This window comes from Streptomyces sp. SM11, from assembly GCF_002910905.1.
In the GTDB taxonomy this organism is placed as follows: Bacteria; Actinomycetota; Actinomycetes; order Streptomycetales; family Streptomycetaceae; genus Streptomyces.
Window position 1 is genome coordinate 17,067 of sequence record NZ_NEUE01000135.1, and the last position, 56,145, is coordinate 73,211.

Consider the following 56,145-nt stretch of genomic DNA (forward strand, 5'->3'; position numbering starts at 1 on the left):
GCGGCCCGTTCGGCGGCCCGCACCGCAAGCTGATCACGATCCTCACCGCCGTCCTGCTGACGCTCGGCATCGGGACGGGCGTCTGGTACATCAACTCCGGGCAGTTCACCCAGGTCCCCTCACTGCTGGGCCAGACCCAGAAGACCGCCGAGCAGCGGCTCTCGGACAACGGGCTCGGGCTGAAGGGCGTGGACCGGGTCTTCAGCGACACCGTCGAGCGGGGCTCGGTCGTCAGCAGCGAACCCGCGTCGGGCGAGCGGATCCGGGGCAACGGCTCGGTGAGGCTCGTCGTCTCGCGGGGCCCGGAGATCGTGCGGGTGCCCGATGTCGTGGGCCGCTCCCTCGCGGACGCCCGGCGTTCCCTGAAGAAGGTGGGCCTGGTCCCCGGGATGGTGACCAGGGAGTTCAGCGAGGACGTGGCCCGCGGCGAGGTGATCCGCACGGATCCCCGCGCGGGCACGGACCGCAATCCGGACACGGCCGTGGCGTTCGTCGTCAGCAAGGGCGCTCCCGTCGACGTCCCGGACGTCACCGGGCTCCCGGCCGGGGACGCCACCGCCGAGCTGGAGGCCGAGGGGCTGAAGGCGGAGGTGCTGCCCGGCCGGATCCACTCCCCCGAGGCCGAGGGAAACGTCGCCGAGCAGTCCCCCGGCGAGGGCACCGAGGCCGCCGAGGGCGACACGATCCAGCTGACGGTCTCCAAGGGCCCCCGGATGCTGGACGTCCCGGACGTCACCGGCCGGGACGTCGACGAGGCGCGGAGCACCCTGGAGGAGGCGGGCTTCGAGGTGAAGGTCGACCGGCCGTTCCTCTCCTTCAGCGACACGATCGCGAGCCAGTCCGTGGACGGCGGCGAGCAGGCCCCCGAGGGGTCCACGATCACCATCAAGACCAAGGGGTTCTAGAACCAGATGCACGCTCTGCGCAACCCGGTGGGCGGACACGTCCCGGTGGCCGGCGGTCTCGCCAAGGTCGGCCTGGAGTACGCCCGTGAGCTGGCGGCGGAGACCGTGCAGGTCTTCGTGGCCAACCCGCGCGGCTGGGCGACGCCCGCCGGGAACCCGGCGCAGGACGAACTGTTCCGCGCCGAGTGCGCGGCGGCCTCGATCCCGGCGTACGTCCACGCCCCCTATCTGATCAACTTCGGCTCGCACACGGAGGCGACGGTCGAGAAGTCCGTGGAGTCCCTGCGCCACTCGCTGCGGCGGGCGCGGGAGATCGGCGCGCTGGGCGTGGTGGTGCACACCGGTTCGGCGACCGGCGGGCGGCCGCGCGCCGAGGCGCTGGCCCAGGTGCGGACACATGTGCGCCCGCTGCTGGACGAGCTGACGCACGACGACGATCCGGATCTGCTGCTGGAGTCGACGGCCGGCCAGGGCTTCTCGCTCTGCTCGCGGACCTGGGACTTCGGGCCGTACTTCGAGGCGCTGTACTCCCACCCGAAGCTGGGCGTCTGTCTGGACACGTGCCACATCTACGCCGCCGGGCACGATCTGGCCGGCCCCTCGGGGATGCGGCAGACGCTGGACCTGCTGGTGGACACGGTGGGCGAGGGGCGGCTGAAGCTGATCCACGCCAACGACTCCAAGGACGTCGTGGGCGCGCACAAGGACCGGCACGAGAACATCGGAGCCGGTCACATCGGAGCCGAGCCCTTCCGGGAGCTGTTCACGCATCCGGCGACCGAGGGCGTACCGCTGGTCATCGAGACGCCCGGCGGCAGGGAGGGGCACGCGGCGGACGTGGCCCGGCTGAAGGAGCTGCGGGAGATTCCCCGGAACTAGAGCTCGGGGCCGTCCCCGGGCTCCTCCTGGTAGGAGTAGCGCTGCTCGCTCCAGGGGTCGCCGATGTTGTGGTAGCCCCGCTCCTCCCAGAACCCGCGCCGGTCCGCCGTCATGTACTCGATGCCCCGGACCCACTTCGGGCCCTTCCAGGCGTACAGGTGCGGGACGACGAGACGAAGCGGGAAGCCGTGCTCGGCGGTGAGGAGTTCGCCGTCCTTGTGGGTGGCGAAGAGGGTGCCCTCGGAGGCGAAGTCGTCGAGGCGGAGGTTCGAGGAGAAGCCATACTCGGCCCAGACCATCACATGGGTGACATCAGGGGCGGGCGGTGCCAGTTCGAGGACCGTACGGGCGGGGATCCCGCCCCATTCGGCGCCGATCATGCTGAACTTCGTCACGCAGTGCAGATCGGCGACCACCGAGGAGAACGGCAGCGCCGAGAACTCCTGGTGGTTCCAGCAGTGCTTGTCGCCGTCGGCGGTGGCCCCGAAGACCCGGAACTCCCAGCGGTCGGGCTTGAACTTGGGAACGGGCCCGTAGTGGGTGACCGGCCATCCGCGCTGCAGTCGCTGTCCCGGCGGAAGCTCGGACTGCCCTGTTTCGCGATTCTCCCGGCTTTCCGGCTGACCCATGTCTCCATGGTGACAGACAGGCAGGGGTGGTCATGACCAGGGAGGACCTCAACCGGGCAACTCGTACTAAGCGTGCACTTACTGGACGACCGCTGAGCACGGTGCGAGGATCTGGCCAACTTGCCAGATCGATCACCGGTTGGAAGGAGCCTTTGCCATGCAGGGCGACCCCGAGGTCCTTGAGTTTCTCAATGAGCAGCTGACCGCCGAACTGACTGCCATCAACCAGTACTTCCTGCACGCCAAGATGCAGGACAACTTCGGGTGGACCAAGCTCGCCAAATACACCCGGGCCGAGTCCTTCGACGAGATGAAGCACGCCGAGATCCTCACCGACCGGATCCTGTTCCTCGACGGGCTGCCGAACTACCAGCGGCTTTTCCATGTCCGGGTGGGCCAGACGGTCACCGAGATGTTCCAGGCGGACCGCCAGGTCGAGGTGGAGGCGATCGACCGCCTCAAGCGCGGCATCGAGGTCATGCGCGGCAAGGGCGACATCACGTCCGCGAACATCTTCGAGTCGATCCTGGAGGACGAGGAGCACCACATCGACTATCTCGACACCCAGCTGGAGCTGGTCGAGAAGCTCGGTGAGCCGCTCTACATCGCCCAGCTGATCGAGCAGCCGGAGAGCTGACCGCTCAGGCGGCGTCGGAGAGCCGTACGTCCCCGGTGCCGACCGCGGACACCGCCGCCGGGTGTGCGAGCGAGGCGGTCACCGGTTCCTGTCGCTGGTCGAGCAGATCGCGACGGGGGCAGTCACCCCGTCCCAGCAGGGCCTGGATCCGGCGCACACATCCGCCGCAGTCCGTCCCGGCCTTGCAGGCCGACGCGATCTGCCGGGGTGTGCAGGCTCCGGCGTCCGCATGCTTCTTGACCTGTGCTTCCGTAACTCCGAAGCAGGAACAGACGTACATGCGGTTCACCTCCCTGCGGGTCGGTCACGGGTGCCGTTCCGATTTTCACGGTGAGGCTAACCTAACCTTACCCGTCGCTCAACCGGCGTAAAAGTCCGGATGCGACTGTGGGGCACGGATCACATGGATCCGTGCCCCACAGGTGCGACGGCCAGGAGTTCTCCCGGCCCGCCGGCTACTGGTCGCGGTACATCTCGGCGACGAGGAAGGCCAGGTCGAGGGACTGGCTGCGGTTGAGCCGGGGATCGCAGGCCGTCTCGTAGCGCTGGTGCAGGTCGTCCACGAAGATCTCGTGGCCGCCGCCCACGCACTCGGTGACGTCGTCGCCGGTCAGCTCCACGTGGATGCCGCCCGGGTGGGTGCCCAGGCCCTTGTGCACCTCGAAGAAGCCCTTGACCTCATCGAGGACGTCGTCGAAGCGGCGCGTCTTGTGGCCGGAGGCGGCCTCGAAGGTGTTGCCGTGCATCGGGTCGGTCACCCAGGCGACGGTCGCGCCCGAGGCGGTGACCTTCTCGACCAGCTCGGGGAGCTTGTCGCGGACCTTGTCGGCGCCCATGCGGACGACGAAGGTCAGCCGGCCCGGCTCGCGCTCGGGGTCGAGGCGGTCGATGTAGCCGAGCGCCTCGTCGACGGTGGTCGTCGGGCCGAGCTTGATGCCGATCGGGTTGCGGATCCTGGAGGCGAACTCGATGTGCGCGCCGTCCATCTGGCGGGTGCGCTCCCCGATCCAGACCATGTGGGCGGAGGTGTCGTACAGCTCGCCGGTGCGCGAGTCCGTACGGGTCAGCGCCGACTCGTAGTCGAGCAGCAGGGCCTCGTGCGAGGCGTAGAACTCGACCGCCTTGAACTCGGCCGGGTCGGTGCCGCACGCCTTCATGAAGTTCAGCGCGTTGTCGATCTCACGGGCCAGGGCCTCGTAGCGCTGGCCGGAGGGGGACGACTTCACGAAGTCCTGGTTCCAGGCGTGGACCTGGCGCAGGTCGGCGTAACCGCCGGTGGTGAAGGCGCGCACCAGGTTCAGCGTGGAGGAGGAGGCGTGGTACATCTGCTTCAGCCGCGCGGGGTCCGGGATCCGGGCCTCCTCGGTGAAGGCGAAGCCGTTCACCGAGTCGCCGCGGTAGGTCGGCAGGGTCACGCCGTCCCGGGTCTCGGTCGACTTGGAGCGCGGCTTGGAGTACTGACCGGCGATCCGGCCGACCTTCACCACGGGCACGGAGGCCGCGTAGGTCAGGACGGCGCTCATCTGGAGCAGCGTCTTCAGCTTGGCCCGGATGTGCTCGGCCGACACGGCGTCGAAGGCCTCGGCGCAGTCGCCGCCCTGCAGCAGGAACGCCTCGCCCTTGGCGACGGCTCCCATGCGGGCGCGCAGCTGGTCGCACTCGCCGGCGAAGACGAGCGGCGGATACGACGCGAGGTCCGCGAGTACATCGCGCAGGGCCTCGGAGTCGGGGTACTCGGGCTGCTGCGCCGCGGGAAGGTCTCGCCAGGTGTTGCCACCGGCGACGGAGGTATTGGCGTTCACGGTCACACGCACAACATTACGGGGTCGCGGGGGTCGTCCATTCGAACGCTCAATAATTGAGACACCCGCTCCGAAGCCCGGAACGTCCGCTAGGGTCGCAGCATGTCGACGCGACTGATCAGGATCTCGATCCAGAACTGGTGGTGGACCGCTCATCCGGCGGCCCGCTGACTCATCGCGCTGACACTTCGCGAAGGCCGCCCGAGGGGCGGCCTTTTCCGCGTCGCGGAGCCGTTCCTCCCCCTGAAACCCGTACGGAATCCCGTACGGGCCCGTCCGGAAGGAACCTGCTCCCATGTCCCAGACCGCACCGCGCTCCGCCTCCGGTCTCGTCCGCCGGCTGCTGGCCGACGACGCCCCGCCGTTCGCCCTGCTGCGCCGGCGCACGCCCGGCCGTGACCACGATCACGTCGAACTGCTGATCGGCGGGGTCCGGGAGGTGGACCGGCTGGCCGATCTTCCGGTGGGCGCGTCGCCGGCACTCGCCCTGGTGCCGTTCCGGCAGATCGCCGAGCGCGGCTTCGACGTGCGCGACGACGGCACCCCGCTGAGCGTGCTGGTCGCCGACGAGACGCACGAGCTGGAGCTCGCGGAGCTGCTGGCGGCGCTGCCCGCCCATGACGTGGGCGTGGAAGACCACGGCTTCGACGTACCGGACGGGGAGTACGCGGACATCGTGCGGCGGGTGATCCGGGACGAGATCGGGCAGGGCGAGGGCGCGAACTTCGTGATCCGGCGGACGTTCCGGGGCGAGATCCCCGGGTTCGGGCAGGCGGACGCACTGGCGCTGTTCCGGCGGCTGCTGGCGGGCGAGCGGGGCGCGTACTGGACGTTCGTGGTGCACACCGGCGACAGGACGCTGGTGGGTGCGAGCCCGGAGGTGCACGTGCGGATGTCCGGCGGGACGGTCGTGATGAACCCGATCAGCGGGACGTACCGCTACCCGGCCGATGGGCCCACCGCCGAGAGCCTGCTGGCGTTCCTCGGCGACCGCAAGGAGAGCGAGGAGCTGTCCATGGTGGTCGACGAGGAGCTGAAGATGATGTGCACGGTGGGCGACATGGGCGGGGTGGTGGTCGGGCCCCGGCTCAAGGAGATGGCGCACCTCGCGCACACCGAGTACGAGCTGCGCGGGAAGTCCTCGCTGGACGTACGGGACGTGCTGCGCGAGACGATGTTCGCGGCGACCGTCACCGGTTCGCCGGTGCAGAACGCCTGCCGGGTCATCGAGCGGTACGAGTCCGGGGGGCGCGGCTACTACGCCGGTGCGCTGGCCCTGCTGGGCCGGGACGCGAACGGGGCGCAGACGCTGGACTCGCCGATCCTGATCCGTACCGCCGACATCGCCCCCGACGGCTCGCTGAAGGTGCCGGTCGGGGCCACCCTCGTACGCCACTCGGACCCGGACAGCGAGGTCGCCGAGACACACGCCAAGGCCGCCGGGGTGCTGGCCGCGCTGGGGGTGCGGCCGGGGCGACCCGGGGCGGAGGCGGACCGTCCGCGGCTGGCCTCCGACCCCCGGGTGCAGGTGGCGCTGGACGACCGGCGCGGCGGCCTCGCCCCGTTCTGGCTGCGGATGCAGGAGCGCACCCGGGATCTCGCGGGCCACGCGCTGGTGGTGGACGGCGAGGACACGTTCACCGCGATGCTGGCCCATCTGCTGCGGGCGTCGGGGCTGGACGTCTCGGTGCGCCGCTACGACGAGCCGGGGCTGCGCGAGGTGGTCCGGGCGCACGAGGGGCCCGTGGTGCTGGGCCCCGGTCCCGGCAACCCGGGCGATCTCACCGACCCGAAGATGCGGCTGCTGCGTGAGATCACCGCCGCGCTGGTGCGGGACCACCGGCACGGGCTGCTGGGGGTCTGTCTCGGGCACGAGCTGATCGCGGCGGAGCTGGGTCTGGAGATCGTGCGCAAGGCCGTGCCGTACCAGGGGGCGCAGACCCGGATCGAGCTGTTCGGGCGGCCGGAGACGGTGGGCTTCTACAACAGCTTCACCGGGCGGTGCGACGGTCCGGCCGCGGCGGAGCTGGGCGCGCACGGCATCGAGGTGAGCCGCGACGAGGACAGCGGCGAGCTGCACGCGCTGCGGGGGCCCGGCTTCGCCTCGGTGCAGTTCCACCCGGAGTCGGTGCTGACCGTGCGGGGCTCGGCGATCGTGGCGGAGCTGCTGGCGGGGCTGCCGGTGGTGCCGAGCTGAGGGACGGCTTCACGTCCTCGGCACGAGGACGTTCTCGCTGTGGCGGCGGGCCAGGTAGTCGGTGACGTTCGTGACGGTCGCGTCGATGATCTGGCCCACCGCGTCCTCGGTGTAGTACGCCTGGTGGGAGGTGACGACGACGTTGGGGAAGGTCACAAGACGGGCGAGGGTGTCGTCGTCGATGCCCTCCAGGGACTTGTCGAGGAAGAACAGCCCGGCCTCCGCCTCATACACGTCGAGTCCGACGCCGAGGAAGCGGCCCGCGCGCAGTTCGGTGACCAGGGCGGCGGTGTCGATGAGACCGCCGCGGCTGGAGTTGACGAGGATCGCGTCGTGCTTCATCGCCTTGAGGGCGGCCTCGTCGATGATGTGCCGGGTGCTGGGCAGCAACGGCACGTGCAGGCTGATCAGGTCGGCCTCGGCGAACAGCCGGTCCTTGTCGACGTACTCCATGCCCAGCTCGACGCAGGCCGGGTCCTCCACCACGTCCCAGCCGAGCAGTTTCATGCCGAAGCCGTGGGCGATCCGGGTGAACGCCTCGCCGATCTTCCCGGTGCCGAGCACCCCGACGGTCCGGCCGCGCATGTCCCGGCCGAGCAGCCCGTCGAGGCGGAAGTCGAAGTCCCTGGTGCGGCTCGCGGCGCGGATGATGCGCCGGTTCACGGCCATGGCGAGCGTCCAGGCGAATTCGGCGACCGAGTACGGGGAGTAGTACGAGACCCGGGCGACGCGCAGGCCGAGCCGCTCGGCGACCTCCAGGTCGATGTTGTTGAAGCCGGTGGAGCGCTGGGCGATCATCTGCGTGCCGCCCGCGGCGAGCGTCTGGAGCACCTGGGCGCCGAGGTCGGCGTTGACGCTGGTGGAGACGGTCTCGTAGCCGGCCGCGATGGGCGCGGTGTCCCGGTTCAGGAAGACGTCCAGGCAGCGGACCTCGTGCAGCCCCTCGAAGGCCTTCTCGATCAGGGGTTTCTCATCGGACTGCACACCGAAGGCCAGGATTTCCACGAGTACTCCCGAGCTGTGTCCGAGGGCGGGACCGGGCAGGGCCGGTCAGCGCGAATATACGGCCCCGGCCCCGTCCCCGCCGGGTCAGACGTCGTCGAGGCCGCGCTCGATGGCGTACCGCACGAGCTCCACCCGGTTGTGCAGCTGGAGCTTGCCGAGGGTGTTCTGCACATGGTTCTGGACCGTGCGGTGCGAGATGACCAGGCGTTCGGCGATCTGCTTGTACGAGAGGCCCTTGGCGACCAGCCGCAGCACCTCGGTCTCCCGGTCGGTGAGCTGCGGGGCCTTGGGCTCGTTCGACGCCACGGGGACGGGGTCGGAGGCGAGCCTGCGGTACTCGCCGAGGACCAGACCGGCGAGGCCCGGGGTGAAGACCGGGTCGCCGGCCGCGGTGGAGCGGACGGCGTCGGTCAGCTCCTGGGTGGAGGCGGACTTCAGCAGATAGCCGGTGGCCCCGGACTTCACCGCCTCCAGGACGTCGGCGTGCTCGCCGCTCGCGGAGAGGACCAGGACCCGCAGGCCCGGGTGGGTCCCGACGAGCTCCTTGCAGACCTGGACGCCGGGCATTCCGGGGAGGTTCAGGTCGAGGACCAGGACGTCCGGGCCCACGGCCTTGGCCCGGCGGACCGCCTGCGGGCCGTCCCCGGCGGTCGCGACGACGTCGAAGCCGGACTCGGCCAGGTCGCGGGCGACCGCGTCGCGCCACATGGGGTGGTCGTCGACGACCATGACCCTGATGGGCCGGCCTGTGGCCCCCTGCTCGTCCTGTGCCGCGTTTGCTGCGGTTGCTGCGTTCCGCGTACTCATCGGGCCGATCCTGCCTTCCCCCGGGAAACCTTCGGTGCTTTCGGAACCTTCAACTCGACCTCGCAGCCCTGTCCGGGCACCGAGATCAGCTCTGCCGTGCCGCCCAGGTCGCGCAGCCGGCCGCGGATGGACAGCGCGACCCCGAGCCGCCCCTCCCCCTCCGCCTGGGCGAGCCGCCCCTCCGGGATGCCGGGGCCGTCGTCCCGGACGGTGACGATCACCTCGTCCGGCTCGTCCTCGACCAGGATCCACGCCTGGGCGTCCGGGCCCGCGTGCACCCGTACGTTGTCCAGGGCCGCGCTGACGGCGGCGGCCAGCTCCCGGGCCGACTCGGCGGGCAGCGGCACGGGAGCGCCCGGCTCGGCCAGGCTCGTACGGGATCCGGCGTGCGGGGCGAGCAGGGCCCGCAGGTCGCAGGTGGCCCCGTCCCCCGGGCTCTCCTCGTCGACCTCGACCGGGCGGACCACGGCCCCCTCGGCGGCGTCCTCGGAGACCCGGGTCGGGGGGACCATGCCGCTGGAGACCAGGGTGCGCAGGGCGACCTCCTGCTCCCCGGCCATCCGGCCCAGCTCGGCCGCCTCGCCGCCGATCGCGGTGCCCCGGCGCTGCACCATGGCGAGGACCTGGAGCACGCTGTCGTGGATGTCACGGGCGAGCCGTTCGCGTTCGCGGGTGGCGGCCTCGATCTCCAGGGCGCGGGCGAGGGTGTTCTCACTGGCGCGGGCGACCTCGACGACGTACCCGATGGCGATGGAGGCGACCCAGACCAGCAGGACGTTGTGGTAGGTGTCCCGGCTCGGCTCGCCGCGCTGGATGATGTTGGCGGCGGCGACGAAGGTGGAGGCGAAGGCCGCCCACCGCCAGCCGCCCTTGATCGCGAAGGCGAGGACCGCGCCGGCCGTCCAGATCGACGGGAGCGTCGGGCCGTCGAACGACTGCGAGTCGAAGTCGGCGAGCGGGGTCAGCAGGATGCCGGTCAGCGCGACGACCAGGTCCGCGACGAGGAAGCGTTTGGTGCAGCTCGCCGCCGAGCGGACCTTGGGCAGGGTGGCGAGCGTCCAGACGAAGAGGAACGCCAGATAGGCGACGGCCACCCAGGGCCGCTCGAACCTCTGCTGGCCGAAGTTGTCCTTCCCGAAGATCGCGAGCAGCACCGCGTAGATCATCGTCAGGACGCGGTAGCCCGTCAGCGCACGCCACAGCGGCAGCTCGACCGACATCCGTACGACCCGCTCACGCTTGGCCATGGCCCACCCCCCGGACGGTGAACGACGCGGTTACGCGCCGGACCGTTCCGTTCCGTTCTCGTTGCTCGCGGCGGCCTTCTTCTGGGCCCGCTTCGCCTCTTCGGCCTTGGCCTTCGCCTCGTCGGCGATCCGGCGCTTGGCCGCGGTGGCGTAGATGTCGACGTACTCCTGGCCGGAGAGCTTCATGATCTCGTACATGACCTCGTCGGTCACCGAGCGCAGGATGAAGCGGTCGCCGTCCATGCCCTGGTAGCGGCTGAAGTCCAGCGGCTTGCCGATCCGGATGCCGGGGCGCATCAGCTTGGGCACCACCTGGCCGGGCGGCTGGATCTTCTCGGTGTCGATCATGGCGACCGGGATCACCGGGGCGCCGGTGGCCAGCGCGACCCGGGCGAGACCGCCGGGCTTGCCCCGGTAGAGGCGACCGTCGGGCGACCGGGTGCCCTCGGGGTAGATGCCGAAGAGGCCGCCGCTCTCGACGACCTGGATGCCCGCCTTGATCGCCGCCTCGCCCGCGCCCCGGGCTCCGGAGCGGTCGACGGGGAGCTGGCCGACGCCCTTGAAGAAGGCGGCGGTGAGCTTGCCCTTGACCCCGGGTGCGGTGAAGTACTCGGCCTTGGCGATGAACGTGACCTTGCGGTCCAGCACGGCCGGGAGGAAGAACGAGTCGGAGAACGACAGGTGGTTGCTCGCGAGGATCGCCGGACCGCGCTCGGGGATGTTCTCCAGGCCCTCCACCCACGGCCGGAAGGCGAGCTTCAGGGACCCGCCGATGGAGAACTTCATTGCGCCGTAGATCAACTCTGGTGCCTCCTGTGTGCTGTCGGTCAGACCTTAACCTGTGAGGTCGTCGCGGCCTTTGCCCGGCATGGGGCGCCCCCTCCCCGGACGGGCCGTGCAGGGAGGCGCCCGGGAGGCGTGACGGCCCTGGTCGGTGTCGGTCCGGTCGCGTACGGTGAAGTCATCCGTCAAGCACTCCCCCAGGTGCCCGCCCGCCCCGCCCCGTCCCACGAACAGGAGACCCTGGTGCCGGTCCTCCCTGGAGCCGAGCCGTTCCGCCACGAGGGCGGAGAGGCCGGCGTCCTCCTCTGTCATGGCTTCACCGGATCGCCGCAGTCGCTGCGCCCCTGGGCGGACCACCTCGCCGAGCGCGGGCTGACGGTCTCGCTGCCGCTGCTGCCGGGCCACGGCACCCGCTGGGAGGACATGGCGGTCACCGGCTGGCAGGACTGGTACGCGGAGGTGGACCGGGAGCTGCGGGTCCTGCGGGAGAAGTGCGAGCAGGTCTTCGTCTTCGGTCTGTCCATGGGCGGCGCGCTGAGCCTGCGGCTGGCGGCCAAGCACGGGGACGCGATCAGCGGTCTGGTGCTGGTCAACCCGGCGAACAGGGTGCACGGCCTCTCCGCGTACGCGCTGCCGGTGGCCCGTCATCTGGTGCGGACGACCAACGGCCTGGCCGACGACATCGCGCTCCCGGGTTCGCACGAGGTCGGCTACGACAAGGTGCCGCTGCACGCCGCGCACTCGGTACGGAAGTTCTTCCGGCTGGTCGACGGGGAGCTGCCCCAGGTGACCCAGCCGGTGGTCCTGCTGCACAGCCCGCAGGACCATGTCGTGCCGCCCGCGGACAGCGCGCGGATCCTGAGCCGGATCTCCTCCACGGACGTCTCGGAGATCTTGTTGGAACAGAGCTACCACGTGGCGACGTTGGACCACGATGCGGAGCGGATCTTCGATGAGAGCTACCGGTTCATCGGCCGTCTCGCACCGAGCGTCGGGAAGAAGGGGAGCACGTCCGGTGGCTGAGCACGACGCGGAGCGCACAGGCAGCGACGAGGAGCGTGAACCGCGCCCCACGGAGCCCGCGGCCGTCCCGGAGGGGACGAAACCGGCGGGGGACGGGGCAGCGGAGCAGGAGCGGGCGATCGACGAGGACGCGGCGTGGGCCGCGATCGTCGAGGGCTACGGGGAGGAGCCGCCGGACCCGCCGGGCGCCAAGCCGTTCAAGTCCGTCGACGACCTGGCCCTGCTGGAGGACGACCAGCGCAATGTGGTGGGGCCGAAGGACGACACCGCCGGGGACCAGGCGGACAAGGGGTCCGGAAAGACGGCCCCGAAGCCGCCGGAGAAGAAGCCGCTGGGCGGCTCGGTGGTCTTCGCGCCCGGTGTCGCCGGTCCGCGGGACTACGAGCTGCCCGAGTCCAAGGACGACGGCGTCGGCGTGCCGGACGACGGGGACGAGGGCCATTTCGTGCCCCCGGAGCCGCCGCCGCTGCCGGAGGCCGACGTCACGGCGAAGTTCGCCTGGCTGGCGGTGATCGGCGGGCCGGTCCTGATGCTCGTCGCGGTGCTGCTCCAATGGGACATGACGTGGTGGCTCACCACCCTCTGCGTCGGCGGCTTCATCGGCGGCTTCGCCACCCTGGTGGCCCGGATGCCGCACGACGACGATGACGACACCTACGGCGACCCGGGACGCGGCGCGGTCGTGTAGGGGGTGTCCGGTCATCCGGCAGGGACTTCGAGGGCGGCCAGGACCGGCAGATGGTCCGTGGCCGCCCTCAGGTCCTCCCCGCTCACCCCGGGCAGCCCGGTCGGGACGCCGCAGCCGAGCACCTCGATGCCCGGGGTCGCGAACACCGCGTCGATGCGCTTGCGCGGTTCGTCCGGCGGAAAGGTGAGCTCGCCGCCCCACGGGGCGACGGCCCGGCAGTCCTGAAGCTTCCCGGACAGGTGCCGGAACGCCTTCCCGTCCGGTACGTCGTTGAGGTCGCCGCCCGCCACCGCGTGCTCCACGCCCATCGCCGCCAGCCGCTCCAGCAGCAGGTCCGCCTGGGCGAGGCGTTCGTCGCGCTGGAGGCTCAGATGGCAGCTCAGCACTCCGAGCCGGGTCCCGGCGATCCGCACCACGGCCGTGGCGAAGCCCCTGCGGTGCAGGCCGGGGGTGAGCGGCAGCAGGACGTCCTCGGTGCGCTCGACGGCCACCCGCAGCGAGCACAGCAGCAGCGGCCCGGCGGCGGTGGCCCCGCCGCTCAGCACCACCAGACCGCTGCTCCTCGCGAGCCCGGCCGCCGCCTTGCGCCAGCGGAAGAAGCGCGGGGCCTCCTGGACGAGGACCAGGTCGGGTGCGCAGGCGCGGATGACCCGGGCCAGCGCGGCGGGGTCGTCGTGCATCGACCGGACGTTGTAGCTCAGCACTCTGATGACGGCTGATCCGTCCGGCTCGGTACGGGAGTCGGGCAGTGGCGTCAGGACCATGCGGGCCACGATACGACGGACGCCCGCCGGGCCCCGGAGGGCGACGACGGGCGTCGGTGCGTCGTACGGAGGCGGGGCTCAGCCCTGACGGGCCAGGTCTGCCGCGCCCACGAGCCCTGCCTTGCCGCCCAGTTGGGCGGCCAGCACCTGGGCGTGCGGGCGCCACTCGCCGCCGATCAGCCAGCGCCGGAACGACTTGCGGATCGGGTCGAGGACGAGCTCGCCCTCGTCCGAGACGCCACCGCCGACGATGAACGCGGACGGGTCGAACAGCGAGGCGAGGTCGGCCAGTCCGGCACCGGCCCAGCGGGCCAGCTCGCGGAACGAGTCGATGGCCACCGCGTCGCCCTGGCGGGCGGCCTCGCTGATGTGCTTGCCCTCGATGCCGTCCACCGTGCCGTCACCGAGGCCGAGCAGCACGGCGGCGTTCTCGGGAGTGGCGTTGGCGCGCTGCTTCGCGTACCGGACGAGGGCGCGGCCGGAGGCGTACTGCTCCCAGCAGCCCTGGCTGCCGCAGCCGCACAGCAGGCCGTCCGGGACGACCCGGATGTGGCCGAACTCGGCGGCCACCCCGAAGCGTCCGCGGCGCAGCTTGTTGCCGATGATGATGCCGCCGCCGAGGCCGGTGCCGAGCGTGATACAGATGACGTCGTCGTGACCCTGGCCGGCCCCGAAGCGATACTCGCCCCAGGCCGCGGCGTTGGCGTCGTTCTCGACGACGACCGGCAGGCCGACACGCTGCTCGACCTTGTCCTTGAGCGGCTCGTGGCGCCAGTTGATGTTCGGTGCGAACAGGACGGTGGCGCGCTTGTCGTCGACGTAACCGGCGGCGCCGATGCCGACGGCCTCCACCTCGTGTCCCTCGCTCGCCCCGGCCACCGCCGCGCAGATCGCGTCGACGATGCCTTCGGCCGTCGGCGGGGTCGCCACCTTGAACGTCGAGAGGATCCGGCCCTCTTCGTCGACCACTCCAGCCGCGATCTTCGTGCCGCCGATATCGACGCCGATGGTGAGTCCCATGAATCCCTCAGTTTCGGTCGAGCCCCGCTAGGGGCAACCGTACCCGAGGCGTGGCCCGGCCCGGCCGGGACCGGTCGGTCCCGGCCGTTGTGTCCTGTCGGTCCCGGCGGGGTGTCCGGTCAGTCCAGGTCGATGCGTTCGGTGCCGGAGGGGCCTTCGTCCCGGGGGTCGGACGGGTCCTCGGCGGCCTTCCTGGAGGGACCCGCGGTGCCGGACGCGCCCTCGGTGGTGCGGGTCCAGCGGCTCTCCTGGCCCTCGACCGCGGAGCGGTAGGCGGCCAGCAGTTCGTTGCCCGCGGCGGCGAGGTGGTCGAAAAGCTCCGGGTTGCGTTCGATGACCGGTTCGACGGCGGACTTCGCCTGCCGGACGGCCTGCTGGACCGCGCCCTGGGCGGCGACGCCCAGCAGCGGGGTCTGGAGCGAGGACACCTTGTCGGCGACCGCGTCGACCAGCTTGCGCAGTTCCTCGGCGGCGGATCCGGGCTGGGGGCCGTACTGGGCCCGGCGGCGGGCCTTCTCGGCCGCGAGGTCCTCGGCGCAGGCGTCGGCCCACGCGTCGCCGTCGACGGGACGATCGGTGGCTTCACTCATGGCGGACTCCTGCGACGCGGGGCGGCCGACGGTCGGCCTGCGGTACACGTACTACCGACGTTACCCGAATGGCCGCACGTCGTTCAGGAGGTGCGCGGCCACAGGGCCGGATCCGGTGTGAACCTCACCCGCAGCACCCCGTCGGCCAGGGCCGCGCCGGAGACGGTGCAGCGGCGGAGCGCGGAGGCGATCCGCACGATCCGGTGGAAGGGGCCGACGGTCAGGAGCAGTTCGTCGCCCCGGCGGACCAGGCGCAGGTCCGCCTTGGCGGCCCCGGGCAGCGGCAGGCACCAGGTGAGGGTCGTGCCCGCACCCTCGGCGTCCTGCTCCTCCTCGGTCCACCAGGGGTCCTCCGCCCGGCCGGGCGTCCGGTCGTCGGGGGCGGGGATCTCCAGCGCGGCCAGGTCGTCCGGGCCCTGCGGGTCCCGGCCCGGGTGGGCGGCCTCGTGCACGGGGACGTCCGGGGCCACGTCCTGGCGCCAGTGGTCCAGGCACTTCTCCTGCTGGGCGGCGAGCGCGGCGAACCAGGGGTCGGGCGAGTGCCGGGGCAGGACACGGGAGGCGACGAGCAGGTCGGCACGGAGTCCGTGCAGGGCGAGGCCGGTACGGGCGGCGCGCAGGGCGTCCTCGGCGGCCGGGCCCGGCTCCGCGACCAGGCGGAGCGTGGTGGACCCGTCCTCGATCAGGGCCTGGACGGCGGCCAGCTCGGTGTCCTTGCGGGCGGCGGCCTCGTACAGCCACTGCGCGGGCATCGGGACCCCGGCGAGCTGGGCGAGGACCGGGCGCAGGGCGCGGGCGGCCTGGCGTTCGGCGGGGAGCAGCCGGCGCAGGTAGCGGCGCAGCCGTTCCGGGAGGGCGAGCAGGGCCAGGGCTTCGGTGAGCGGCGGGAGGTCGACGACGAGGGTGTCGTAGCCGGACCAGTCGCCCTCGGCGGCCCGGCGCAGCGTGTGCAGCAGGGCGAGCTGCGGGGAGCCGGGGAGTTCGGTGAGCTCCTCGCCGTCGAGTCGGCCCGCGCCGAGCAGGTCCAGGACGCCGGAGGCGCGCTTCTGGAGCTCGGTGAGTTCGGCGCGGAAGTGCTCGCCGGAGTCGATGCGGGCGTGGTCGAGAAGGCCGGTGACCCGGGTGGGTTCCGTGGCGGCCGGGAAGCCGGGTATGGCCTCGGCGGAGATCAGGAGGGTGCGGCTGCCGTCCGCCGCGGCGGACAGGGCGGTGGCCGCCGCGACGGTGGTGCGGCCCGCGCCGCCGAGGCCGGTGACCAGGACCGTGCGCACGGCTGTCAGGTCCCCGGGGCGGACTCGACGCGCTTCTTCAGACCGGCGAGGGCGCGGTCGATGATGACCTTCTCGGCCTTGCGCTTGATCATGCCGAGCAGCGGGATCTTGACGTCGACGGCGAGCCGGTAGGTGACCTCGGTGCGCTCGCCGCCGCCGAGCGGGGCGAGGGCGTAGGTGCCGTCCAGGGAGCGCAGCATCTGGGACTTGACGAGGCTCCAGCTGACCTCGTTCGCGCCGGTCCAGGTGTAGGAGAGGACGTGGTCGTCCTTGATCGCTCCGGCGTCCAGGACGAGGCGGACCTGCTCGGCGCGGCCCTGCTCGTCGGTGGAGAGGACCTCGGCCTCCTTGACCTCGCCGGTCCACTCCGGGTAGCGGGCGAAGTCGGCGATCACGCCCATGACGTCGGCCGGCGTCGCCTCGATCGTGATGCTCGAGCTGGTGTGTTCAGCCATCGCCGTGGCCCTCCAGTGCGGTGTTACCGGTCGCGTTCGGCAGGAGCCTGCCGCTGTGCAGGCTATCGCGTGCCCGGGGCGCTCCGGTCCGCGGCCCGGCTGCCCGTGGTCACCAGGTCAGCGCCCAGGGCGTTCCGGTCGAGGCGAAGTGGCCGACGTTGACACACTCGGTGGTCCCGATCCGCATCCGGCGGACCAACGGCTGGTGAACATGGCCGAAAAGCGCGTACCGGGGGCGGGTGGTGCGGATCGCCTCCAGCAGGGCGCGGCTGCCGCGTTCGAAGCGGCGGGCGACGGTGTCGTACGTCAGCTCGGGAACGTCGGGCGGGATGTGCGAGCAGAGGACGTCGACCGGGCCGAGCGCCTCGACCTTGGCGGCGTACTCCTCGTCGCTGATCTCGTACGGGGTGTTCATCGGGGTCCTGAGGCCGCCGCCGACGAAGCCGAAGACCCGGCCGCCGATCTCGACGCGGTCGCCGTCGAGCACGGTGGTGCCGGGGCGGGCGTACTCCGGCCAGAGGCCTGGGACGTCGACGTTGCCATAGGTGGCGTAGGTCGGAGTGGGGAAGGCCGCGAAGAGTTCGGCGTACTGCCTGCGCACCGCGCCGAGGATCTCGGTGTCGCGGTCGCGGCCCGCCCACAGCTCGCGGCCGAAGGCGCGGGCCTCGTCGTAGCGGCGGGCGGTGCGCAGGGCGACGATGCGGTCGGCGTTCTCCTCGCCGAACAGGTCGGGGAAGATGCCGCGCGAGTGGTCGGCGTAGTCGAGGAAGAGCACCAGGTCACCGAGGCAGATCAGGGCGTCGGCGCCGTTCCCGGCGCGGGCCAGGGCCTCGGTGTTGCCGTGCACGTCGCTGACCACGTGAATCCGGGTCGATCCCCCGGCCGGATCCCGGCTGTCCGGTTCGCTGCCTCGCATGGGATCAGCCTAGAGCGCCCGCTCCGTCACGGGTAGACCGGCCGGACCTGCGGTTACTTCCACGCCGTGACGGCAGTGGACTACTGTGCGCGAAAGGGCCATTTATATGTGTGATGCATAAGACATCTGGCCGGAACCCCCTATCCGGAACCGAGTACTGGTGGGTAACGTCCGGGCAGTCCATTCGTGCTCACCCCACTGAGTACCCGCCATTCTTGGACCGCAGCCGGTGCGTCACACAGAGCCGTGGTACCGGAGCCCGATGAGGAGCAGCAGTCTTGCGCGAGTTCAGCCTTCCGGCCCTGTACGAGGTCCCGACGGACGGCAATCTGACGGATCTCATCCGCCGCAATGCCGCTCAGCATCCCGACGTCGCGGTGATGAGCCGCAAGGTGGCCGGCGTCTGGACGGACGTCAGTGCCACGCAGTTCCTGGCCGAGGTGAGAGCCGCCGCCAAAGGGCTGATCGCCTCGGGCGTGCAGCCCGGCGACCGGGTCGCCCTGATGTCGCGCACCCGATTCGAGTGGGTGCTGCTGGACTTCGCGATCTGGAGCGCGGGCGCGGTGACCGTGCCGGTGTACGAGACCAGCTCCGCCGAGCAGGTGCAGTGGATCCTCGGTGACTCCGGGGCGGTGGCGGTGCTCGTGGAGAGCGACGCGCACGCCGCGTCCGTGGCCTCCGTACGGGACGCGCTGCCGGATCTCGCACATGTCTGGCAGATCGACGCGGGCGCCGTGGAGGCGCTGGGCACGGCGGGGGCCGAGGTCTCGGAGGAGACCATGGACCTGCGGACGCGCAGCGCCAAGGCGGACGACCCGGCGACGATCGTCTACACCTCGGGCACCACGGGCCGCCCGAAGGGCTGTGTGCTCACCCACCGCAGCTTCTTCGCGGAGTGCGGCAACGTGGTGGAGCGGCTGAAGCCGCTGTTCCGTACGGGCGAGTGCTCGGTGCTGCTGTTCCTACCCGCCGCGCACGTCTTCGGCCGGCTGGTCGAGGTGGCAGCGGTGATGGCCCCGATCAGGCTCGGCTGCGTCCCCGACATCAAGAACCTCACCGACGAGCTGGCCTCGTTCCGGCCGACGCTGATCCTGGGCGTGCCCCGGGTCTTCGAGAAGGTCTACAACGCGGCCCGAGCGAAGGCGCAGGCGGACGGCAAGGGCAAGATCTTCGACCGGGCCGCCGACACGGCGATCGCCTACAGCCGGGCGCTGAGCACCCCGGGAGGCCCCTCGCTGGGGCTGAAGCTCAAGCACAGGCTCTTCGACAAGCTGGTCTTCGGGAAGCTGCGCGCGGTGCTCGGCGGCCGGGGCGAGCACGCGATCTCCGGCGGCGCCCCGCTGGGCGAACGGCTCGGGCACTTCTACCGGGGCATCGGCTTCACGGTCCTGGAGGGCTACGGCCTGACCGAGTCCTGCGCGGCGACCGCGTTCAACCCGTGGGACCGGCAGAAGATCGGCACGGTCGGCCAGCCGCTGCCCGGGTCCGTGGTGCGGATCGCGGACGACGGCGAGGTGCTGCTGCACGGCGAGCACCTGTTCACCGGGTACTGGAAGAACGAGGCCGCCTCGGCCGAGGCACTGGCCGACGGCTGGTTCCACACCGGGGACATCGGCACGCTCGACGAGGACGGCTACCTCGCGATCACCGGCCGCAAGAAGGAGATCATCGTGACGGCGGGCGGCAAGAACGTCGCCCCGGCGGTGATCGAGGACCGCATCCGCGCGCACGCCCTGGTCGCCGAGTGCATGGTGGTCGGCGACGGCCGCCCGTTCGTCGGCGCGCTGGTCACCCTGGACGAGGAGTTCCTGGGCCGCTGGGCCGAGGAGCACGGCAGGCCGGCCGGCTCGACGGCCCTGTCGCTGCGCGAGGACGCGGAGCTGCTCGCCGAGGTGCAGCGGGCGGTGGACGACGGCAACGCGGCGGTCTCCAAGGCCGAGTCGGTGCGCAAGTTCCGCATCCTGCCCGCCCAGTTCACCGAGGAGGCGGGCCACATCACGCCGTCGCTGAAGCTGAAGCGGAACGTGGTGGCGAAGGACTTCGCGGACGAGGTGGAGTCGATCTACCGCACCTGAGCGGTGTTACGCGCAAGGAGGGGCCCGCGCCTGGTCATCAGGCGCGGGCCCTCCGTCGTACGGCCGTCTCACAGCAAGGTCTTGAGCTTCTCCGCCAGCAGGTCCCAGCGCCACTTCTCCTCGACCCAGGCCCGGCCCCGCTCCCCCATCCGCTGCCGCAGCTCCGGGTCGCCGAGCAGCGTCACGATCCGGTCCGCCGACTCCTCGGCGCTGCCGCCGCGCACCACCCACCCGGTCTCGCCGTCGAGCACCGCGTCCGGGGCGCCGCCCGAGTCACCGGCCACCACGGGCAGTCCGGTCGCCGACGCCTCCAGGTAGACGATCCCGAGGCCCTCCACGTCGAGCCCCCCGCGCCGGGTGCGGCACGGCATGGCGAAGACGTCCCCGGCCCCGTAGTGCGCGGGCAGCTCGGCCCAGGGCACCGGCCCGGTGAAGCGCACCGAGTCCTGCACCCCGGTCTCCGCCGCGAGCCGCTTCAGGTCCCTGGCGTACGGTCCGCCGCCGACGATCAGCAGCACCGCGTCCGGGATCTGCGCGAGGATCGCGGGCATGGCCAGGATCAGCGTGTCCTGGCCCTTGCGCGGCACCAGGCGGGATACGCAGACGACCACCGGGCGGTCGGAGAGCCCGAGGCGGGCCCGGACCCGGTCGCCGCCGGACGCCGGGTGGAAGGTCTTCTCGTCGACGCCGGGCGGCAGTTGCACCATGCGGCCGGCCGCGTCCGGGGTGAGGGCCGCGGCGATCCGGGAGCGGGTGTACTCACCGAGATAGGTGATCGTGTCCGTGGCATCGCCGATCCGGCGCAGCAGCTGCCGGGAGGCGGGCAGTTGCGCCCAGCCGGCCTCGTGCCCGTGGGTGGTGGCCACCAGTCGCCGGGCGCCCGCGCGGCGCAGCGCGGGGGCCATCAGGCCGAGCGGGGCGGCCGCGCCGAACCAGACGGAGGTGCAGCCGTGTTCGCGCAGCAGGGCGGTGGCCCGGCGGGTGACGCGCGGGGTCGGCAGCAGCATCGTCGTCCGGTCGCGGACCACGGTGAACGGCTGCTCGGCGTCGAAGGCGGCGGTGGCCGCCGCGCCCTCCTCGCCGCGCTTCCAGGTGGAGGCGTAGACGACGACCCGGTCGGGATCCAGGCGCAGCGCCATGTTGTGCAGGAACGCCTGGATGCCACCGGGGCGGGGCGGGAAGTCGTTGGTCACGATCAGGGTCTTGTCCATCGACGCCGACAGTACCGAACGGCCGCGCTTCACCGCTCCCGCGCACGGCCCCCGGCATCATGGGCCGCCGGGAGACCCGGCGGGGGACGACTGAGACCCACCGGCAATGGGGGGGTGGGAGAAGGAGCGGTGCTGGGTGTGTGCAGCTGCAAGGCGGAGGGCTGAGGCGGATGGGGTCTCCCCTGCTCAAGCGAAGCCGAGCACCCACCGGCGCCGGGCCGTGGCCGTACGCGGTGTGGACGCTGACCCGGGCCTGGCTGCTGGCCTGTGTGTTCAAGGTGGTCACGGTGCCCGGCCCGGACGTCACGGTGGACGTGTCGGTGATCTACCGGAACTGGTACGAGGTCCTGCTCACCGGCACGTATCCGCTGGACGACGTCACCTGGCAGTACCCGCCCGGCGCGGCCCTGGCGGTCCTCTCCCCGGCCCTGCTGCCGTTCCTGGAGTACGCGGCGGCGTTCTTCGTCCTCGTGCTGCTCTGCGACGCGCTGGTGCTGGGGCTGCTGCTGTACGCGGGGCGACGGCCGGGGATGAGGGCGGCGGGTGCGTGGGTGTGGATCGTGGGGGTGCCGCTGCTGGGGCCGACGGTCTACGCCCGCTACGACCTGATGGTGACGGCGGTCGCGGTGGCGGCACTGCTGGCGGGGGTGCGTCACCCGCGTGCGCTGGGAGCGCTGGCCGCGCTCGGGGCCCTGCTGAAGGGGTGGCCGGTGCTGCTGCTGGTGGGGGTGCGGAAGGGGCGTCCGACGCGGGCGGCCTGGGCGGCGGCGGCGCTGACGACGGTGGGGCTCGCGGCGGCGTTCGCCCTGTGGATGCCGGGGGCGTACGCGTTCCTGGCCTTCCAGCGGGACCGGGGCACCGAGGTCGAGTCGCTGGGGGCGCTGGTCTTCCATGTGGCGCGGCAGTTCGGCTGGGAGGGGCGGGTGGAGCTGCGCTACGGCTCGCTGGAGTTCCTCGGCCCGCAGGTGGAGCTGGTGTCGACGCTGGCGCTGGGGCTCGGGGGCCTGGCGCTGGGCTGGCTGGTGCTGTGGCGACTGCGGGCGGGGGCGTTCGCGGCGCACACCCCGGCCGAGGCGGCGTTCACGGCGGTGCTGCTGTTCACGGTCACCAGCCGGGTGATCAGCCCGCAGTACGTGGTGTGGCTGGTCGGGCTCGCGGCGGTGTGTCTGGCGTTCCGGGCGGCCGCGATGACGCTTCCGGCGGTCCTGGTGCTGGTGGCGGCGGGCGTGACGCTGCTGGAGTTCCCGATCGGCTTCGGCCATGTGGTGGCGAGCGACGCGTGGGGCGTGACGCTCCTTCTCGTACGGAACGGGCTGCTGGTGGCGGCCTCGCTGATCGCGGCGCGGCGGCTGTGGCGGTCGACGGTGCCGGGGGCGCGGCGCGGGGTGGCGAAGTCCCTGGTGGCGGGCGGGGGTCAGCCGAGCCGGGTGGCGAGGTAGTCGCGCCAGTCGGCGGTGAACTGCTCGGGTGTGGTGTCGAGCACCGCGTTCAGCGCCTGTTCCACCGCCCCGTCGCGCCCGTCGTGCGCGCCGACGGTCTCGTAGAAGGCGATCAGCTTCTCCTTGCCCCACCGCTCCGCGATCAGCTCACAGGCCAGCCAGCCGCCTTCGTAGGCCCTGGCGAGCTTCGCGGGGTCGCCGTCGAAGCCGAAGTCCGGGTCGGCGGGGAGGTCGGCGGGGGTCTCGCCGCCGCGGACGGCGTCGGCCAGTTCGGGGGCGATCGTGTCGGCGGCGCGGTCCTCGCCCCGGTAGGCGGTCCAGTCGGCGAAGCCCTCGGAGAGCCAGACGGGGGTGGCAGTGGAGGTGCTGGTCCGGGTGGCGACATGGGTCGTCTCGTGGGTCAGGACGATCCGCTGCCCGAAACTGCCCAGAGTGGCGTACGCCTGCGGGTTGACGATCACCCGGTCGGCGAGGGCCGGGCGCTTGCCGGTGCCGCCGACCTCGCCGGTGGTGACGGCGGCGATGCCCCGGTAGTCGGCCTCCTTGGAGCCCAGCAGGCCCGCCATGTCCTCGACGGAGTCCGGGACGAGGACCACCACCCGGCGGGTCCAGGGCCTCGGCCAGGCGTCCGAGACCGCCGGCAGGGCGAGGTCCACGGTGTCGGCGATCTGGCGCAGCTCGCTCTCGGGCCGTCCGACGCCCAGGACGATGCTGTGGGCGCCCTCGACGACCGTCACGTCCCCCTGCTGCCACAGCTGCCCGGAGGCGCCCTTGGCGGGCCGGTCCGCGGTGATGTACCAGCGATCGCCGTCCCGCATCAGCTCCAGGACGCGGCGGGTGGCGACCGGGGCGGTGTCGTACCCGGCGATCCGGTAGCGCAGCTCCACGTCGGCGGTGGCCCACTGCCCGTCCTGCTCGGTGACGCCCTTGACGTCGTAGGTCCAGGACTTCAGCGGCACGTCGGCGAGCCGGTCCAGCTCGGTGCGCTGGGTGGCCCGCAGCTTCGCGGCGTCCGGGGCGAGTGCGTCGAGGTAGCCCGCCGGGTCGCGGGCGAGGACGGCCGCCGCACGGCGCTCCAGGGTGGCGTCGAGGGCGCCGGTGGTGAGGAAGGTGTCCGGGTCGGCGGGGGCCGTGCAGGCGGACGCGGTCAGGAGCGCGGCGAGCAGCGGGCCCGCCGCACGCCGCCGTCCCCGGGTGCCTCCCCCGCGCGCGTCACGTCCTCGTACGGCCACCCTGCCGATCGTACGGTCAGATCCGGGTGACCGAGGAGACCGGCATCATGCCGACCGGATCGTAGCGGACCGGGGCGCCCGGGTAGGGGGCGTGGATGACCTGGCCGTTGCCGACGTACATGCCGATGTGGCTGGCGTCCGCGCGGTAGGCGACCAGGTCTCCGGGGAGCGCCTGGGAGAGCGGCACCATGCGGCCCGCGTGGCGCTGGGCCTGGGAGGTGCGGGGCAGGCTCACCCCGGCCTGGGCGTAGGCCCACTGCATCAGGCCGGAACAGTCGAATCCGGAGGGCCCGTTGGCGCCCCAGACGTAGGGTCTGCCGAGCGCCTGGTGGGCGGCGGCCACGGCGGACATCGCACGGCCGGAGCCGGGGGCGACGCCGGAGAGGTCGGGCAGTCCGTCGCGTCCGGTGCGGGAGGCCCGGTCGAACGAGGCGCGTTCCTCGGACGGCAGTGAGTCGAGCAGCCGGCGGGCCTCGCGGAGTTTGCCCTCGACGGCGCGCTTGTGGCGGGTGACGGCGGCCCGGTTGCGCTCCAGCTCGGTCAGGGCGTGGGTGGCCTCGGCGCGGGTCTGGGCGATCTTGCGCTGGGCGTGCCGCAGTTTGTCCAGGGTCATCGCCTGGTGGGCGCCGGCCCGGTCGAGGGTGGCGGCCCGCTCCAGGTAGGTGTCCGGGTCGGCGGAGAGCAGCAGCGCGAGCGCCGGATCGATCGAGCCGGTGCGGTACTGGGCGCCCGCCATGGCGCCGAGCGCGTCGCGCATCCGGTTGACGCGTTCCTGGCCCCGGGCCGTGGCGTCCAGGGCGCGGTCCGCCTCGCCGCGCAGCCGGTCCACGCGCTCCCCGGCCTCGTTGAACCGCTCGGTGGCCTGCTCGGCCTCCCCGTAGAGGCGGTCGACGGCGGCCTTGGCGGTCTCCCGGGTGTCCTTCGGGTCGGCGCTCGCCGGTGCCCCGGTCAGCGTGGCCGCCGCGGTGGCGGCGGCCGCCGAGATGACCGTGACCCGGACGCCTCTGTTGAAGCCGGACTGTGTGGAACGGCGATGGGACACCACAGGTAGCCGCACTCCCTTCCGCTGACGCGGTAGTGCGCAGCCCCTGCCGCCCGGGGCGGGCGGACGGAGACCGGGAGCTGCACAGCAGCCAGACAGTAATCGGACGACTACGCGCCGGCCAAGGACCGCGCCGGTGGCGAAAGGGGCCCCGACGCCGCCGCCCCGCCGGTGACCTTGGTCTCCGGCGGGGCGGGGCGTCAGCGTGGTGCGCGGCGATTCCCTCGTTCGGGCGTGCCGTGGCGTGCCGTTGGCATGCCGTGGCGTCAGATGCGGACGCCGAACTGGAAGGTGCCCATGTAGTCCATCGACTCGTAGCGGACGACGGTGCCCGGCTTCGGGGCGTGCAGGATCTGGTTGTTGCCGGCGTAGAAGCCGACGTGCGCCAGGTTGTTGAAGAAGACCAGGTCGCCCGGCTTGAGCTGGCTGCGGCCGATCTTCGTGCCGTCGTTGTGCTGGGTGAACGTGGTCCGGGTGATGGAGACGCCGGCCTGGGCGAAGGCCCACTGGGTCAGCCCGGAGCAGTCGTAGGAGTTGGGGCCCGAGCCGCCGGAGACGTACGGCTTGCCGATCTGCGTGGCGGCGGCGGCCAGGGCCGCGGCTCCACGACCGGACGCGGGGGCCTCGTTGCCGAGCTTGACCCGGTCGCCCGCGGCGCGGCTGGCGCGCTGCTCGTCCTTCTGCATCTTGGCGCGCTCGGCCTGGGTCAGCGTGTTGAGCAGCTGCTGGGCATCGGCCAGCTTGCCCTGGTACTTCTTCTTGTTCTCGCCGAGCGCCTTACGGACGTCGGCGAGGTCGCCGAGCTTGTCCTGGGCTTCCTTGCGCTGCTGGGCGAGGGTGCGCTGCTTGGACTGGATCTTCTGCAGCGACTCCGTCTGCTTGACCGTCAGCTGGTCGAGCGCGGAGGCCTGGTCGAGGAAGCTGTCCGGGTCCGAGGCGAGGAACAGGGCCACCGAGGGGTCGATGCCGCCGGAGCGGTACTGCGCGGTGGCGATCGAACCGAGTTCGCCGCGCAGCGTGTTGAGCTCCGCCTGACCGCGCGCGACCTTGTCCTGGAGCGCGTCGACTTCCTTCTTCAGGTTGTCCTGCTGCTCCTTGGCCCCGTTGTACTTCTCCGTGGCCGCCTCGGCCTCGTGGTAGAGCTTGTCGACCTTCGCCTTGACTTCGCTCTTGCTCGGCTTGGGGTCGGCGTGGGCGGCCTGGGAGGTCAGGGCCACGGCCGCAGCGGCGGTCGCGGTGAGCACGGTCACGCGGGTGCGGCTCGGCTGCTTGGGACGACGGTGGGACGCCACGAAGGCGAGCTCCTTCTTCCTCAGAGCCGCCTACCGGGATGTGGGGAAGGATTCCCCGGCTCCGTGCACATGACGGACTCGGCGGTTCCTTCGCCGTCACCCCCAATGGGTGATCAACCGTGCGAAGGTTCGAGGCCTGACCCTAGTGACCATCTTGTGATCAGTTCAAATCCTCACAGGATTTTTCTCGTCACACCAGGCACTTCTTTACTCCCACCCCACCGCGTGTAGCGGTGACTTGACGGTACGTTCCCATAAATCCGGCATGCCACACATGCCGCGCATATCTCTCTAGACGCGTGAAAGGCGCTTGAGGAGCATGACGGACGCGACCGGCCTCGCCCCGGCCTTCGCCACGCCGTCCGCCACCTCACGGTCGGTGGAGACGACCACCACGGGCCGCCCCGGCGGTTCCGCGCGGGCCAGTTGACGGATCAGCTCGTCCGCCGTGACCCCGGCCTTGCTGAACAGCACCCGCACGCCCCGCGGCGGGGCCAGCAGTACCGGGGCGGCCAGTTCGGCCCCGTCGAAGACGCAGGTCATCTCCGCGCCGGTCTGCGCCGCCAGCACCGAGAGGCCGCCCAGCAGCCGCAACCGCTGCTTCTCCAGCGGCATCTGCGGATAGCCGGTCTTGGTGACGTTGTAGCCGTCCACGATGAGGTGGGCCTGCGGCAGCGCCAGCAGCTGGTCGAGCAGCGCCGGGTCGGTCTCCGAAAGGGCCCTGGCGGCAATGTCCTTGGGTGACATCCGGCCCGGCTCCACCGCGTCCACGGTGTCGGCGGGATGCGTCGTCGCCGGGGGGAGCGCCAGCTCCCGCCGCAGCCCCGAGGCCGCGTCCAGCACGGTGTCCAGGAGCAGCCGCAGTCGCATGTCCTCCACGGAGCGGCCTTCCCGGGCGGCCCTGCGGCTCGCCTCCAGGGCCGCCTCGGCCTCCCCCAGGCGCCCCTTGAGCCGGCGCGACTCGCTCTCCACAACGGAGAGCCGGGCGGCCGAATCCGCGCGTGCGGTGTCGGCCTCGGCGGCGCCGCGGCGCAGGGCGGCCTCGCCGCGCTTCACCTCGCTGAGCGCGCTGCGCAGCTTGCGGTGCAGCGACTCGGCCTCCTTGCGTGCCGCCTCCAGCTCGGTACGCAGCCGCTCGGTCTCGGTGCGGGTGTGGGCGCGGGCCCGCGCCAGCTCCTCGCGCAGGTGCTCCAGTTCGCGCCGGGTCTCCTCGTCCGCCCGTTCCGCGTCGGCGCGCTGGACCTCCTCGCCGGCCGACTCCACCAGCTTGACCCAGCCGACCGGACGCAGCACGTAGGCGGCCGCGGCCACATCGAGGGGATCGGCGGCGGCGGGTGGCGAACCCGCCTCCAGGGCACCGGTCAGCTCGGGCTGGGACTGGGCCAGCCGCTCACCGATCCGCTGCCGGAAGAGGGCGTCGCTCTCCAGTGCGGCGGCCATCGCGTTCCCCGCGAACTTGGCCCGCCGGGTCGGGGTGAACCGGGCGTACTGTCGTAGCTGGGCGGGCAGTTCGGCGACGGTCAGCCCGCCGAAGGCGTCCGAGACCAGCGCGATGACCCGCCGTCGCACACCCTCGGGCAGCGGACGGCCGAGCGCCTCTGCACCGCCGTCGGCCGCGTCGGCCGGTCCGGCGCCGCTGGTCGGCTGATCCACCGTCCGTCACCCCATAGATGTGTGATGGGTGCGCCCCCTCAGGAGGCGGCACCCGGCCTGTCCACCAGTTCGATCTGGTCCACCGCATTGCACCAACGACAGCGGACCGACTCGATGGTCTCACTGACGACCTCCCGCTCCTCGACACTCGACTCACCGGCCAGGTCGAGGTGCACGTACTCCACGACCCTGGAGGAGCGGGTCACGTCGAAGCGCGTGAGATTGCCGCACAGCGTGCAGCGCCAGCGGGTCCCGTCGGTCGGCAGGGGAACCGTCGTCATCGTTGCGTCCTCTTTCGTCGTCTCCAGGAGCCCGCGCCGGGCGCGCCGCCGCGACTCCACCTGTCTACGTCAAGGATCTCGCGGTGCGCCGTCGAACTGCGGAAGTCCTGGCGTAACCCTACGGCCTCGCGTATAGGCATCGGCACGGCGAGGCGCTCCATCCCGTTCTCAGCCGGTACGTCATGCTCTGCACATGATCGAGTGGCGGCAGGCCGACTGGCGGACCGCGGCCGGGCGGATCCGGGGCGCGGCGGCGTCGACCGGCGCCCCGGTCACGTACGGACTGATCGGCGCCTGCGGTGTGGTCTTCCTGATCAGTCCGCTCTCCGGGTTCGGTGGCGCCGCCCACCGGAGCGAGGACGCGCTGCTCGCCGCGCAGGCGGGGTACTTCGAGCGGTGGGGGGTGATCCCCGCGGAGCTGTGGGAGGTCTCCGCGCATGCGCTGATCACGCCGTTCACCGCACTGTTCGTGCACGGCAGCTGGCTGCACCTGCTGGGGAACCTGCTGTTCCTGTACGTGTTCGGCGCGATGGCCGAGGAGCGCATGGGCCGGGTGCGGTTCGCGCTGTTCTACGTGGGCTGCGGCTATGTGGCCCTGGTCTGCTACGCGGCGGCGCACGCGGACTCCGCGCAGACGCTGGTAGGGGCGTCGGGGGCGATCTCCGCGGTGCTCGGCGCGTTCCTGTACCTCTTCCCCAAGGCCCGGGTGACCAGTCTGTTCCCGTTTCTCTTCTTCCTGCCGCTGCGCTTCCCCGCCTGGATCGTGCTGGTCTTCTGGTTCGCCCTCCAGTGGGCGGCGGCGCAGGGGGCGGGCAGCGGTCCCGGGGTGGCGTATCTGGCGCATGTGGCCGGGTTCGCCGTCGGATTCCTCTACGCCTGGGGGTGTTATGGGCGGAGGGCTAGAGTAAGGGTTCCAGCCACGGCCACCGAGGGAGACAGCCAGCCGTGATCACCGCGATCGTGCTCATCAAGACCAGCGTGGACCGGATTCCGGAGATCGCCGAGGCCATCGCCGCGCTGGACAGTGTCAGCGAGGTCTTCTCCGTCACCGGCACCTACGACCTGATCGCCATGGTCCGGGTCGCCAGGCACGACGACCTCGCCGATGTCATCCCCGGCCGGATCAGCAAGATCCCGGGCGTCGAGGGCACCGATACCCACGTGGCGTTCCGTACGTACTCCCAGCACGATCTGGAAGCGGCCTTCGCCATCGGCCTCGACGCTTAGACCCACCCCCAATTGCCGGCGGGTCCAAGGCACACCGACGACGCGCCTCGGCCGGGGACAGGCGCGTTGCCTGTCCCCGGCCGAGGTGTTTCGCGGGGCCTATCGGACCTGCGCGGCCTCGCCCCGGTCCGGGACGCAGCGGCCGTCCTCGGTGCGGTAGTTCCACCGGGCGCCCTCGCGGACCAGCTCGGAGACCGCGCCCAGGAACCGGTCGATGTGCTCGTCGGGCGTACCGGCACCGAAACTGACGCGGATCGCGTTCAGCGACCGCTCGCCCGGTCCGCCCTCCGGCGCGCCGCACTCCCCCGGGTCCCGCGGGTCGCTGCCGAGCAGGGTGCGCACCAGCGGGTGGGCGCAGAAGAGGCCGTCGCGCACGCCGATGCCGTACTCGGCGGAGAGGGCTGCGGCGAAGTGCGAGCTGTTCCAGCCGCGCACCACGAAGGAGATGACGCCGACCCGGGGCGCGTCGTCGCCGAACAGCGAGAGCACCTGCACCTCGGGCACCTCGGCGAGGCCTTCCCGGACCCGGGCCACGAGCTCCTGCTCCCGGGCTACCAGGCCCTCGAAGCCCGCCTCGGTCAGGGCCTTGCAGGCGGAGGCGATGGAGTAGACGCCGATGACGTTGGGCGAACCGGCCTCGTGGCGGGCGGCCGTGGTGTGCCAGTCGACGTCCACCCCGCCGTCGGCACGCCGGGCGACCTTGCGGGACGCGCCGCCGCCGGCGAGGTACGGCTCGGCCGCCCGGAGCCAGTCGGCGCGGCCGGCCAGGACCCCGGAGCCGAAGGGCGCGTACAGCTTGTGGCCGGAGAACGCGACCCAGTCGACGTCCAGTTCGGCGATGTCCACCGGGTGGTGCGGGGCGAGCTGGGCGGCGTCCAGGACGATGCGGGCGCCGTGCGCGTGGGCGGCGGCGGCCAGTTCCTTCACCGGCCACAGCTCGCCGGTCACGTTGGAGGCGCCGGTGACGCAGACGAGGGCGGGGCCGTAGGGGTCGCGGCCGGCCAGCGCCCGCTCCAGGGTCTCGACGGCCTGGGCCGGGGTACGGGGCGCGTTGAGGTAGGTGACCTGGGCGTCGCGCCAGGGCAGCAGGGACGCGTGGTGCTCGGTCTCGTACACGAACACCTGGCAGTCGGCGGGGATCGCGGCGGCCAGCAGGTTGAGGGAGTCGGTCGTGGAGCGGGTGAAGACTACCTGGTCCTCCGCGCGGCAGCCGAGGAACTCCGCGACCGTGCGGCGGCTGTTCTCGAAGAGGTCGGTGGAGAGCTGCGAGAGGTAGCCGGCGCCGCGGTGGACGCTGCCGTAGTACGGGGCGTACGCGGCGACGTCGTCCCAGACCCGCTGAAGGGCCGGCGCGCTGGCGGCGTAGTCGAGCGCGGCGTAGGTGACCTCACCGCCGGTGACGAGCGGGACAGTGACGTTCTGCCCCAGAACAGGCAGCGGGGGACAAACCGACGAGTCGAGGGCGGCGGTGGGGACAGGCATGGCGAACTCCCGTAACAGGCAGGCGAAGGGGCCCGGGGGTCACCCCCGGATAAGCACAGTCGGCGCCGGCGGGTACGCGGCAGCGCAGGACAAGGAAGGAAAAGAGTGTGCTGAAGGAGGGCGTTCAGCCCTAACGCATTCGCTTGCTCACAAGAGGCTCCCTAGGGACCAGGACCCCGGGGGCTGGCATCCGCTGGATGCCGAGGGGCCCGCGCTTGCCGCAGACCTCGCTGCCTGCGGCCTGGTCTTCACCCGGGGCACCCCGCCACGGACGGAGGGTTGCCGGACAGCGGGCCGGGGCCGTAGTCGCTGTCACTCATGACCTGCGCAGCATCTTGCCATACGTGTGCACACGCGCAAGGGCGCAGTCCGGTATCCGGACTGCGCCCCGCGCCACACCGTGTGCTCCAGAGGTGCCTCTCCGCCGTGCTCAGGCGTTGCTGGCCGCGATCCAGCGCTCCAGCGCCCGCTTGGCGGCCCCGGAGTCGATGGCCTCGGCCGCCACCGCGATCTTCGCCGCGAGCTGCTCGGTCAGCGTGCCGGGGCCGGGGTCCAGGGCGACCAGGGCCGCCGCCGAGTTGAGCAGCACCGCCTCGCGGACCGCGCCGCCCTCGCCGTCCAGCAGGCGGCGGGCCACATCGGCGTTGTACGAGGCGTCGGCGCCGCGCAGCGCCTCGACGGGGACGACGGTCAGCCCGACGTCGCGCGGGTCGAAGGGCTCCTCGCGGACCTCTCCGTCGCGGACCACCCAGACCCGGGAGGTGGCGGTGGTGGTCAGCTCGTCGAGCCCGTCGTCGCCGCGGAAGACCAGCGCCGAGTTGCCCCGGTCGGCCAGCACGCCCGCGACGATGGGCGCCATCCGGGCGTCGGCGACGCCGACCGCCTGGGCCCGGACCTGGGCCGGGTTGGTGAGGGGGCCCAGGATGTTGAACGTGGTCTGCGCGCCGAGTTCCTTGCGGGCCTTGGCGGCGTACCGCAGGGCGGGGTGGAACTTCACGGCGAAGCAGAAGGTGATGCCCGCCGCTTCGGCGACCTCGACCACCCGCTGCGGGGTCAGCTCCAGGTTGACGCCGAGCTTCTCCAGTACGTCGGAGGAGCCGCTGGCGGAGGAGGACGCCCGGTTGCCGTGCTTGACCACCTTGGCGCCGGTGCCGGCGATGACGATCGCGGACATGGTCGAGATGTTGACCGTCCTGGCGAGGTCGCCGCCGGTGCCGACGATGTCGACGGTGCGGCCCGGCACCTGGATGGTGTTGGCGTGGGCGTACATCGCGCGGACCAGTCCGGTGACCTCGTCGACGGTCTCGCCCTTGGCCCGCAGCGCTACGGCGAACCCGGCGATCTGCGCGTCGGTGGCCTCGCCGCTCATGATGCGGTCCATGGCCCAGGCAGTCTCCTCGGAGCCGAGGTTCTCGCCGCGCAGCAGGGGGTTCAGGATGCCGGGCCAGGAACGGTCCGCCACGCTGTCGCCGCCGTTCGGGGTCACAACGTTCATGGTCCGCTCCAGGGTCCACAGCCGGTCAGGAAAGATGGCTCCACCCTATCCAGCCGGGGGGACCGCGAAGAGCCCCGTCCATCGAATGGACGGGGCTCTCACGGTGGCGACCGGTTCAGGTGATCAGTGGTGGCCGTGGCTCTCGCTGATCTCCTTGAACTCCTCGGGGGTGGCCTTGGGGATCTGGTTCCCCTCGGCGAAGTACCCCTTGCTGAGCTTGGCGCGCAGCTTCTGCACCGGGGAGATCTTGCGCTTGACGCCGTTCTCGTCGACCGCGGGGCCGAGTTCGAGCGGCTGGTACTGCTCGTGCGCCGTGAGCGTGTGCAGCTGCGCGGGGCTGAGCGGCTCGTGGATCTCGACGAACTCACCGTGCGGCAGGCGCTTGATGATGCCGGTCTCGCGACCGTGCAGCACCTTCTCCCGGTCGCGGCGCTGGAGGCCGAGGCAGATCCGCTTGGTGACGATGAACGCGATGACCGGTCCGGCGAAGAAGAAGATCCGGACGAACCAGGTGATCGCGTTGATCGACAGGTGGAAGTGCGTGGCCCACAGGTCGTTCCCACCGCCGACGAGGCCGATGAAGTACGCCGTGATCCAGGCGACGCCGAAGCCCGTACGGGTCGGGGCGTTGCGCGGACGGTCCAGGATGTGGTGCTCGCGCTTGTCGCCGGTGATCCAGGACTCGATGAACGGGTACACCGCGATCGCGGTGAGGACCACGCCGAAGCCGACCAGCGGGATGAACACGCCCAGGGCGAGCGTGTGGCCCCACAGGTTGATCTCCCAGCCCGGCATGACACGGACCAGCCCCTCGGCGAAGCCCATGTACCAGTCGGGCTGGGCGCCGGTGGACACCTGGTCGACGCGGTACGGACCGAGCGCCCAGATCGGGTTGATCGTGGCGATGGCCGAGATGACCGCGATGACGCCGAAGACGAGGAAGAAGAACCCTCCGGCCTTCGCCATGTAGACGGGCAGCAGCGGCATGCCGACGACGTTCTTGTTGGTCCGGCCGGGACCAGCGAACTGCGTGTGCTTGTGGTAGAAGACCAGGATCAGGTGCGCCACCAGCAGGCCGAGCATGATGCCCGGGAGCAGCAGGATGTGGATCGAGTAGAACCGGGCCACGAAGTCGTGGCCGGGGAACTCGCCGCCGAACAGGAACATCGAGATGTACGTACCGACGATCGGCACGGACAGGATCGCGCCCTGGGTGAAGCGGACACCCGTACCGGAGAGCAGGTCGTCCGGGAGGGAGTAGCCGGTGAACCCGGTGAACATGCCGAGCACGAACAGCAGGAAGCCGAAGAGCCAGTTGATCTCGCGCGGCTTGCGGAAGGCGCCCGTGAAGAAGACGCGCATCATGTGCACGAACATGGCGGCCAGGAAGATCAGCGCGGCCCAGTGGTGGATCTGCCGCACGAGCAGACCACCGCGGATCTCGAAGCTGATCTTCAGGGTCGAGGCGTAGGCCTCGGACATCCGGATGCCCTGCATGGGCTCGTACGGACCGTGGTAGACGATCTCGCCCATGCTCGGCTGGAAGAACAGCGTCAGATACACACCCGTGAGGATGATGATGATGAAGCTGTAGAGCGCGACCTCACCGAGCATGAAGGACCAGTGGTCCGGGAAGATCTTGCGCATGTTGGCCTTGGCCAGGCCGTAGATGCCCAGTCGGCCGTCCGCCCAGTCGGCCACCCGCTCGCCGGCCGGAGCCTTGCGTCCGCCCGCCGGTTCGTCGGCCGAGGGGTTCTTTGGTGCAGTACTCATCCGCGCTCCCAGAAGGCAGCACCGACGGGCTCGTCGAAGTCGCCGAGCGCCTCGAGGTTGCCCTCGCTGTTGACACCGATCCGCAGCTGCGGAAGGGGGTGGCCGGCCGGACCGAAGATGACGCGAGCGCCGTCGGAGAGGTCGAAGGTGGACTGGTGGCACGGGCAGAGCACGTGGTGCGTCTGCTGCTCGTACAGGCTGATCGGGCAGCCGACGTGAGTGCAGATCTTGGAGAACGCGACGATGCCCTCGTGGGCCCAGTCCCGCTGGCGCTTGTCCTTGATGTCGTCCGGCTCGATGCGGACGATCATCAGGGCCGCCTTGCCCATCTGCGTCTGGAAGTCGTGCGACTCCGGGTCGAGCCCCTCGGGCATGGCGAAGGCCAGCGACCCGACCGTGATGTGCTCGGGGCGCAGCGGCTTCATCGTGTTCATGTTGATGAGCTCTTTGCCCTCCGCCCACAGGGTGGTCCGGAGCTTCTTCTCCGGCAGCGGACCGAGGTCGCGCAGCAGGACCACACCGGAGAGCGGCACCAGGGCCAGCGCGCCGAACATGGTGTTGCGGATCAGCTTGCGCCGACCGAGCGCGGACTCCTCGGCGCCAGCCGCGAAGTCGGCCATGACCTGGGCCTTGACCTCGGGCTCGGCCTCGATCGGGTGCCGGTCGGCGGCGACCTCGACGTCGGACATCAGGGTGCGCGCCCAGTGGACGGCTCCCGCGCCGATGAAGAAGAGCGCCGCGCCCAGGGTGAGACCCAGGGAGAAGTTGAGCGGGCTCACATGGCCGAAGGGCCAGATGTAGACGATCTTGTCCACCGGGAAGATGACGTAGGAGGCGATGAAGCCCACCGTCGCCAGCATCGAGAGGGTGAACATGAACGCGACGGCGCGCTCCGAGCGGTTCGCGGCGCGTTCGTCGAGGTCCTGGATGCGCGGCTGGTGGGCCGGCAGCCCCGGGTCGGCGAACGGGTCGTCGTGCTGCTCCACCGCGCCGTGCGCGGTCTCCTGCGCCACGGGCAGGCTGTCTTCTGGAATCTGTTGGCTACTCATGACTTCTTGGCCTTAGCAGTGTGGGCCGCGACCCAAACGGCGACTGCGACGAGCGCGCCGAGTCCGGAGATCCAGGCGAACAGACCTTCGCTGACCGGACCGAGACCGCCGAGGGCCAGGCCGCCGGGGCTCTCCGTCTCGTCACCGTTCACGGACTCGATGTACGCGATGATGTCCTTCTTCTCCTGCCCCGGCATCGTCGTGTCGGGGAAGGAGGGCATGCTCTGCGGGCCGGTCTGCATGGCCTCGTAGATGTGCTTCGGGCTCACGCCTTCGAGGTCGGGGGCGTACTTGCCCTCCGTCAGGGCTCCGCCCTTACCGGTGAAGTTGTGGCACTGGGCGCAGTTGGTGCGGAACAGTTCGCCGCCGTTGGCGATGTCAGCGCCCGCCGGGTCGACCTGCTTGTCGGTCGGCGTGATCGGACCGGCGCCGAGCGACGCGACGTACGCCGCGAGCTGGTCGATCTCCGCCTGGGTGTAGATGACCTTCTTCTTCGGTACCTGGGCGCCCCGCTGCTGCGCGGGCATACGGCCCGTACCGACCTGGAAGTCGACGGCGGCGGAGCCCACGCCCACGAGGGACGGCCCGTCGGTGGTGCCCTGACCGCCGGTTCCGTGGCAGCTGGCGCAGCCTACGGCGTAGAGCTTCTTGCCCTCTTCGATGGCGAGGGACTGGGCGGTTTCATCGGCCTGCGCCTTGCCCGCAGGCGCAAACGCGGCGTACAGCCCCCCGGTAGCCGCCAGCGCGAGGAGTAGTACGACGACCGCCGCCAGCGGATGGCGTCGTCGTGCGGAGAGCTTTTTCACGGATTACCCCGGTGTCAGGATCTTCTGCGTCGATGGTGGGCGGGTGCGAGTCCCGGTTACTTGATCATGTAGATCGTTGCGAACAGGCCGATCCAGACGACATCGACGAAGTGCCAGTAGTAGGACACGACGATGGCGGCGGTGGCCTGGTCATGGGTGAACCTCTTGGCCGCGTACGTTCTGCCGAGGACCAGCAGGAAGGCGATGAGACCGCCTGTCACGTGCAGACCATGGAAGCCGGTGGTCATGTAGAACACCGAGCCGTACGGGTCGGACGAGAGGGAGAGCCCCGCCTCCTTGACCAGTTCCACATACTCCAGGACCTGACCGCCGATGAAGATCGCGCCCATCACGAACGTCACGATGAACCAGGTGCGGAGCTTCTTCACGTCGCCCCGCTCGGCGGCGAAGACGCCGAGCTGGCAGGTGAGTGAGGAAAGCACCAGGATCGTGGTGTTCGTGGCCGCGAACGGGAAGTTCAGATGACTGGCCATCTCCTTCCAGTAATCGGGTCCCATCACCGATCGCAGGGTGAAGTACATCGCGAAGAGGGCCGCGAAGAACATCAGCTCGGATGCCAACCAGATGATGGTTCCGACGCTGGTGAGGTTCGGTCGATTGACCGACGGGTGCGCGTGCCCGGTTTCTACTGTCGTTGCTGTCGCCACGACCGACATTATGTCGGTCCCTTATCCCGCCCTCACCCCGGGGGGTGCCGTTCGGTGTGTCCGTACCGTCTGCAGGGGTCGCGCTCTGCGCCGAACGGCCCATCGAATCGTGGCCATTACCGGTGCTGACGGCCGGTCGGGCGGAGTACGATCCGCGCATCGGTTCATGCCCCGAGAGCCCCGACGACGTCGATGTCACGGAGGAACAATGCAGGCGACCGCCACGGTCCTGGTCTACAGCGACGACGCCAACATCCGCGAGCAGGTGAGGCTGGCAGCCGGTCGCAGGCCTGCCGCGGACGTCCCACCCGTCGAGTTCCTGGAGTGCGCGACGCTTCCGGCCGTCCTCGCGGCGCTGGACAAGGGCGGCGTCGACGTCTGCGTGCTGGACGGGGAGACGGCTCCCGTCGGCGGCATGGGCGTCTGCCGCCAGATCAAGGACGAGATCTTCCACTGCCCGCCGGTGCTCCTGCTGATCGGCCGCCCTCAGGACGCGTGGCTGGCCACCTGGAGCCGTGCGGAGGCCGCTGTGACGCTCCCGGTGGACCCGGTGGAGTTCGCCGACGCCCTGGCGGCGTTGCTGCGCCACCGACTTGCCGTGGAGGCCTGAGGAACCCCGGTGGCCCGCTGAGGGACGTCCGCACCGCGGGGCGCTTCCGGCCGGGTCAGACGTGGGGGCGCAGCCGGGCGGCCTGGAGGGTCTGGGGGCTGTCCGGCGCTCCTTCGTGGAGGGCGCTGCCCTTCCGCCACTCCTCCCAGGAGAGGTTCCAGTCGCCGAACCCGTTGCCGAACGGGTCCATGTCCTCGCCCGCGCTGCCGACGACCCTGACGATGTCACCCTCGCGCACGGTGTCGAAGAACCACTTGGCGTTGCCGGTGCTCATACCGGTGCAGCCGTGGCTGACATTGGCGTAGCCCTGGGAGCCCGTGGACCAGGGGGCGGCGTGCACGTACTCGCCGCTCCAGGTCACCCGGGTGGCCCAGTAGACCGGCAGGTCGTACGACTCCGAGGAGCCGGCAGCGATGCCGATGCTCTCCCCGCGCATCCGTACGAACTGCTCCTTGGCGAGCACCACCTTGACACCGTTGCGGGTGGAGAAGCCGGGCTTGCCGGTGGTGACCGGAATGGTATTGATCACTTCTCCGTTGCGGAGCACGGTCAACGAGTGGTCCGAGGCGTCGGTGACGGCCTCGATCCGGTCGCCCGTGGCGAGCTTCAGGGGCTTGGCCTCGGCTCCGTGAAGGGCGTTGGTCACCTTGATGCCCGCCAGGTTGGAGCGCACCTCGATGGTGGCGTTCGCGGGCCAGTACTCCTTCGGGCGGTAGTGCAGCTTCTTGTCGTCGACCCAGTGCCAGGAGCCGGTGACCGCCGGGGTGGAGCGGACCTTCAGGGCTCGCTCGACGGTGGCTCTGGCCGCCTTGTCGGTGATCGGAGCGCTGAGTTCCGCCGTGATGGGCTGTCCGACGCCGTAGGTGCCCTCCTGCGGGCCGAAGGCGACCTTCAGCAGCTTCTCGGGCGAGGAGGTGTCGAAGGAGAGCGTACGGACGCCTGGGGCGCCGTCGCTGTTCTCCATGGCGACCCTGACGGTGTATCCGGTGCCGGCCGCGAGCGGAGCGGTGGAGCGCCAGCGCTTCCCGTCGGCGGAGAGCTCTCCCGCGAGGTGGCGGCCGCCGGTGTCCACGGCGCTGACGTCGGTGATGCGCCCGTCGTCCCCCTTGACGGTGACTTCCAGGGGCTTGTCGGGGTCGGCCTTCTCCTTTTTGGAGGGGCCGTTGAAGGAGACCTGGTCGCCCGCGTCGAAAGGCTTCGTCGAGAGCGGGTGGCCGTCGGGCGAGCCACATGCGGTCGCACCCGCGGCGAGGGTCACGACCAGCAGGGTGCAGCTCACTACGGTGCGGATGCGCGGCGTGTGGTTCATGCGTTCCACGCTAGGAAGGTTCGTCCGTTCCAGCGCGTTCAATGACTGCAAACGAGCGAAGGGCCCGCGTCGCTGTCGGCGATGCGGGCCCTTCGTGGTGTAGCGCGTGTCACCCGTGGTGCGGTGTCACGGAGTGCGGTGTCACTGGGTGCGGTTCTCGCCCCGGTAGTACTCGAAGACCCAGCCGAAGAGGCCGATCAGGAGCAGGGGGGCGGAGAAGTACAGGAGCCACCAGCCGAAGACGACGCCCATGAAGGCGAAGGCGCCACCGACCGCCAGCGAGAGCGGCTGCCAGCTGTGCGGGGAGAAGAACCCCAGCTCGCCCGCCTCGTCGGCGACGTCCGCTTCCTTGTTGTCCTGGGCCATCGCGTCGACCCGGTTGGCCGTGAAGGCCAGGTAGAAGCCGATCATGATGGACAGCCCGAAGGCCAGGAAGAGCGCCGTGGTGCCGACCGGCTCCTTCGACCACAGGCCGTACACCGCGGCCATGGCGAGGATGAAGACGCTCAGCCAGATGAACATCTGTCCCTGGATCTTCACTTGCCTGCCTCCTTGCCGCCGGCGAGGGCCTTGTCCGGCTCCGAGAGATGATCGAGCTGTTCGAGCGCCGTGATCTCCGGGTGGTGCAGGTCGAACGCCGGGGATTCGGAACGGATCCGCGGCAGGGTGAGGAAGTTGTGCCGCGGCGGCGGGCAGGAGGTCGCCCACTCCAGCGAACGGCCGTAGCCCCACGGGTCGTCGACCTCGATCTTCTTGCCGTACTTCGCGGTCTTCCAGACGTTGTAGAAGAACGGCAGCATCGACAGGCCGAGCAGGAACGAGGAGATCGTCGAGATCGTGTTCAGCGCGGTGAAGCCGTCGGCGTCGAGATAGTCCGCGTAGCGACGCGGCATGCCCTCGGCACCGAGCCAGTGCTGCACCAGGAACGTGCCGTGGAAGCCCACGAACAGCGTCCAGAACGTGATCTTGCCGAGCCGCTCGTCCAGCATCTTGCCGGTGAACTTCGGCCACCAGAAGTGGAATCCGGAGAACATCGCGAAGACCACGGTGCCGAAGATGACGTAGTGGAAGTGCGCGACGACGAAGTACGAGTCCGAGACGTGGAAGTCCATCGGGGGCGAGGCGAGGATGACGCCGGTCAGACCACCGAAGGTGAAGGTGATCAGGAAGCCGACGGCCCAGAGCATCGGTGTCTCGAAGGACAACGATCCCTTCCACATCGTGCCGATCCAGTTGAAGAACTTCACGCCTGTCGGCACGGCGATGAGGAACGTCATGAAGGAGAAGAACGGCAACAGCACACCCCCCGTGACGTACATGTGGTGCGCCCACACCGTCACGGAAAGGCCGGCGATGGCGATCGTCGCGGAGATCAGACCGATGTAGCCGAACATCGGCTTGCGGCTGAATACCGGGATGACCTCGGAAATGATTCCGAAGAACGGTAGAGCGATGATGTACACCTCTGGATGGCCGAAGAACCAGAAGAGGTGTTGCCAGAGCAATGCGCCGCCATTGGCGGAGTCGAAGATATGCGCGCCGAATTTTCGGTCGGCCTCCAGCGCGAAGAGCGCGGCGGCGAGCACCGGGAAGGCCAGCAGGACCAGGACACCGGTCAGCAGGACGTTCCAGGTGAAGATCGGCATGCGGAACATCGTCATGCCGGGTGCGCGCATGCAGATGATCGTGGTGATGAAGTTGACCGAACCGAGGATCGTGCCGAAGCCGGAGAAGGCCAGACCCATGATCCACATGTCGGCGCCGACGCCCGGCGACCGGACCGCGTCCGAGAGCGGGGAGTAGGCGAACCAGCCGAAGTCGGCCGCACCCTGCGGGGTGAGGAAGCCGGCCACCGCGATGAGCGAGCCGAAGAGGTACAGCCAGTACGCGAACATGTTCAGCCGCGGGAACGCCACGTCGGGCGCGCCGATCTGCAGCGGCATGATCCAGTTCGCGAATCCGGCGAACAGCGGCGTCGCGAACATCAGCAGCATGATCGTGCCGTGCATCGTGAACGCCTGGTTGAACTGCTCGTTCGACATGATCTGCGTGCCGGGACGGGCCAGCTCGGCGCGCATGAAGAGCGCCATGAGTCCGCCGATGCAGAAGAACGCGAACGACGTGATCAGGTAGAGCGTACCGATCGTCTTGTGGTCGGTGGTGGTCAGCCACTTCACGACGATGTTTCCCGGCTGCTTGCGCCGCATGGGCAGCTCGTCCTCGTACGAGTCGTCTGCCGGAGCGGCACCCTGGGGTTCGTTGAGGATGCTCACAGTTGGTTCTTCTCCGCATTCCTGGCCGGGTCGGTCTGCGCGATGCCTGCCGGCACGTAGCCCGTCTGACCCTTCTCAGCCAGCTCCTTGAGGTGCTGCTGGTAACGCTCCGGGGAGACGACCTTGACGTTGAAGAGCATCCGGGAGTGGTCGGCGCCACAGAGCTCTGCGCACTTGCCCATGAAGGTGCCCTCCCGGTTGGGAGTGACCTCGAACGCGTTGGTGTGGCCCGGGATGACGTCCTGCTTCATGAGGAACGGCACCACCCAGAAGGAATGGATGACGTCACGCGAAGTGAGGACGAAGCGGACCTTCTCCCCCTTCGGCAGCCACAGGGTCGGACCCGGGTTGCCGTTCTGCGGATTGCGGGTCCCGGGGATGCCCACGTCGTAGACGCCGCCGGCGCCCTCGGGGAAGTCCTCGCGGAACCGGTCGGGGATGGCGTCGAGTTCCTTGGGGATCTCGGGGCCCGCCGCGGGCTGGCCATCCACCTTCTCGATGTAGTTGAAGCCCCAGCTCCACTGGAAGCCGACCACGTTGATGGTGTGGGCGGGCTTTTCGGAGAGCTCGAGGAGCTTCGACTCGTCTCGCGCGGTGAAGTAGAAGAGCACCGAGACGATGATGAGGGGAACCACTGTGTACAACGCCTCGATGGGCATGTTGTACCTGGTCTGCGGAGGTACCTCCACCTTGGTCCGGCTACGCCGGTGGAAGAAGACGCTCCAGAGGATCAGCCCCCAGACAAGGACACCCGTGATGAGCGCTGCCGCCCACGAGCCTTGCCAGAGGGAGAGGATCCGAGGGGCCTCTTCCGTTACCGGTGTGGGCATTCCGAGGCGAGGGAAATCCTCCCAGTTGTATGAACAACCGGAGGCCGTCGCCAGGACCAGGCCCGCAGTCAGCACCTGCGGCAGCTTCCGCCGCATCGGGCGCCGCGACGAGCGGTCGGAGCCGTTGGGACTCACGTAGCGCCTTCCCGAGAGTCTCGCCCGCACGGTCGGCGCGCCCGTATGTCTCTGGTCGGTCGCCGGCCCTGACGCGGGCAGGGGTTTGGATGTTTATGCGGACCAAACCCTACTGGACGCTATTTGGGGTCGCGCGGGGAGGGTGCCCAACGCGCCGCCCGACACCCCCATGGAGTGGAATCCGGGCCTCCGGCCCTCAGCTGACGGCCATTCGCCCGTCCGGGAGGCACGGCCCCCGGCGAGGTGGGGCCGGGGGCGGGCTAGCGTGGCCGGGTGCCCTACTTCGATGCCGCCTCCGCCGCCCCCCTGCACCCCGTCGCACGTCAGGCGCTGCTTGCCGCGCTCGACGAGGGGTGGGCCGATCCCGCCCGCCTGTACCGGGAGGGACGGCGGGCCCGGCTGCTCCTGGACGCGGCCCGGGAGGCCGCCGCGGAGGCCGTCGGATGCCGCCCCGACGAGCTGGTCTTCACCTCGTCCGGGACGACGGCGGTGCACGCGGGAATTGCCGGGGCCCTTTCGGGGCGTCGGCGTGTCGGCCGCCATCTGGCCCTCTCGGCGGTCGAACATTCGTCGGTACTCCATTCAGCGGCGGCCCACGAGGCGGCGGGCGGGTCGTTCACCGAGGTTCCGGTGGACCGCTTCGGGGCGGTGGACCCGGCGGCCTACGCCGGAGCGCTGCGGGCGGACACCGCGCTGGCCTGCCTCCAGTCGGCCAACCACGAGGTGGGCACCGAGCAGCCGGTGGCCGAGGTCGCCGCGCTCTGTGCGGACGCGGGGGTGCCACTGCTGGTGGACGCGGCCCAGTCGCTCGGCTGGGGGCCCGCCCCGGCGGGCTGGTCGCTGCTGACGGCGAGCGCGCACAAGTGGGGCGGTCCGGCCGGGGTGGGACTGCTCGCGGTCCGCAAGGGGGTGCGTTTCGCGCCCCAAGGTCCGGCCGGGGAGCGGGAGTCGGGGCGGGCGCCGGGGTTCGAGAACCTGCCGGCGATCGTGGCGGCGGCGGCCTCGCTGCGCGCGGTACGGAGCGAGGCGGCGGCCGAGTCGGTGCGGCTGCGGGCCCTGGTGGACCGGATCCGGTCGGTCGTGGCCGAGCGGGTGCCCGATGTCGAGGTGGTGGGCGACCCCGAGCGGCGACTGCCGCATCTGGTCACCTTCTCCTGTCTCTATGTCGACGGGGAGACCCTGCTGCATGAGCTGGACCGGAGGGAGTTCTCCGTATCGTCCGGTTCGTCCTGCACGAGCAGCACCCTGATTCCGAGCCATGTGCTCAAGGCGATGGGGGTGCTCTCGGAGGGGAACGTACGGGTGTCGCTGCCGACGGGGGCGGCTTCGGCGGACGTGGACCGCTTCCTGGAGATCCTCCCGGGCCTGGTCGCCGACGTACGGAGACGGCTGGGGGCTCCGGTGTCCGCACCCTCCTCCCCCGCCCCCGCCGCGTCCCTGGTGGTCGACGCGCTGGGCCGCCGCTGCCCGGTCCCGGTGATCGAGCTCGCAAAAGTGATCGGGGAGGTAGCGGTGGGCGCCACGGTGACGGTGCTCGCCGACGACGAGGCGGCGCGCCTCGACATCCCGGCCTGGTGCGAGATGCGGGGGCAGGAGTACGTGGGCGAGGAGCCGGCGGACCGCGGCTCGGCCTATGTGGTCCGCCGGCTCAGCTGATCACGCCAGGTGCTGCCGGACCTCGGCGGCGGCCTCGTGGCCGTACGCCTTGGTGAAGCGGTCCATGAAGTGGGTGCGGCGCAGGGTGTACTCCTGGGTGCCGACCGTCTCGATGACCAGGGTGGCGAGCATGCAGCCGACCTGGGCGGCGCGCTCCAGGCCGACGCCCCAGGCGAGGCCGGAGAGGAAGCCGGCCCGGAAGGCGTCGCCGACGCCGGTGGGGTCGGCCTTGGTCTCCTCCTCGGGGCAGCCGACCTCGATGACCGGCTCGCCGGCCCGCTCGATCCGGACACCGCGAGCGCCGAGGGTGGTGACACGGTGGCCGACCTTGGCGAGGATCTCCTCGTCGCTCCAGCCGGTCTTGGACTCGATGAGCCCCTTCTCGTACTCGTTGGAGAAGAGGTAGGTGGCGCCGTTGAGGAGGATGCGGATCTCCTCGCCGTCCATCCGCGCGATCTGCTGCGAGAAGTCCGCGGCGAACGGGATGTTCCGGGAGCGGCACTCCTCGGTGTGGCGGAGCATCGCCTCGGGGTCGTCGGCGCCGATGGAGACGAGGTCGAGGCCGCCGACGCGGTCGGCGACGTTCTTCAGCTCGATGAGGCGGGCCTCGCTCATCGCGCCCGTGTAGAAGGAGCCGATCTGGTTGTGGTCGGCGTCGGTGGTGCAGACGAAGCGGGCGGTGTGCAGAACCTCGGAGATGCGGACCGAACCGGTCTCGACGCCGTGCCGGTCGAGCCAGGCACGGTACTCGTCGAAGTCGGATCCCGCGGCGCCCACGAGGATCGGCCCGGTGCCGAGCAGGCCCATCCCGAAGCAGATGTTGGCGGCGACACCGCCCCGGCGCACATCGAGGTTGTCGACCAGGAAGGACAGGGAGACCGTGTGCAGCTGATCCGCGACCAGCTGGTCGGCGAAGCGGCCGGGGAAGGTCATGAGGTGGTCAGTGGCGATCGAGCCGGTGACTGCAATACGCACGGGGAGGCTACTCCTGCGGAAGGCGAAGGGCCCTGAGTGCGCCCTCCGGGACGACGTGACAGTTCACGCTACCGGGTGAGCCGAACGTCAGGAAAAGGGGAAACTACCCGATAGTAGGGCTTTCTACCTGCGCTCGACCGTGGTTACGGTGCGGATATGTCGAAGCACACCGCACTGCCCGAGTCGGAGTTGAGCCTGGCCGCACTGCGCGGTGACTGCGCGCGGATGGCACCGCACTGGACGGCGCCCGCGAGGAGCGCACTGGTCGCGGTGAAGCCGCCCCTGATCAACGGGGTGACGGTCCCGCCCTCGTCGGCGCGGCTGATCGACGCGATGTCCGAGTACGGCGACTGAGGACCGGCCGGGCCGGGCCGGACGGCATCGCATTCCGGCCCTTTCCGTGCGGGTATGGCGGGAACTGTACGGTGCCCGCGTCCGGGCCGCCCCCGAACGTGGGAACCGCACGCTCCTCTGCTCCGTCCCACCGGTGTCCCCGTCCGGGGACACGCGGTAGGCACCGCGACGGCAACGCAGTCGAAGGAGCGATCCGGTGAGCACCGAGCGACCCGACAACGACGTGACCGGCCCCCGGCGGCGGCGTCCGCCGCTCGCGGTGGCCTCGGTGGCCGCGGCCGTGCTGCTGGCCGGAGGCGGCGGGGCGTACTGGGCCTCGACCGCTTCGGGCGAAGGCGGCGCGGCGGACAGCGGTGCGGCGGCGAAGGAATCGGCCCCCCTGCTGGCCCTGGACGCCGCGGCGGACGGCCCGGCCACCACGTCCGCGGACACCACGTCCGCGGACACCCCTCCCCCCGGCATCGCACCCGGCGAGCCGGACCCGGGCGGCCCGCCCGTGATCTACCGGGCCGCGGGCGAACTCCCGGACGGCCCGGACGAGGCGGCGGTCCACCACGCGAAGGGCACGGTGGCGTCGGCCGATGTCGCCCGGCTGGCGAAGGCGCTGGGCATCCCGGGCTCGCCGCGCACCGAGGGCACGTCCTGGGTGGTCGGTGACGACGACGGTCCCGGCGCGCTCCTGAAGGTGACGAAGCAGGCGCCGGGCACGTGGACGTTCGCCCGCACCACCCCGTCCAAGCCGTGCGAGCCGGGCGAGATGTGCGCGAACGGGCCCTCGGAGCCGGGCGGCGACCCGGTGAGCGAGAAGGCGGCGAAGGCGGCCGCGGTCCCGGTGCTCAAGGCGGCCGGGCAGGACGACGCGGCGCTGAACGCGGGCCAGCTGATGGGCGACGTCCGCGTGGTGAACGCCGATCCGAAGATCGACGGGCTCCCGACGTACGGCTGGTCGACCGGTGTCCAGGTGGGCCCGGACGGCGAGGTGACCGGCGGCAGCGGACATCTGAAGGCCCTGGAGAAGGGCGACACCTACCCGACGGTCGACGCGGAGGAGGCGCTGGAGCAGCTGAACGCGGCGAGCAGGGGCAAGGGCGACGCCGGCCGGGACATCGGCGGCTGCGCCACTCCCGTACCGCTGGAGGGCGAGCCGAAGCCGTCCGGGCCCGACTGCGTGCCGCCCAACGGCAAGCGGGCGCCGGTGACGCGGACGGTCGAGAACGCGGTGTTCGGCCTCGCGCTGAACTACGTGGACGGCCGGCAGACGCTGGTGCCGTCCTGGCTGTTCACGGTCCGGCAGGCCCCGGGCGGCCCGGAGCAGATCGTCACGCAGGTCGCCGTGGACCCGAAGTTCATCGAGAAGCCGGATACGCCGACGCCCTCCGGGGAGCGGAGGGTGACGTCGTACGGCGCGGACGGGCGGACCCTTGAGGTGACCTTCTGGGGCGGCGTGTGCAACACGTACACGGCGAGCGCCGAGGAGAGCGCGGGCCAGGTGCGGATCTCCGTCACGGAGAAGCCGCAGGAGGGCAAGAAGGCCTGCATCATGATCGCCAAGGAGCTGACCCGGACGGTGACGCTGGAGAAGCCGCTGGGCGACCGCACGGTGATCGACGCGGCGTCGGGCGGTGCGGTGCCGCGCGGCTGACGGCGGACGTACGGAGGCGGCCCCGGGAGTGATCCCGGGGCCGCCTCCGTGTGCCGCGTGTTCCCGCTCCCAAGCGCTTAGCTGAAGGAGTCGCCGCAGGCGCAGGAGCCGCTGGCGTTCGGGTTGTCGATCGTGAAGCCCTGCTTCTCGATGGTGTCGACGAAGTCGATGGAGGCGCCGCCCAGGTACGGGGCGCTCATCCGGTCGGTGACGACCTTGACACCGTCGAAGTCCTTCACGACGTCACCGTCGAGCGAACGCTCGTCGAAGAAGAGCTGGTAGCGCAGGCCCGAGCAACCGCCGGGCTGAACGGCGACGCGCAGCGCCAGGTCCTCGCGGCCTTCCTGCTCCAGCAGGCCCTTGACCTTGGCGGCGGCGGCGTCGGACAGGAGGATGCCGTCGCTCACGGTGGTGGTCTCGTCCGATACGGACATCTGCTTCTCTCCCGGGTTGTACGGACTGCTTGCCGACGGTTCAACCGCCAGACCCGCGGATTCATTCCGGGCCAAGCGCTTGTCTGTTCCTTTTCATGCTCGCACACCCGACCGCCCGGGGGATGCGTCACATCGACGCTATCGACATCGTCAAAGTGACACGAACCAGCTATCATAGATAGCGTCAAGTAGACGAAAAGGCGCGTTCGCAGAAGCGCACAGCAGAACGCAGAGAAGAAAGGGTGCGTGACGTGACCACGGCCCAGCCCCTGGACGTACAGCCGACACCGCTCGCGCTGCTGCTGCTCGGCCGCGAGGCCGACCCGAGGAGCGAGCGCGGCGTCGAATGCCCCGGCGACCTCCCCTCCCCGTCCGACCCGGACCTGGTGGAGCGCGCCCGCGTCGCGAAGGAGAAGCTCGGGGACAAGGTGTTCGTCCTCGGCCACCACTACCAGCGCGACGAGGTCATCCAGTTCGCGGACGTCACCGGTGACTCGTTCAAGCTGGCCCGCGACGCGGCCGCGCGCCCGGAGGCGGAGTACATCGTCTTCTGCGGCGTCCACTTCATGGCCGAGTCCGCGGACATTCTGACCACGGACGCCCAGGCGGTCGTGCTCCCCGACCTGGCGGCCGGCTGCTCGATGGCCGACATGGCCACCGCCGAGCAGGTCGCCGAGTGCTGGGACGTACTGACGGAGGCCGGGGTCGCCGACCAGGTGGTGCCCGTCTCGTACATGAACTCCTCCGCCGACATCAAGGCCTTCACCGGCAAGCACGGCGGCACGATCTGCACGTCCTCGAACGCGAAGCGGGCCCTGGAGTGGGCCTTCGAGCAGGGCGAGAAGATCCTCTTCCTCCCCGACCAGCACCTGGGCCGCAACACGGCCGTGCGGGACATGGGAATGACCCTGGAGGACTGCGTCCTCTACAACCCGCACAAGCCGAACGGCGGCCTCACCGCCGAGCAGCTGCGCGACGCGAAGATGATCCTGTGGCGCGGGCACTGCTCGGTCCACGGCCGCTTCTCGGTCGAGTCGGTCGAGGACGTGCGCGCCCGGATGCCCGGGGTCAACGTGCTGGTGCACCCGGAGTGCAGGCACGAGGTCGTCGCCGCCGCGGACTACGTGGGCTCGACGGAGTACATCATCAAGGCCCTGGAGGCGGCCCCGCCCGGCTCGAAGTGGGCCATCGGTACGGAGCTGAACCTGGTCCGCCGGCTGGCGAACCGTTTCGCCGCGGAGGACAAGGAGATCGCCTTCCTCGACAAGACGGTCTGCTTCTGCTCGACGATGAACCGCATCGACCTGCCGCACCTGGTCTGGACCCTGGAGTCGCTGGCCGACGGCAAGCTGGTCAACCGGATCGAGGTCGACCCGGAGACGGAGAAGTACGCGAAGCTCGCGCTGGAGCGGATGCTGGCGCTGCCGTAGAGCCGTACGCCCCGGAAGCCCCGGTGTGCCGCAGGTCGGCGTGCCGGGGCTTTCGCGTGCCGGTCGGGATGTTCCGCTCGCGATCCGGTCGGGCCGGTTCTCCCATACGGCCACCGATGGCACCACCGCGTAACTACGCTGCTACTCACCGCAGCGAATCTTCGTACGGGCGGGACCGATGAGGCTGACCGGAATGAACGGCGAGGACGGTGGGGCGGGCATGAACTACGAGGACCGTGGGACGGGCGTGGGCGACGAGGCGCGCGGGACGGGCGTGGGGGCCAGGGTCTTTCGTTTGGATCAGGTCGGATCAGGGAGCGGGGTCCGGTGCGTGCAGCTGCAAGGCGGAGGAGGGAGTCACTGCGGAGCATTGGCGACTGACGACAACGCCGCAGGTGCACGCACCGGACCCCGCGAGCCCGACATGATCCAAACGAGAGGCCCTGGGGCGGAGTGGGGTCTGCCGCAGGCGGAGGAAGAGGTACGGAGCCGGCGCGGCGCCGCCGAACAGGACCCCGCCACCGGCCTGCCCGCCCTGGCCGCCGCTCTCGTCGGCCTCTCCGAACTCCGCGCCGAGGCCGGGGAGGTACGGCGGGCGATCGCACCGGCCGAGGAGGCGGCCGGGATCTACCGGTCCCTCGACGAGGAGGGGTCCGGCGGCTTCACGCCCGAGCTGGCCGGGGCCCTGCACCAGTGGTCGGACCGGCTCGCCGCCGCCGGGGACAGCACGGGCGCCCTGCCCCCGGCGAAGGAGGCCGCGCGGATCTACGCCGAGCTCGGCATGAAGCGCCCCGGGGACTACCAGGCGGAGCTGGCCCTGACCATGGGCGCCCTGGGCGACCGCGTGGCCGACACCGGGGACCGGGCGACCGCCGTACCGTTCGCGAAGCAGTCCGTACGGCTCCAGCGGGAGCTGGTCGACGAGGGGCAGCCGGGGGCGTCCGTACCGGCGCTCGCGGAGTATCTGCTGCGTTACGCCGGCCATCTGGCCGGGTCGGGTGAGCCGGTGGAGGCCGTGCCCCGGACCGAGGAGTCGGTGGGCTTCCTCCGGCACCTGGCGGCGGACGAGCCGGAGGTCTACCTTCCACGGCTGGCCACGGCTCTGCGCACCCTCGGCGGCCACCGCGCGGCCGTGAGCGACGCCTCCGGGGCGGTCGAGGCGACCACGGAGGCCGTGAGCCTCTTCCGGGACCTCGCCGCGCAGCGGTCGGCCCTCTTCCGCCCGGAGCTGGCCAGAGCGCTCGACGGCCTGGCCGGTCATCTCAGCGGGGCCGGCGATCCGGCGGCGGGGCTGCGGGCGGCGGAGGAAGCCGTGGCTCTCCACCGCGAGCGGGCCGCCGAACAGGCCGCCGAGCGGGCGCAGACCTTCCGGCCCGGCCTCGCCGCCGCCCTGCGCACCCAGGCCCGGTGTCTGGCCGCCACCGGGGACCCGGTGGGTGCCCTGCCCCCGGTACGGGAGGCCGTCGAGCTGCTGCGGGAGGAGGGGGACACCGTGCTGGCCGAGCTGGCCGGGGCCCTTCAGACGCTCGGTACGTACGTGGAGCTGGAGGGCGACGCGGAGGGGGCGGTGGAGGCGTTCTGGGAGGCGGTGGCGCTCCACCGGTCCCTGGCGCTGGAGCGCCCGGGTGCCGCCGCGGCCCCGGTCACCGCCCTGGTGTCGGCCCTGGACGACCTGACCCGGGCGCTCGCGCGTACGGGCGAGCACGCGGCGGCGATCGAGGAGTTCGACGAGACCGTCAAGGAGTTCACCGCGGCCGATCCGGCGACCGCCCGGCGCCTGGGCGTGGAGCGGAGCGCCTTCCTGCTGCGCTGCCCCGACCCGCGCCCGGCGACCGGGGTGACCGAGCTGGTGCGGTGGCTCGACGAGGACGGGGAGGCCGCCGGGAGCCCGGACACCGTGACCGTACGGGCCCGGCAGGCGCTGCGTGCGTACGGGGACACCGCGGCGGTGCACACGGCGTGGGAGGAGGAGACCTTCACGCCCGTGCCGGACTGGCTCGCCCTGCCGCCGGAGACGCTCGACCTCGTCAGCGCCTGGATCTTCTCGCCCAACTGGCCCCGGTCCCGCGACTTCTGGTCCGAGCACGCCGAGGCGCTCGGCAGCTCGGGAGCGGCGACGGCCCTGGACGAGCTGGCGGTCCTGGACCCACGCGGTGCGCAGCGGCACGCCCTGCTTCGCGAGGCCGTCCTCGTCCACGGGGTGACCGCCGCCTACGATCCGCTGATCCTGCAGGAGCAGTTGGCCCAGTGGCTGGAGTGCGCGGACTGGACGGAGTCACGGGCGTACCTGGAGGAGCACCCGCGCCTCCTGACCGTACAGCCGCCCGACGCCACCCCGCTGGCCCACGTCGCGATGCTCGACATCGGCCGCGCCGAGGGCCTGGACGCCGCGTACCGCCTCGTCGAGGACCGCGAGACCCTCCAGGCGTACGTGGACCGGGCGCTGGAGGCCGGGGACGGCACCGCGCTGATGCACGGCGGGGGCATCGAGGGCCAGGTCTTCGGCGACCGGCTCTCCTCACTCACCCACGCGCAGGTGGCCCTGGTGCTCGCCGGGGCCACCGAGGGCTTCGAACCTGACGACCTGGCCGCGCTCCGGCACAGGGCCGACGAGGAGACCCGCGCCCGGCTGGTACGGGAGACGGCCGCCGTCGCCGCCCGCCACCCCGACCGGCACGGGGAGACACTGCGCCGGATCGTCGAGGCGCTCGGCGGGGCCGCCTGAGAACCACGCGTATGCCGCCGGGAGGGGCGGCGCGAGACCCGCGCCGCCCCTCAGTCGGCACTCTCGCTGAGCACCGCCCGCTGGCGCAGCAGCAGCTACAGCAACACGAACGGGGGCGAATGCGTGGAGGTCAGCGACGACTTCCCCGGACTCGTCCCCGTACGTGACAGCAAGAACCCCACCGGACCCGCACTCGTCCTCCAGGCCACCGCCTGGGACGCGTTCGTCTCCTCGATCAAGTAGGCGGGAAACCCGGAAGGGGCCTGTCCCACGCACCCGCGTGGGACAGGCCCCTTACCCTCTGCCTCAGGCCTGCGCGGGCTCGGCCTCGCGGGCCTCCTCCGGCTCCGGCAGGTCCGGTACGCCCGCCTTGGCCGCGCGCTTGGCGGCCTTCTTCCTGGCGCGGCGTTCCTTGCGGAGCTCGACCATCGCGTACAGCGTCGGCACGAGCAGCAGGGTCAGCAGCGTGGAGCTGATCAGGCCGCCGATCACCACGACGCCCAGCGGCTGCGAGATGAAGCCGCCGTCGCCGGTGACGCCGAGCGCCATCGGGAGCAGGGCGAAGATGGTCGCCAGCGCCGTCATCAGGATCGGGCGGAAGCGGTGGCGGCCGCCTTCGATGACGGCTTCCACGATGCCCAGGCCCTGGGCGCGGTACTGGTTGATCAGGTCGATCAGCACGATCGCGTTGGTGACCACGATGCCGATGAGCATCAGCAGGCCGATCATCGCCGGAACGCCCAGCGGCGTGCCCGTGATGAGCAGGAGGGCCAGGGCGCCGGTCGCCGCGAACGGGACGGAGACCAGCAGGATCAGCGGCTGGACGAGCGACCGGAACGTGGCCACCAGCAGCATGAAGACGATCGCGATGGCCGCCAGCATGGCGAGGCCGAGCTGCGCGAAGGCTTCGTTCTGGTCCTCGGTGACGCCGCCGATGGTGGCGGTCGCGCCCTCGGGGAGGTCCAGGGCGTCGATCTTCTTGGCGAGATCGGTGCCGACCGCGCCGGTGTTGTCGCCGACGGGCTTGGCGGTGATCGTCGCCGAGCGCTGTCCGTCGATCCGGGTCATCGAGACCGGGCCGGGGACGACCTTCACGTCGGCGATGTCGCCGAGCTTGACCGGGCCGAGCGGCAGGGCCTTCAGTTCGGCCATGGTGGCGGCCGGGCTGGAGGACCGGATGACGATGTCGCGCTCGGTGTCGTCCAGCGTCGCGGTGCCGGCGGGCGTACCGCGTACGGCTCCGGCCACGATTCCGCCGAGGGCCGCGGAGTCGAATCCGGCGGCGGCCGCCTTGTCGTTGGCGGTGACGGAGATGCGCGGGACGCTCTGCGCCAGGTCGCTCTGGACGTCGGTGACGTCCTTGATGGTGGCGACCTCGGTGCGGACCGCCTCGGCGGCCTTGTTCAGGACGTCCCCGTCGGCGGCCTTGACCACGACGCTCAGGTCCTGGGAGCCGAAGCCGTCGCCGGCGGCGATGGTGGTGTCGCCGATCCCGTCGAGCGCGCCGAGGGCCTCGTCGATACGGTCCTGGGCGTCCTTGTAGTCCGCGGCGTCCTTCAGGGTGACCTGGTAGGAGGCCTGGTTGGCGCCGGTGCCGCCACCGAAGGCGGCCAGGAAGCCGGAGGAGCCGACGGTGACCTGGTAGTCCTTGACGCCCTTGTCCTGCTGAAGGACCTTCTCGACCTTGCGGGCCGCGTCGTCGGCGGCTTCCAGGCTGGTGCCGGGGGTGAGTTCCTGCTTGACGGTCAGGACCTCCTGCTCGCCCGCGTCGAAGAAGTTCGTCTTCAGCAGCGGGACCATCCCGAAGGTGCCGAAGAGCACGGCGACGGCGATGACGAGGCTGGTGACCCGGCGGCGGGTCGCGAAGCGCAGGACCGGGACGTAGATCCGCTGGAGCCTGCTGGCCGCTTCCTTCTCCTCGGCGAGGAGCCGGGCTTCCGCCGCGTCCTCGGGGGTGCCCTTGGGGGCGCGCAGGAACCAGAACGACAGCACCGGCACCACGGTGAGCGAGACCAGCAGGGAGGCCAGCAGGGCCGCGGTGACGGTCAGCGAGAACGAGCCGAAGAGCTGGCCGACCATGCCGCCGACCAGACCGATGGGCAGGAAGACCGCGACGGTGGTGAGGGTGGCGGAGGTGACCGCTCCGGCGACCTCCTTGACCGCGGTGATGATCGCCGCGTGGCGCTCCTCGCCGTAGCCGAGGTGACGCTTGATGTTCTCCAGGACCACGATCGAGTCGTCGACGACCCGGCCGATGGCGATGGTGAGCGCCCCGAGCGTGAGCATGTTGAGCGACAGGTCGCGGGTCCAGAGCACGATCAGCGCGAGGACGATCGAGAGCGGGATGGAGACCGCGGTGACCAGCGTCGAGCGGATCGAGGCGAGGAAGACCAGGATCACGACGACCGCGAAGACCAGGCCGAGCGCGCCCTCCGTGGTCAGGCCCGAGATCGCCTTGGAGACGGCGGGGCCCTGGTCGGAGACGACCGTCAGCTCGGCGCCGCTGCCCAGGTCCTTGCGGAGGTCGGGAAGCTTGTCCTTGACGGCGTCCGAGATGGCGACGGCGCTGCCGTCCTTGTCCATCGTCGCCATCACGGCGAGGCTCGGCCTGCCGTTGGTGCGGGTGATGGAGACCGCCGTGGACGGCTCCTGCTTCACCTCGGCGACATCGCCGACGCGCACCGGCTTTCCGGGCTCGCCGCCCGCCGGGTCCTTGGCGACGACCTGGAGGTCCTCGATCTGCCGCAGCGAGGTGAAGGCGCCGCCGACCTGGACGGTGCGGCTCTTGCCGGACTCGGAGAAGGAACCGGCCGGCACGGTGGCGCCGCCCGCCTGGAGGGCCTGGGAGAGCGTGCCCGCGTTCAGGCCGGCCTCGGCGAGCTTCTTGTCGTCGGGGACGACGGAGACCTGGAGGTCCCGCACGCCGTCCACCGTGACCTGGCCGACGCCGTCGATGTCCTCAAGGGCCGGGACGACCGTGCGGTCGAGCTGGTCGGCGAGGACCTGCTGGTCCTTGTCGGAGGTGACGGCGAGGACCACGGTCGGGATGTCGTCCGTGGAACCGGCGACGACCTGCGGGTCGACGCCGTCGGGCAGCTGGGCGCGGGCCCGGTTGACCGCCTGCTGGATGTCCGCGACGAGCTGCTTGGTGCCCTCGTCGCCGAAGTCGAAGGTCGCCATGATGAGGGCGTTGCCCTCGCTGGCGGTGGAGGTGACGCCCTCGACGCCGTCGACGGCCTTGAGGGAGTTCTCCAGGGGCTCGACGACCTGCTTCTCGACCACATCGGGAGACGCACCCTGGTAGGGCGCCAGCACCGAGACCATCGGCAGTTCGATGGTCGGCAGCAGCTGCTGCTTGAGCTGCGGGATCGCTATCGCGCCGAAGACCAGCGCGACAATCGAGATCAGCCCGATCAGGGCCCTTTGCGCGAGGCTGAATCTGGACAGCCAGGACATGGGTGGGTCTCTCTTCTGTGGCGTACGCGGCAGATGGGCGGGGAGGGAAACAGGGGGACACCTCCAGCCCAGTCCCACGATCTCCGATCCGCGTCGCCGAGTCGTCGCCCCTCGGGCTGCATTCTTATGCCGCGCATACCGCAGGTGGAGTACGCCGTTGTACGCCCCAGCTCCACCCGGTCAGTCCGCTCGGGGGCGCACCAGGCCCGATTCGTAGGCGACTACCACCAGTTGGGCCCGGTCCCGGGCCCCCAGCTTCGCCATCGCCCGGTTCACATGGGTCTTGACGGTGAGCGGGCTGACCGCGAGCCGCTCGGCGATCCGGTCGTTGGAGTGGCCGCCCGCGACCTGCACCAGCACCTCGCGTTCGCGGCCGGTGAGCGCCGCCAGCCGCTCCGCGTACTCCGCGTTGTCCGGTCCCTCCCCCGCGCTGCCGCCCTGGGCCAGGAACGTGGCGATGAGCCCCTTGGTGGCCGTCGGGGAGAGCAGCGCCTCGCCGGCCGCGGCGATCCGGATGGCGTTGAGGAGTTCGTCCGGCTCCGCGCCCTTGCCGAGGAAGCCGGAGGCTCCGGCGCGCAGCGACTGGACCACGTACTCGTCGACCTCGAAGGTGGTGAGCATGACCACCCGCACCGCGGACAGTTCCGGGTCGGCGCTGATCATGCGGGTCGCGGCGAGCCCGTCGGTGCCCGGCATCCGGATGTCCATGAGCACCACGTCGGGGCCCGTGGCGCGGGCCAGCTCGACCGCCCGGGCCCCGTCGGCGGCCTCGCCGACCACCTCCATGTCCGGCTCGGAGTCCACCAGCACCCGGAACGCGCTGCGCAGCAGCGCCTGGTCGTCGGCGAGCAGGACCTTGATGGGTACGGCCGGCGCCTCGGGCGTCGGCGTCGGCGACGACGTCTGTTGGGTCATCGGCAGTGCCCCGTCCCGCCCGCTGTGCCCGGCCGCTCCGGTTCACCCGTGCGGGCCTCGACCGGAAGGATCGCATGGACCCGGAACCCGCCGCCGTACCGAGGCCCCGCGGAGAGGACGCCGCCGAGGGCGGTGACGCGTTCGCGCATGCCGACCAGGCCGTGGCCGCCGCTGTCCAGGCCGTCGGCGGCGGTGCCGCCCGGTCCGGCGCCGGGCTGCCGGGAGGCGCTTCCCCGGCCGTTGTCGAGCACGGTGACCTCGGCGGTGGCGCCGACCCGTACGACGCTCACCTCGGCCTTGGCCCCGGCACCCGCGTGCTTGCGGACGTTGGTGAGGGCCTCCTGGATGACCCGGTAGGCAGCCAGGTCGACGGCGGCGGGCAGCCCGGCCCCGCGGTCGGCGCAGGCCACCTCGACGGGCAGCCCGGCGTTGCGGAAGGTGCCGACCAGTTCGCCGAGGACGGCGAGCCCGGGGGCCGGTTCGGTGGGTGCCTCGGGGTCGCCCTGCTGGCGCAGGAGGCCGACGGTGACCCGGAGTTCGCTGAGCGCGGAGCGGCTGGCGTCGCGGACGTGGGCGAGCGCTTCCTTGGCCTGGTCCGGGCGTTTGTCCATGACGTGGGCGGCGACCCCGGCCTGGACGTTGACCAGGGCGATGTGATGGGCGACGACGTCGTGGAGGTCCCGGGCGATCCGCAGCCGCTCCTCGGCGACCCGGCGGCGGGCCTCCTCCTCACGGGTGCGCTCGGCCCGCTCGGCGCGCTCCCGGATCGCGTCGACGAACGCGCGCCTGCTGCGTACGGCGTCCCCGGCGGCCCCCGCCATCCCTGTCCAGGCGAACACGCCGAGGTTCTCCTGGCTGTACCAGGGCGTCGAACCGAAGGCCATGGCGGCCGCCGTGAGCGCCCCCATGGTGAGCAGCCCGACTCGCCAGGTGGTGGGGCGGTCGGTGCGCGAGGCGACCGTGTAGAGGGCGATGACCGCGCTCATGACGACCGGGGCGGGCGGGTCCATCAGCACGTACTCGGCGGCCGAGAGGATGCCGGTGGCGGCGAGCACCGC

Annotated in this window: 52 protein-coding genes and 1 riboswitch (1 of these 53 cut by a window edge); of the genes, 18 read left to right on the forward strand and 34 right to left on the reverse strand. The window is 71.1% G+C overall.

Going from position 1 to position 56,145, the window contains the following annotated elements; genetic code table 11:
* Both B9S58_RS10410 and B9S58_RS10415 read left to right on the forward strand, forming a co-directional pair.
* A partial coding sequence (locus B9S58_RS10410) for a Stk1 family PASTA domain-containing Ser/Thr kinase (protein WP_146063490.1) occupies positions 1 to 905 on the forward strand: 905 nt, incomplete at its 5' end.
* Positions 906 to 911: 6 nt separating this feature from the next.
* Positions 912 to 1,784, forward strand: coding sequence for a deoxyribonuclease IV (locus B9S58_RS10415; RefSeq protein WP_103531828.1), 873 nt, complete (start codon positions 912 to 914; stop codon positions 1,782 to 1,784).
* Here the strand turns inward: B9S58_RS10415 and B9S58_RS10420 are convergent.
* Positions 1,781 to 2,413 carry a sulfite oxidase-like oxidoreductase gene (locus tag B9S58_RS10420; protein ID WP_103531829.1) on the reverse strand — a complete coding sequence of 211 codons (633 nt, stop codon included), beginning with the start codon at positions 2,411 to 2,413 and terminating at the stop codon, positions 1,781 to 1,783. The genes B9S58_RS10415 and B9S58_RS10420 overlap by 4 nt on opposite strands.
* 157 nt (positions 2,414 to 2,570) lie before the next feature.
* Here B9S58_RS10420 and bfr point away from each other — a divergent pair, with 157 nt between their 5' ends.
* Positions 2,571 to 3,050 (forward strand): bacterioferritin, encoded by a 480-nt coding sequence (gene bfr, locus B9S58_RS10425; protein WP_007451289.1) that lies wholly within the window; start codon positions 2,571 to 2,573, stop codon positions 3,048 to 3,050.
* A 4-nt stretch (positions 3,051 to 3,054) separates the two neighbouring features.
* Here bfr and B9S58_RS10430 read toward each other — a convergent pair whose 3' ends face one another.
* Both B9S58_RS10430 and B9S58_RS10435 read right to left on the reverse strand, forming a co-directional pair.
* Complete coding sequence (locus B9S58_RS10430) at positions 3,055 to 3,330, reverse strand: bacterioferritin-associated ferredoxin (RefSeq protein WP_103531830.1); 276 nt, start codon at positions 3,328 to 3,330, stop codon at positions 3,055 to 3,057.
* A 175-nt stretch (positions 3,331 to 3,505) separates the two neighbouring features.
* A complete protein-coding gene (locus tag B9S58_RS10435) occupies positions 3,506 to 4,852 on the reverse strand; it encodes a class II 3-deoxy-7-phosphoheptulonate synthase (protein ID WP_181009262.1) in 1,347 nt (448 codons plus the stop codon).
* A 102-nt stretch (positions 4,853 to 4,954) separates the two neighbouring features.
* On the opposite strand from B9S58_RS10435, the gene B9S58_RS40175 reads away from it, so the two are divergent.
* Complete coding sequence (locus B9S58_RS40175) at positions 4,955 to 5,023, forward strand: trp operon leader peptide (protein ID WP_106972956.1); 69 nt, start codon at positions 4,955 to 4,957, stop codon at positions 5,021 to 5,023.
* 124 nt (positions 5,024 to 5,147) lie between these two features.
* Positions 5,148 to 7,049 carry an anthranilate synthase family protein gene (locus B9S58_RS10440; RefSeq protein ID WP_103531832.1) on the forward strand — a complete coding sequence of 634 codons (1,902 nt, stop codon included), beginning with the start codon at positions 5,148 to 5,150 and terminating at the stop codon, positions 7,047 to 7,049.
* Between the two features lie 9 nt (positions 7,050 to 7,058).
* On the opposite strand, the gene B9S58_RS10445 is transcribed toward B9S58_RS10440, so the two are convergent.
* The 4 genes from B9S58_RS10445 to B9S58_RS10460 form a co-directional block, all read right to left on the reverse strand.
* Positions 7,059 to 8,054 carry a 2-hydroxyacid dehydrogenase gene (locus B9S58_RS10445; protein ID WP_103531833.1) on the reverse strand — a complete coding sequence of 332 codons (996 nt, stop codon included), beginning with the start codon at positions 8,052 to 8,054 and terminating at the stop codon, positions 7,059 to 7,061.
* A gap of 84 nt (positions 8,055 to 8,138) precedes the next feature.
* The gene (locus B9S58_RS10450) at positions 8,139 to 8,783 is read right to left on the reverse strand and encodes a response regulator transcription factor (protein ID WP_103531834.1); all 645 of its coding nucleotides are present in this window, start codon (positions 8,781 to 8,783) and stop codon (positions 8,139 to 8,141) included.
* Positions 8,784 to 8,857: 74 nt separating this feature from the next.
* Positions 8,858 to 10,108 carry a MacS family sensor histidine kinase gene (gene macS / locus B9S58_RS10455; protein WP_103531835.1) on the reverse strand — a complete coding sequence of 417 codons (1,251 nt, stop codon included), beginning with the start codon at positions 10,106 to 10,108 and terminating at the stop codon, positions 8,858 to 8,860.
* A gap of 30 nt (positions 10,109 to 10,138) precedes the next feature.
* The gene (locus tag B9S58_RS10460) at positions 10,139 to 10,909 is read right to left on the reverse strand and encodes a 1-acyl-sn-glycerol-3-phosphate acyltransferase (protein WP_103531836.1); all 771 of its coding nucleotides are present in this window, start codon (positions 10,907 to 10,909) and stop codon (positions 10,139 to 10,141) included.
* Positions 10,910 to 11,134: 225 nt separating this feature from the next.
* Between B9S58_RS10460 and B9S58_RS10465 the strand changes: the two genes are divergently transcribed.
* Positions 11,135 to 11,914, forward strand: a complete 780-nt coding sequence (locus B9S58_RS10465) for a carboxylesterase (RefSeq protein WP_103531882.1) — start codon at positions 11,135 to 11,137, stop codon at positions 11,912 to 11,914.
* The gene (locus B9S58_RS10470) at positions 11,907 to 12,602 is read left to right on the forward strand and encodes a hypothetical protein (RefSeq protein WP_103531837.1); all 696 of its coding nucleotides are present in this window, start codon (positions 11,907 to 11,909) and stop codon (positions 12,600 to 12,602) included. The genes B9S58_RS10465 and B9S58_RS10470 overlap by 8 nt, the downstream gene beginning before the upstream one ends.
* Before the next feature lie 11 nt (positions 12,603 to 12,613).
* Here B9S58_RS10470 and B9S58_RS10475 read toward each other — a convergent pair whose 3' ends face one another.
* From B9S58_RS10475 to B9S58_RS10500, 6 genes are all read right to left on the reverse strand, one after another.
* Complete coding sequence (locus tag B9S58_RS10475) at positions 12,614 to 13,366, reverse strand: endonuclease/exonuclease/phosphatase family protein (protein WP_103531838.1); 753 nt, start codon at positions 13,364 to 13,366, stop codon at positions 12,614 to 12,616.
* Between the two features lie 78 nt (positions 13,367 to 13,444).
* Complete coding sequence (locus tag B9S58_RS10480; RefSeq protein WP_103531839.1) at positions 13,445 to 14,386, reverse strand: ROK family glucokinase; 942 nt, start codon at positions 14,384 to 14,386, stop codon at positions 13,445 to 13,447.
* A 119-nt stretch (positions 14,387 to 14,505) separates the two neighbouring features.
* A complete protein-coding gene (locus tag B9S58_RS10485; protein WP_103531840.1) occupies positions 14,506 to 14,976 on the reverse strand; it encodes a DUF5304 domain-containing protein in 471 nt (156 codons plus the stop codon).
* A gap of 83 nt (positions 14,977 to 15,059) precedes the next feature.
* A complete protein-coding gene (locus tag B9S58_RS10490; RefSeq protein ID WP_103531841.1) occupies positions 15,060 to 16,247 on the reverse strand; it encodes an ArsA-related P-loop ATPase in 1,188 nt (395 codons plus the stop codon).
* Positions 16,248 to 16,252: 5 nt separating this feature from the next.
* On the reverse strand, positions 16,253 to 16,702 hold the full coding sequence (locus B9S58_RS10495) for an SRPBCC family protein (RefSeq protein WP_103531842.1): 450 nt from the start codon (positions 16,700 to 16,702) through the stop codon (positions 16,253 to 16,255).
* Positions 16,703 to 16,811: 109 nt separating this feature from the next.
* Positions 16,812 to 17,618, reverse strand: coding sequence for a metallophosphoesterase (locus B9S58_RS10500; protein WP_103531843.1), 807 nt, complete (start codon positions 17,616 to 17,618; stop codon positions 16,812 to 16,814).
* Between the two features lie 278 nt (positions 17,619 to 17,896).
* On the opposite strand from B9S58_RS10500, the gene B9S58_RS10505 reads away from it, so the two are divergent.
* Entirely contained in the window at positions 17,897 to 19,693 is a 1,797-nt protein-coding gene (locus tag B9S58_RS10505; RefSeq protein WP_103531844.1) for a long-chain fatty acid--CoA ligase, read from the forward strand.
* A 68-nt stretch (positions 19,694 to 19,761) separates the two neighbouring features.
* On the opposite strand, the gene B9S58_RS10510 is transcribed toward B9S58_RS10505, so the two are convergent.
* Positions 19,762 to 20,904 carry a glycosyltransferase family 4 protein gene (locus B9S58_RS10510; RefSeq protein WP_103531883.1) on the reverse strand — a complete coding sequence of 381 codons (1,143 nt, stop codon included), beginning with the start codon at positions 20,902 to 20,904 and terminating at the stop codon, positions 19,762 to 19,764.
* Between the two features lie 170 nt (positions 20,905 to 21,074).
* Between B9S58_RS10510 and B9S58_RS10515 the strand changes: the two genes are divergently transcribed.
* The gene (locus tag B9S58_RS10515) at positions 21,075 to 22,343 is read left to right on the forward strand and encodes a glycosyltransferase 87 family protein (RefSeq protein WP_103531845.1); all 1,269 of its coding nucleotides are present in this window, start codon (positions 21,075 to 21,077) and stop codon (positions 22,341 to 22,343) included.
* Here B9S58_RS10515 and B9S58_RS10520 read toward each other — a convergent pair.
* From B9S58_RS10520 to B9S58_RS10540, 5 genes are all read right to left on the reverse strand, one after another.
* Entirely contained in the window at positions 22,319 to 23,575 is a 1,257-nt protein-coding gene (locus tag B9S58_RS10520; protein ID WP_103531846.1) for a hypothetical protein, read from the reverse strand. The two genes, B9S58_RS10515 and B9S58_RS10520, sit on opposite strands and share 25 nt — an antisense overlap.
* A gap of 16 nt (positions 23,576 to 23,591) precedes the next feature.
* Positions 23,592 to 24,620, reverse strand: coding sequence for a C40 family peptidase (locus B9S58_RS10525; protein WP_103531847.1), 1,029 nt, complete (start codon positions 24,618 to 24,620; stop codon positions 23,592 to 23,594).
* A 263-nt stretch (positions 24,621 to 24,883) separates the two neighbouring features.
* Entirely contained in the window at positions 24,884 to 25,909 is a 1,026-nt protein-coding gene (locus B9S58_RS10530) for an NlpC/P60 family protein (RefSeq protein ID WP_103531848.1), read from the reverse strand.
* A gap of 291 nt (positions 25,910 to 26,200) precedes the next feature.
* Positions 26,201 to 27,562 carry an NYN domain-containing protein gene (locus B9S58_RS10535; protein ID WP_103531849.1) on the reverse strand — a complete coding sequence of 454 codons (1,362 nt, stop codon included), beginning with the start codon at positions 27,560 to 27,562 and terminating at the stop codon, positions 26,201 to 26,203.
* Positions 27,563 to 27,600: 38 nt separating this feature from the next.
* Positions 27,601 to 27,843 carry a hypothetical protein gene (locus B9S58_RS10540; RefSeq protein WP_103531850.1) on the reverse strand — a complete coding sequence of 81 codons (243 nt, stop codon included), beginning with the start codon at positions 27,841 to 27,843 and terminating at the stop codon, positions 27,601 to 27,603.
* A 193-nt stretch (positions 27,844 to 28,036) separates the two neighbouring features.
* Between B9S58_RS10540 and B9S58_RS10545 the strand changes: the two genes are divergently transcribed.
* Positions 28,037 to 28,792: a rhomboid family intramembrane serine protease gene (locus tag B9S58_RS10545; RefSeq protein WP_103531851.1), complete on the forward strand. Its 756-nt coding sequence runs from the start codon at positions 28,037 to 28,039 to the stop codon at positions 28,790 to 28,792.
* Positions 28,789 to 29,070: an Lrp/AsnC family transcriptional regulator gene (locus tag B9S58_RS10550; protein WP_003969641.1), complete on the forward strand. Its 282-nt coding sequence runs from the start codon at positions 28,789 to 28,791 to the stop codon at positions 29,068 to 29,070. The genes B9S58_RS10545 and B9S58_RS10550 overlap by 4 nt, the downstream gene beginning before the upstream one ends.
* A gap of 99 nt (positions 29,071 to 29,169) precedes the next feature.
* Here B9S58_RS10550 and B9S58_RS10555 read toward each other — a convergent pair whose 3' ends face one another.
* The 6 genes from B9S58_RS10555 to B9S58_RS10580 all read right to left on the reverse strand — a co-directional run bounded on the left by B9S58_RS10555 (position 29,170) and on the right by B9S58_RS10580 (position 36,352).
* Positions 29,170 to 30,552, reverse strand: coding sequence for an aminotransferase class V-fold PLP-dependent enzyme (locus B9S58_RS10555; RefSeq protein ID WP_103531852.1), 1,383 nt, complete (start codon positions 30,550 to 30,552; stop codon positions 29,170 to 29,172).
* 206 nt (positions 30,553 to 30,758) lie between these two features.
* Positions 30,759 to 30,876, reverse strand: a riboswitch (SAM riboswitch).
* 106 nt (positions 30,877 to 30,982) lie between these two features.
* Entirely contained in the window at positions 30,983 to 32,047 is a 1,065-nt protein-coding gene (gene trpD / locus B9S58_RS10560; protein ID WP_103531853.1) for an anthranilate phosphoribosyltransferase, read from the reverse strand.
* A gap of 123 nt (positions 32,048 to 32,170) precedes the next feature.
* On the reverse strand, positions 32,171 to 33,820 hold the full coding sequence (locus tag B9S58_RS10565) for a cytochrome bc complex cytochrome b subunit (RefSeq protein WP_103531854.1): 1,650 nt from the start codon (positions 33,818 to 33,820) through the stop codon (positions 32,171 to 32,173).
* Positions 33,817 to 34,869 carry a ubiquinol-cytochrome c reductase iron-sulfur subunit gene (locus B9S58_RS10570; protein ID WP_103531855.1) on the reverse strand — a complete coding sequence of 351 codons (1,053 nt, stop codon included), beginning with the start codon at positions 34,867 to 34,869 and terminating at the stop codon, positions 33,817 to 33,819. The genes B9S58_RS10565 and B9S58_RS10570 overlap by 4 nt, the downstream gene beginning before the upstream one ends.
* Positions 34,866 to 35,675 carry a c-type cytochrome gene (locus tag B9S58_RS10575; protein ID WP_103531856.1) on the reverse strand — a complete coding sequence of 270 codons (810 nt, stop codon included), beginning with the start codon at positions 35,673 to 35,675 and terminating at the stop codon, positions 34,866 to 34,868. The genes B9S58_RS10570 and B9S58_RS10575 overlap by 4 nt, the downstream gene beginning before the upstream one ends.
* A 56-nt stretch (positions 35,676 to 35,731) precedes the next feature.
* On the reverse strand, positions 35,732 to 36,352 hold the full coding sequence (locus B9S58_RS10580; RefSeq protein ID WP_103531857.1) for a heme-copper oxidase subunit III: 621 nt from the start codon (positions 36,350 to 36,352) through the stop codon (positions 35,732 to 35,734).
* Positions 36,353 to 36,551: 199 nt separating this feature from the next.
* Between B9S58_RS10580 and B9S58_RS10585 the strand changes: the two genes are divergently transcribed.
* Complete coding sequence (locus tag B9S58_RS10585; RefSeq protein WP_103531858.1) at positions 36,552 to 36,953, forward strand: response regulator transcription factor; 402 nt, start codon at positions 36,552 to 36,554, stop codon at positions 36,951 to 36,953.
* 55 nt (positions 36,954 to 37,008) lie between these two features.
* On the opposite strand, the gene B9S58_RS10590 is transcribed toward B9S58_RS10585, so the two are convergent.
* The 4 genes from B9S58_RS10590 to coxB all read right to left on the reverse strand — a co-directional run bounded on the left by B9S58_RS10590 (position 37,009) and on the right by coxB (position 41,500).
* The gene (locus B9S58_RS10590; protein WP_103531884.1) at positions 37,009 to 38,262 is read right to left on the reverse strand and encodes an Ig-like domain-containing protein; all 1,254 of its coding nucleotides are present in this window, start codon (positions 38,260 to 38,262) and stop codon (positions 37,009 to 37,011) included.
* Positions 38,263 to 38,403: 141 nt separating this feature from the next.
* Positions 38,404 to 38,802: a cytochrome c oxidase subunit 4 gene (locus tag B9S58_RS10595; protein ID WP_030086552.1), complete on the reverse strand. Its 399-nt coding sequence runs from the start codon at positions 38,800 to 38,802 to the stop codon at positions 38,404 to 38,406.
* Positions 38,799 to 40,535: a cytochrome c oxidase subunit I gene (gene ctaD, locus B9S58_RS10600; RefSeq protein ID WP_103531859.1), complete on the reverse strand. Its 1,737-nt coding sequence runs from the start codon at positions 40,533 to 40,535 to the stop codon at positions 38,799 to 38,801. The genes B9S58_RS10595 and ctaD overlap by 4 nt, the downstream gene beginning before the upstream one ends.
* Complete coding sequence (coxB, locus tag B9S58_RS10605; RefSeq protein WP_103531860.1) at positions 40,532 to 41,500, reverse strand: cytochrome c oxidase subunit II; 969 nt, start codon at positions 41,498 to 41,500, stop codon at positions 40,532 to 40,534. Before coxB ends, ctaD begins: the two co-directional genes overlap by 4 nt.
* A gap of 273 nt (positions 41,501 to 41,773) precedes the next feature.
* Between coxB and B9S58_RS10610 the strand changes: the two genes are divergently transcribed.
* On the forward strand, positions 41,774 to 43,156 hold the full coding sequence (locus B9S58_RS10610) for a cysteine desulfurase/sulfurtransferase TusA family protein (protein WP_103531861.1): 1,383 nt from the start codon (positions 41,774 to 41,776) through the stop codon (positions 43,154 to 43,156).
* Here the strand turns inward: B9S58_RS10610 and B9S58_RS10615 are convergent, their stop codons facing one another.
* The gene (locus B9S58_RS10615) at positions 43,157 to 44,131 is read right to left on the reverse strand and encodes a carbohydrate kinase family protein (RefSeq protein WP_103531862.1); all 975 of its coding nucleotides are present in this window, start codon (positions 44,129 to 44,131) and stop codon (positions 43,157 to 43,159) included.
* Positions 44,132 to 44,287: 156 nt separating this feature from the next.
* Between B9S58_RS10615 and B9S58_RS10620 the strand changes: the two genes are divergently transcribed.
* Together B9S58_RS10620 and B9S58_RS10625 are read left to right on the forward strand one after the other, a co-directional pair.
* Positions 44,288 to 44,485 carry a hypothetical protein gene (locus tag B9S58_RS10620; RefSeq protein WP_103531863.1) on the forward strand — a complete coding sequence of 66 codons (198 nt, stop codon included), beginning with the start codon at positions 44,288 to 44,290 and terminating at the stop codon, positions 44,483 to 44,485.
* Between the two features lie 196 nt (positions 44,486 to 44,681).
* The gene (locus B9S58_RS10625; RefSeq protein WP_103531864.1) at positions 44,682 to 46,127 is read left to right on the forward strand and encodes a hypothetical protein; all 1,446 of its coding nucleotides are present in this window, start codon (positions 44,682 to 44,684) and stop codon (positions 46,125 to 46,127) included.
* Positions 46,128 to 46,204: 77 nt separating this feature from the next.
* Here B9S58_RS10625 and B9S58_RS10630 read toward each other — a convergent pair whose 3' ends face one another.
* Positions 46,205 to 46,561, reverse strand: a complete 357-nt coding sequence (locus B9S58_RS10630) for an iron-sulfur cluster assembly accessory protein (RefSeq protein WP_007451212.1) — start codon at positions 46,559 to 46,561, stop codon at positions 46,205 to 46,207.
* A 242-nt stretch (positions 46,562 to 46,803) separates the two neighbouring features.
* Between B9S58_RS10630 and nadA the strand changes: the two genes are divergently transcribed.
* From nadA to B9S58_RS10645, 3 genes are all read left to right on the forward strand, one after another.
* Complete coding sequence (gene nadA / locus B9S58_RS10635; RefSeq protein ID WP_181009260.1) at positions 46,804 to 47,991, forward strand: quinolinate synthase NadA; 1,188 nt, start codon at positions 46,804 to 46,806, stop codon at positions 47,989 to 47,991.
* A 220-nt stretch (positions 47,992 to 48,211) separates the two neighbouring features.
* Positions 48,212 to 50,716, forward strand: coding sequence for a hypothetical protein (locus tag B9S58_RS10640; RefSeq protein ID WP_103531885.1), 2,505 nt, complete (start codon positions 48,212 to 48,214; stop codon positions 50,714 to 50,716).
* A gap of 66 nt (positions 50,717 to 50,782) precedes the next feature.
* On the forward strand, positions 50,783 to 50,959 hold the full coding sequence (locus tag B9S58_RS10645; RefSeq protein WP_103531866.1) for a DUF397 domain-containing protein: 177 nt from the start codon (positions 50,783 to 50,785) through the stop codon (positions 50,957 to 50,959).
* A 63-nt stretch (positions 50,960 to 51,022) separates the two neighbouring features.
* Here the strand turns inward: B9S58_RS10645 and B9S58_RS10650 are convergent, their stop codons facing one another.
* From B9S58_RS10650 to B9S58_RS10660, 3 genes are all read right to left on the reverse strand, one after another.
* A complete protein-coding gene (locus B9S58_RS10650) occupies positions 51,023 to 54,172 on the reverse strand; it encodes an efflux RND transporter permease subunit (RefSeq protein WP_103531867.1) in 3,150 nt (1,049 codons plus the stop codon).
* A gap of 180 nt (positions 54,173 to 54,352) precedes the next feature.
* Entirely contained in the window at positions 54,353 to 55,087 is a 735-nt protein-coding gene (locus B9S58_RS10655) for a response regulator transcription factor (protein WP_103531868.1), read from the reverse strand.
* Positions 55,084 to 56,145: the 3' portion of a sensor histidine kinase gene (locus tag B9S58_RS10660; RefSeq protein WP_103531886.1), read on the reverse strand. It continues 234 nt past the right edge of the window; the window shows 1,062 of its 1,296 coding nt (coding positions 235–1,296); its start codon lies beyond the right edge, outside the window — the gene reads right to left on this strand; the stop codon is at positions 55,084 to 55,086. Before B9S58_RS10660 ends, B9S58_RS10655 begins: the two co-directional genes overlap by 4 nt.

What these genes read in the sequence shown, in the direction of transcription:
- B9S58_RS10495 (WP_103531842.1), bottom strand. Translation starts at nt 16,702, where the DNA reads ATGGCTGAACACACCAGCTCGAGCATCACGATCGAGGCGACGCCGGCC.
- B9S58_RS10655 (WP_103531868.1), bottom strand. Translation starts at nt 55,087, where the DNA reads ATGACCCAACAGACGTCGTCGCCGACGCCGACGCCCGAGGCGCCGGCC.
- B9S58_RS10630 (WP_007451212.1), bottom strand. Translation starts at nt 46,561, where the DNA reads ATGTCCGTATCGGACGAGACCACCACCGTGAGCGACGGCATCCTCCTG.
- B9S58_RS10475 (WP_103531838.1), bottom strand. Translation starts at nt 13,366, where the DNA reads ATGGTCCTGACGCCACTGCCCGACTCCCGTACCGAGCCGGACGGATCA.
- B9S58_RS10590 (WP_103531884.1), bottom strand. Translation starts at nt 38,262, where the DNA reads ATGAACCACACGCCGCGCATCCGCACCGTAGTGAGCTGCACCCTGCTG.
- B9S58_RS10555 (WP_103531852.1), bottom strand. Translation starts at nt 30,552, where the DNA reads ATGCCTGTCCCCACCGCCGCCCTCGACTCGTCGGTTTGTCCCCCGCTG.
- B9S58_RS10515 (WP_103531845.1), top strand. Translation starts at nt 21,075, where the DNA reads ATGGGGTCTCCCCTGCTCAAGCGAAGCCGAGCACCCACCGGCGCCGGG.
- B9S58_RS10510 (WP_103531883.1), bottom strand. Translation starts at nt 20,904, where the DNA reads ATGGACAAGACCCTGATCGTGACCAACGACTTCCCGCCCCGCCCCGGT.
- B9S58_RS10545 (WP_103531851.1), top strand. Translation starts at nt 28,037, where the DNA reads ATGATCGAGTGGCGGCAGGCCGACTGGCGGACCGCGGCCGGGCGGATC.
- B9S58_RS10585 (WP_103531858.1), top strand. Translation starts at nt 36,552, where the DNA reads ATGCAGGCGACCGCCACGGTCCTGGTCTACAGCGACGACGCCAACATC.
- B9S58_RS10540 (WP_103531850.1), bottom strand. Translation starts at nt 27,843, where the DNA reads ATGACGACGGTTCCCCTGCCGACCGACGGGACCCGCTGGCGCTGCACG.
- bfr (WP_007451289.1), top strand. Translation starts at nt 2,571, where the DNA reads ATGCAGGGCGACCCCGAGGTCCTTGAGTTTCTCAATGAGCAGCTGACC.
- B9S58_RS10485 (WP_103531840.1), bottom strand. Translation starts at nt 14,976, where the DNA reads ATGAGTGAAGCCACCGATCGTCCCGTCGACGGCGACGCGTGGGCCGAC.
- B9S58_RS10565 (WP_103531854.1), bottom strand. Translation starts at nt 33,820, where the DNA reads ATGAGTACTGCACCAAAGAACCCCTCGGCCGACGAACCGGCGGGCGGA.
- B9S58_RS10420 (WP_103531829.1), bottom strand. Translation starts at nt 2,413, where the DNA reads ATGGGTCAGCCGGAAAGCCGGGAGAATCGCGAAACAGGGCAGTCCGAG.
- trpD (WP_103531853.1), bottom strand. Translation starts at nt 32,047, where the DNA reads ATGAACGTTGTGACCCCGAACGGCGGCGACAGCGTGGCGGACCGTTCC.
- B9S58_RS10450 (WP_103531834.1), bottom strand. Translation starts at nt 8,783, where the DNA reads ATGGTCGTCGACGACCACCCCATGTGGCGCGACGCGGTCGCCCGCGAC.
- B9S58_RS10440 (WP_103531832.1), top strand. Translation starts at nt 5,148, where the DNA reads ATGTCCCAGACCGCACCGCGCTCCGCCTCCGGTCTCGTCCGCCGGCTG.
- B9S58_RS10415 (WP_103531828.1), top strand. Translation starts at nt 912, where the DNA reads ATGCACGCTCTGCGCAACCCGGTGGGCGGACACGTCCCGGTGGCCGGC.
- B9S58_RS10580 (WP_103531857.1), bottom strand. Translation starts at nt 36,352, where the DNA reads ATGTCGGTCGTGGCGACAGCAACGACAGTAGAAACCGGGCACGCGCAC.
- B9S58_RS10640 (WP_103531885.1), top strand. Translation starts at nt 48,212, where the DNA reads ATGAACTACGAGGACCGTGGGACGGGCGTGGGCGACGAGGCGCGCGGG.
- B9S58_RS10620 (WP_103531863.1), top strand. Translation starts at nt 44,288, where the DNA reads ATGTCGAAGCACACCGCACTGCCCGAGTCGGAGTTGAGCCTGGCCGCA.
- B9S58_RS10430 (WP_103531830.1), bottom strand. Translation starts at nt 3,330, where the DNA reads ATGTACGTCTGTTCCTGCTTCGGAGTTACGGAAGCACAGGTCAAGAAG.
- B9S58_RS10480 (WP_103531839.1), bottom strand. Translation starts at nt 14,386, where the DNA reads ATGGGACTCACCATCGGCGTCGATATCGGCGGCACGAAGATCGCGGCT.
- B9S58_RS10650 (WP_103531867.1), bottom strand. Translation starts at nt 54,172, where the DNA reads ATGTCCTGGCTGTCCAGATTCAGCCTCGCGCAAAGGGCCCTGATCGGG.
- B9S58_RS10500 (WP_103531843.1), bottom strand. Translation starts at nt 17,618, where the DNA reads ATGCGAGGCAGCGAACCGGACAGCCGGGATCCGGCCGGGGGATCGACC.
- B9S58_RS10570 (WP_103531855.1), bottom strand. Translation starts at nt 34,869, where the DNA reads ATGAGTAGCCAACAGATTCCAGAAGACAGCCTGCCCGTGGCGCAGGAG.
- macS (WP_103531835.1), bottom strand. Translation starts at nt 10,108, where the DNA reads ATGGCCAAGCGTGAGCGGGTCGTACGGATGTCGGTCGAGCTGCCGCTG.